This window comes from Xenorhabdus budapestensis (assembly GCF_002632465.1).
Classification (GTDB): domain Bacteria; phylum Pseudomonadota; class Gammaproteobacteria; order Enterobacterales; family Enterobacteriaceae; genus Xenorhabdus; species Xenorhabdus budapestensis.
Window position 1 is genome coordinate 115,343 of record NZ_NIBS01000006.1, and the last position, 57,671, is coordinate 173,013.

49 protein-coding genes and 2 tRNA genes are annotated in these 57,671 nt (G+C 41.5%); 14 read left to right on the forward strand and 37 right to left on the reverse strand.

Features of this window, described 5'->3' with window-relative positions; all coding sequences use genetic code 11:
* Nucleotides 1–319 precede the first annotated feature (319 nt).
* On the forward strand, nt 320–1,513 hold the full coding sequence (gene nhaA, locus Xbud_RS08125; RefSeq protein WP_099135593.1) for a Na+/H+ antiporter NhaA: 1,194 nt from the start codon (nt 320–322) through the stop codon (nt 1,511–1,513).
* A 200-nt stretch (nt 1,514–1,713) separates the two neighbouring features.
* Nucleotides 1,714–2,634 (forward strand): transcriptional activator NhaR, encoded by a 921-nt coding sequence (nhaR, locus tag Xbud_RS08130; protein ID WP_099135594.1) that lies wholly within the window; start codon nt 1,714–1,716, stop codon nt 2,632–2,634.
* A 115-nt stretch (nt 2,635–2,749) separates the two neighbouring features.
* Here the strand turns inward: nhaR and rpsT are convergent, their stop codons facing one another.
* Nucleotides 2,750–3,010, reverse strand: a complete 261-nt coding sequence (rpsT, locus tag Xbud_RS08135; RefSeq protein ID WP_038269713.1) for a 30S ribosomal protein S20 — start codon at nt 3,008–3,010, stop codon at nt 2,750–2,752.
* Between the two features lie 348 nt (nt 3,011–3,358).
* Here rpsT and ribF point away from each other — a divergent pair, with 348 nt between their 5' ends.
* The 5 genes from ribF (at nt 3,359) to ispH (ending at nt 9,242) form a co-directional block, all read left to right on the forward strand.
* Nucleotides 3,359–4,303, forward strand: coding sequence for a bifunctional riboflavin kinase/FAD synthetase (gene ribF / locus Xbud_RS08140; protein ID WP_099135595.1), 945 nt, complete (start codon nt 3,359–3,361; stop codon nt 4,301–4,303).
* Nucleotides 4,304–4,349: 46 nt separating this feature from the next.
* Nucleotides 4,350–7,172, forward strand: a complete 2,823-nt coding sequence (ileS, locus tag Xbud_RS08145) for an isoleucine--tRNA ligase (protein ID WP_099135596.1) — start codon at nt 4,350–4,352, stop codon at nt 7,170–7,172.
* Nucleotides 7,172–7,711 (forward strand): signal peptidase II, encoded by a 540-nt coding sequence (gene lspA / locus Xbud_RS08150; RefSeq protein WP_099135597.1) that lies wholly within the window; start codon nt 7,172–7,174, stop codon nt 7,709–7,711. Before ileS ends, lspA begins: the two co-directional genes overlap by 1 nt.
* 126 nt (nt 7,712–7,837) lie before the next feature.
* A complete protein-coding gene (gene fkpB, locus Xbud_RS08155; protein ID WP_099135598.1) occupies nt 7,838–8,308 on the forward strand; it encodes an FKBP-type peptidyl-prolyl cis-trans isomerase in 471 nt (156 codons plus the stop codon).
* Nucleotides 8,289–9,242, forward strand: coding sequence for a 4-hydroxy-3-methylbut-2-enyl diphosphate reductase (gene ispH, locus Xbud_RS08160; protein ID WP_099135599.1), 954 nt, complete (start codon nt 8,289–8,291; stop codon nt 9,240–9,242). The genes fkpB and ispH overlap by 20 nt, the downstream gene beginning before the upstream one ends.
* Nucleotides 9,243–9,364: 122 nt before the next feature.
* On the opposite strand, the gene Xbud_RS08165 is transcribed toward ispH, so the two are convergent.
* The 4 genes from Xbud_RS08165 to Xbud_RS08180 all read right to left on the reverse strand — a co-directional run bounded on the left by Xbud_RS08165 (nt 9,365) and on the right by Xbud_RS08180 (nt 12,257).
* Nucleotides 9,365–10,033 carry a GNAT family N-acetyltransferase gene (locus tag Xbud_RS08165; protein ID WP_099135600.1) on the reverse strand — a complete coding sequence of 223 codons (669 nt, stop codon included), beginning with the start codon at nt 10,031–10,033 and terminating at the stop codon, nt 9,365–9,367.
* Nucleotides 10,034–10,140: 107 nt separating this feature from the next.
* Complete coding sequence (locus Xbud_RS08170) at nt 10,141–10,746, reverse strand: GNAT family N-acetyltransferase (RefSeq protein ID WP_099135601.1); 606 nt, start codon at nt 10,744–10,746, stop codon at nt 10,141–10,143.
* A 149-nt stretch (nt 10,747–10,895) separates the two neighbouring features.
* Entirely contained in the window at nt 10,896–11,534 is a 639-nt protein-coding gene (locus Xbud_RS08175; RefSeq protein WP_099135602.1) for a LysE family translocator, read from the reverse strand.
* A gap of 66 nt (nt 11,535–11,600) precedes the next feature.
* Entirely contained in the window at nt 11,601–12,257 is a 657-nt protein-coding gene (locus tag Xbud_RS08180) for an alanyl-tRNA editing protein (RefSeq protein ID WP_099135603.1), read from the reverse strand.
* A 92-nt stretch (nt 12,258–12,349) separates the two neighbouring features.
* Between Xbud_RS08180 and Xbud_RS08185 the strand changes: the two genes are divergently transcribed.
* Nucleotides 12,350–13,336 carry a LysR family transcriptional regulator gene (locus tag Xbud_RS08185; RefSeq protein ID WP_099135604.1) on the forward strand — a complete coding sequence of 329 codons (987 nt, stop codon included), beginning with the start codon at nt 12,350–12,352 and terminating at the stop codon, nt 13,334–13,336.
* 180 nt (nt 13,337–13,516) lie between these two features.
* Here the strand turns inward: Xbud_RS08185 and Xbud_RS08190 are convergent, their stop codons facing one another.
* The 4 genes from Xbud_RS08190 to Xbud_RS08205 all read right to left on the reverse strand — a co-directional run bounded on the left by Xbud_RS08190 (nt 13,517) and on the right by Xbud_RS08205 (nt 16,869).
* Nucleotides 13,517–14,674 (reverse strand): hypothetical protein, encoded by a 1,158-nt coding sequence (locus Xbud_RS08190; RefSeq protein ID WP_209027963.1) that lies wholly within the window; start codon nt 14,672–14,674, stop codon nt 13,517–13,519.
* Between the two features lie 177 nt (nt 14,675–14,851).
* Nucleotides 14,852–15,163 (reverse strand): AzlD domain-containing protein, encoded by a 312-nt coding sequence (locus Xbud_RS08195; RefSeq protein WP_038264588.1) that lies wholly within the window; start codon nt 15,161–15,163, stop codon nt 14,852–14,854.
* Nucleotides 15,160–15,870, reverse strand: coding sequence for an AzlC family ABC transporter permease (locus Xbud_RS08200; RefSeq protein ID WP_211283504.1), 711 nt, complete (start codon nt 15,868–15,870; stop codon nt 15,160–15,162). Before Xbud_RS08200 ends, Xbud_RS08195 begins: the two co-directional genes overlap by 4 nt.
* A 156-nt stretch (nt 15,871–16,026) precedes the next feature.
* On the reverse strand, nt 16,027–16,869 hold the full coding sequence (locus Xbud_RS08205) for an AraC family transcriptional regulator (RefSeq protein WP_099135606.1): 843 nt from the start codon (nt 16,867–16,869) through the stop codon (nt 16,027–16,029).
* Between the two features lie 615 nt (nt 16,870–17,484).
* Between Xbud_RS08205 and dapB the strand changes: the two genes are divergently transcribed.
* From dapB to carB, 3 genes are all read left to right on the forward strand, one after another.
* Nucleotides 17,485–18,306, forward strand: a complete 822-nt coding sequence (gene dapB, locus Xbud_RS08210) for a 4-hydroxy-tetrahydrodipicolinate reductase (RefSeq protein ID WP_099135607.1) — start codon at nt 17,485–17,487, stop codon at nt 18,304–18,306.
* A 438-nt stretch (nt 18,307–18,744) separates the two neighbouring features.
* Nucleotides 18,745–19,905, forward strand: a complete 1,161-nt coding sequence (carA, locus tag Xbud_RS08215) for a glutamine-hydrolyzing carbamoyl-phosphate synthase small subunit (RefSeq protein ID WP_099135608.1) — start codon at nt 18,745–18,747, stop codon at nt 19,903–19,905.
* Between the two features lie 17 nt (nt 19,906–19,922).
* Entirely contained in the window at nt 19,923–23,147 is a 3,225-nt protein-coding gene (gene carB / locus Xbud_RS08220) for a carbamoyl-phosphate synthase large subunit (protein WP_099135609.1), read from the forward strand.
* Between the two features lie 151 nt (nt 23,148–23,298).
* Here carB and Xbud_RS08225 read toward each other — a convergent pair whose 3' ends face one another.
* From Xbud_RS08225 to Xbud_RS08335, 23 genes are all read right to left on the reverse strand, one after another.
* The gene (locus tag Xbud_RS08225) at nt 23,299–23,934 is read right to left on the reverse strand and encodes a GNAT family N-acetyltransferase (RefSeq protein WP_099135610.1); all 636 of its coding nucleotides are present in this window, start codon (nt 23,932–23,934) and stop codon (nt 23,299–23,301) included.
* Nucleotides 23,931–25,766: a MutS-related protein gene (locus tag Xbud_RS08230; RefSeq protein ID WP_169923034.1), complete on the reverse strand. Its 1,836-nt coding sequence runs from the start codon at nt 25,764–25,766 to the stop codon at nt 23,931–23,933. The genes Xbud_RS08225 and Xbud_RS08230 overlap by 4 nt, the downstream gene beginning before the upstream one ends.
* Nucleotides 25,750–26,913 carry a hypothetical protein gene (locus Xbud_RS08235; RefSeq protein ID WP_099135612.1) on the reverse strand — a complete coding sequence of 388 codons (1,164 nt, stop codon included), beginning with the start codon at nt 26,911–26,913 and terminating at the stop codon, nt 25,750–25,752. Before Xbud_RS08235 ends, Xbud_RS08230 begins: the two co-directional genes overlap by 17 nt.
* A complete protein-coding gene (locus tag Xbud_RS08240; protein WP_099135613.1) occupies nt 26,903–28,093 on the reverse strand; it encodes a GNAT family N-acetyltransferase in 1,191 nt (396 codons plus the stop codon). Before Xbud_RS08240 ends, Xbud_RS08235 begins: the two co-directional genes overlap by 11 nt.
* A 21-nt stretch (nt 28,094–28,114) precedes the next feature.
* The gene (locus tag Xbud_RS08245; protein ID WP_169923035.1) at nt 28,115–29,386 is read right to left on the reverse strand and encodes an aminotransferase class I/II-fold pyridoxal phosphate-dependent enzyme; all 1,272 of its coding nucleotides are present in this window, start codon (nt 29,384–29,386) and stop codon (nt 28,115–28,117) included.
* Nucleotides 29,379–30,581, reverse strand: a complete 1,203-nt coding sequence (locus Xbud_RS08250) for a sterol desaturase family protein (RefSeq protein ID WP_099135615.1) — start codon at nt 30,579–30,581, stop codon at nt 29,379–29,381. Before Xbud_RS08250 ends, Xbud_RS08245 begins: the two co-directional genes overlap by 8 nt.
* A gap of 457 nt (nt 30,582–31,038) precedes the next feature.
* On the reverse strand, nt 31,039–31,317 hold the full coding sequence (locus tag Xbud_RS08255) for a helix-turn-helix domain-containing protein (RefSeq protein ID WP_099135616.1): 279 nt from the start codon (nt 31,315–31,317) through the stop codon (nt 31,039–31,041).
* Nucleotides 31,318–31,335: 18 nt separating this feature from the next.
* On the reverse strand, nt 31,336–32,172 hold the full coding sequence (locus tag Xbud_RS08260) for an MrpH family fimbial adhesin (RefSeq protein WP_099135617.1): 837 nt from the start codon (nt 32,170–32,172) through the stop codon (nt 31,336–31,338).
* Between the two features lie 67 nt (nt 32,173–32,239).
* Complete coding sequence (locus Xbud_RS08265; RefSeq protein ID WP_099135618.1) at nt 32,240–32,818, reverse strand: fimbrial protein; 579 nt, start codon at nt 32,816–32,818, stop codon at nt 32,240–32,242.
* Between the two features lie 93 nt (nt 32,819–32,911).
* Entirely contained in the window at nt 32,912–33,670 is a 759-nt protein-coding gene (locus tag Xbud_RS08270; protein WP_099135619.1) for a fimbria/pilus periplasmic chaperone, read from the reverse strand.
* A gap of 132 nt (nt 33,671–33,802) precedes the next feature.
* Nucleotides 33,803–36,514 carry an outer membrane usher protein gene (locus tag Xbud_RS08275; protein ID WP_099135620.1) on the reverse strand — a complete coding sequence of 904 codons (2,712 nt, stop codon included), beginning with the start codon at nt 36,512–36,514 and terminating at the stop codon, nt 33,803–33,805.
* A gap of 546 nt (nt 36,515–37,060) precedes the next feature.
* Nucleotides 37,061–37,597 carry a fimbrial protein gene (locus Xbud_RS08280; RefSeq protein WP_099135621.1) on the reverse strand — a complete coding sequence of 179 codons (537 nt, stop codon included), beginning with the start codon at nt 37,595–37,597 and terminating at the stop codon, nt 37,061–37,063.
* Nucleotides 37,598–38,329: 732 nt separating this feature from the next.
* Nucleotides 38,330–39,046: a purine-nucleoside phosphorylase gene (gene deoD / locus Xbud_RS08285; RefSeq protein WP_099135622.1), complete on the reverse strand. Its 717-nt coding sequence runs from the start codon at nt 39,044–39,046 to the stop codon at nt 38,330–38,332.
* 76 nt (nt 39,047–39,122) lie between these two features.
* A complete protein-coding gene (deoB, locus tag Xbud_RS08290; protein WP_099135623.1) occupies nt 39,123–40,346 on the reverse strand; it encodes a phosphopentomutase in 1,224 nt (407 codons plus the stop codon).
* Nucleotides 40,347–40,425: 79 nt separating this feature from the next.
* A complete protein-coding gene (deoA, locus tag Xbud_RS08295) occupies nt 40,426–41,808 on the reverse strand; it encodes a thymidine phosphorylase (protein WP_099135624.1) in 1,383 nt (460 codons plus the stop codon).
* A gap of 133 nt (nt 41,809–41,941) precedes the next feature.
* Nucleotides 41,942–42,721 (reverse strand): deoxyribose-phosphate aldolase, encoded by a 780-nt coding sequence (gene deoC / locus Xbud_RS08300; RefSeq protein WP_099135625.1) that lies wholly within the window; start codon nt 42,719–42,721, stop codon nt 41,942–41,944.
* A 392-nt stretch (nt 42,722–43,113) separates the two neighbouring features.
* Nucleotides 43,114–44,379, reverse strand: coding sequence for a NupC/NupG family nucleoside CNT transporter (locus Xbud_RS08305; protein ID WP_209028684.1), 1,266 nt, complete (start codon nt 44,377–44,379; stop codon nt 43,114–43,116).
* 340 nt (nt 44,380–44,719) lie between these two features.
* Nucleotides 44,720–45,490 (reverse strand): TatD family hydrolase, encoded by a 771-nt coding sequence (locus Xbud_RS08310; protein ID WP_099135627.1) that lies wholly within the window; start codon nt 45,488–45,490, stop codon nt 44,720–44,722.
* The gene (locus tag Xbud_RS08315) at nt 45,491–46,606 is read right to left on the reverse strand and encodes a patatin-like phospholipase family protein (RefSeq protein ID WP_099135628.1); all 1,116 of its coding nucleotides are present in this window, start codon (nt 46,604–46,606) and stop codon (nt 45,491–45,493) included.
* 370 nt (nt 46,607–46,976) lie between these two features.
* A complete protein-coding gene (locus Xbud_RS08320; protein ID WP_099135629.1) occupies nt 46,977–47,435 on the reverse strand; it encodes a BON domain-containing protein in 459 nt (152 codons plus the stop codon).
* Between the two features lie 197 nt (nt 47,436–47,632).
* Complete coding sequence (gene prfC / locus Xbud_RS08325; RefSeq protein ID WP_099135630.1) at nt 47,633–49,222, reverse strand: peptide chain release factor 3; 1,590 nt, start codon at nt 49,220–49,222, stop codon at nt 47,633–47,635.
* A 160-nt stretch (nt 49,223–49,382) separates the two neighbouring features.
* Entirely contained in the window at nt 49,383–49,832 is a 450-nt protein-coding gene (rimI, locus tag Xbud_RS08330; protein ID WP_099135631.1) for a ribosomal protein S18-alanine N-acetyltransferase, read from the reverse strand.
* Complete coding sequence (locus Xbud_RS08335; RefSeq protein ID WP_099135632.1) at nt 49,801–50,211, reverse strand: DNA polymerase III subunit psi; 411 nt, start codon at nt 50,209–50,211, stop codon at nt 49,801–49,803. The genes rimI and Xbud_RS08335 overlap by 32 nt, the downstream gene beginning before the upstream one ends.
* A gap of 199 nt (nt 50,212–50,410) precedes the next feature.
* Here Xbud_RS08335 and rsmC point away from each other — a divergent pair, with 199 nt between their 5' ends.
* From rsmC to Xbud_RS08350, 3 genes are all read left to right on the forward strand, one after another.
* A complete protein-coding gene (rsmC, locus tag Xbud_RS08340; RefSeq protein ID WP_099135633.1) occupies nt 50,411–51,424 on the forward strand; it encodes a 16S rRNA (guanine(1207)-N(2))-methyltransferase RsmC in 1,014 nt (337 codons plus the stop codon).
* Nucleotides 51,425–51,599: 175 nt separating this feature from the next.
* Nucleotides 51,600–51,686, forward strand: a tRNA-Leu gene (locus tag Xbud_RS08345).
* A 72-nt stretch (nt 51,687–51,758) separates the two neighbouring features.
* Nucleotides 51,759–51,845 (forward strand) — tRNA-Leu (locus Xbud_RS08350).
* Between the two features lie 109 nt (nt 51,846–51,954).
* On the opposite strand, the gene Xbud_RS08355 is transcribed toward Xbud_RS08350, so the two are convergent.
* The 5 genes from Xbud_RS08355 to Xbud_RS08375 form a co-directional block, all read right to left on the reverse strand.
* Nucleotides 51,955–52,227 (reverse strand): DUF1435 family protein, encoded by a 273-nt coding sequence (locus Xbud_RS08355; protein ID WP_099135634.1) that lies wholly within the window; start codon nt 52,225–52,227, stop codon nt 51,955–51,957.
* 96 nt (nt 52,228–52,323) lie between these two features.
* Entirely contained in the window at nt 52,324–53,775 is a 1,452-nt protein-coding gene (gene phoA, locus Xbud_RS08360) for an alkaline phosphatase (protein WP_099135635.1), read from the reverse strand.
* A 263-nt stretch (nt 53,776–54,038) separates the two neighbouring features.
* Complete coding sequence (locus tag Xbud_RS08365; RefSeq protein WP_099135636.1) at nt 54,039–55,532, reverse strand: aldehyde dehydrogenase family protein; 1,494 nt, start codon at nt 55,530–55,532, stop codon at nt 54,039–54,041.
* A 15-nt stretch (nt 55,533–55,547) separates the two neighbouring features.
* Nucleotides 55,548–55,928: a cupin domain-containing protein gene (locus tag Xbud_RS08370; protein ID WP_099135637.1), complete on the reverse strand. Its 381-nt coding sequence runs from the start codon at nt 55,926–55,928 to the stop codon at nt 55,548–55,550.
* Nucleotides 55,929–56,001: 73 nt separating this feature from the next.
* Complete coding sequence (locus tag Xbud_RS08375; protein WP_099135638.1) at nt 56,002–57,303, reverse strand: NAD(P)/FAD-dependent oxidoreductase; 1,302 nt, start codon at nt 57,301–57,303, stop codon at nt 56,002–56,004.
* Nucleotides 57,304–57,671 lie beyond the last annotated feature (368 nt).

A 57,671-nucleotide genomic window follows, 5' to 3' on the forward strand; every position in this document is an offset into this window, starting at 1 on the left:
TGCAGTCTGCCGAAATGAAACCATTAAAGACACTTCCATAAACTCTTCAAGTCAATCAACACTGATTTCAATCCATTCATCCTTGAAAAATTTTTAATTTCACATTGAAAGTATTCGCATATATCGATACATATAACATAAATAATCGATTTTTTCCGAAGTCATGAATAGCATAGTATTCATAACTGCATTTACTCATTACTGCATTATTTATGACCATATTATTTATAACAACAACATTTACTACTGTAGATTTTATAAACATCGTGTTTACAAACATAGTATCTACAACCTAATTCATCTTATAGGTTACTAATCTATGACTACAATTATTCGCCAATTTTTGAAATTAGAGGCAGCAGGAGGGATCCTTCTCATTGTTGCTGCCATTATTGCGCTGGTAATGGCAAATACGCCATTTCAGAGTATTTATCACCAATTTCTTAACCTGCCAGTTGCGGTTCAATTTGCTGCTCTGGAAATCAATAAACCATTCCTGCTATGGATAAATGATGGATTAATGGCCATCTTTTTCCTGATTGTTGGCCTGGAAGTTAAGCGGGAATTGATGGAAGGCTCTTTAGCTAGCCGTGATAAGGCCATTTTCCCAGCCATTGCCGCCGTTGGTGGTATGCTCGCCCCTGCTTTGGTTTATTTACTCTTTAATGGCAATGATGAAATCACCCGTCAGGGCTGGGCTATTCCTGCTGCCACCGATATTGCATTTGCGCTTGGAGTTATGGCTCTGCTAGGAAAACGTGTTCCTACAGCATTAAAAGTGTTTTTGCTCGCTTTGGCGATTATTGATGACTTGGGCGTTATCATCATTATTGCCTTATTCTATACTAAAAGTATTTCTATGGTTGCACTGGGATTAGCCGCTGCCATGACAGGGCTTCTAGCTTGGATGAACTGGCGGGGAATCGCTAAAACATCGGCTTATCTGGCTGTAGGCGTAATTTTATGGGTATGTATCCTCAAATCCGGCGTTCATGCCACACTGGCAGGAGTTATTGTCGGATCCTTGATCCCTCTGCGTTATAAAAAAGGCCATTCTCCTTCCGAAGCACTTGAGCATGGCTTACATCCATGGGTAGCTTATTTAATTCTGCCACTCTTTGCTTTTGCCAATGCCGGAGTTTCATTGCAGGGAGTTACGCTGAGCGGCCTGACAGGGCTGTTACCCATGGGGGTTGTACTTGGCCTGTTTATTGGCAAGCCACTGGGTATTTTCTTATTTAGCTGGCTCTCAGTAAAACTGGGGATTGCCAAATTACCGACAGGAATTGGTTTGCCGCAAATTTTTGCCGTATCTGTACTTTGTGGAATTGGTTTTACTATGTCTATCTTTATTTCCGGTCTGGCATTTGAAGGTCTGAGTGACACATTCAGTACCTACTCGCGTCTGGGGATATTGATTGGTTCAACTATGGCAGCCATCATTGGTTATGGGCTACTGAATGCGCTCTTACCAAAGAAAATTGGTCAAAGAAAAAAACATAGCCAAATGTAGTCGAATGGACTAATTTAGGCGCATAATCAGAAACAATTCCAAATTAATTCATCCTTTTAATATTCGCGGCATAACATCTTATCTGCTGTGCCGTGAATATTCATATTAGAGAAAGACAGGAGAGCACCATAATCTGGCGGCCTGAAATATAAGGTCATGGCTGTTATGCAGATGTAAGGTGATACATAAAGGATAAATATATGCGGGTTTCACATTTAAACTTTAACCACCTTTATTATTTTTGGCACGTGTGTAAAGAGGGTTCTGTTGTTGGGGCTGCTGAAGCGCTATACCTGACACCCCAGACTATTACCGGCCAGATTAAAGCTCTGGAAGAACGCCTTGGTGGAAAGCTGTTTAAGCGTCAGGGAAGAGGATTAGTTCCATCAGAACTGGGGCAACTTATTTTTCGCTATGCTGATAAAATGTTTATGCTCAGTCAGGAAATGCTGGATATTGTCACCTATAGCAGAGAGTCAAATCTATTGTTTGATGTAGGTGTTGCTGATGCCTTGTCTAAACGTTTAGTCAGCAAAGTCTTGGAAACCACAATTGTGGAACAGGAGAAAATCCACCTGCGTTGTTTTGAATCAACTCATGAAATGCTGCTTGAGCAACTCAGCCAGCATAAACTGGATATGATCCTGTCAGATTGCCCGGTTGACTCCACCCAGCAGGAAGGTTTGTTTTCCGTCAAATTAGGGGAATGTAGCATTAGTTTTTACTGCCGTGCCCCAATCCCGGAAAAACCATTCCCTGAATGTCTGGAAGAACGCCGTTTGTTAATCCCTGGCCGCCGTTCAATGCTGGGCAGGAAACTACTGACATGGATACGTAATAAAAATCTGCAAGTTGAGGTATTAGGCGAATTCGACGATGCAGCACTGATGAAAGCATTTGGCATGTATCATAATGCTATCTTTATTGCGCCTTCGTTTTATGCTAATGATACTTTTGCTGACAGTGATATTACTGAGATAGGCAGACTGGATTCAGTGCAGGAAGAGTATTACGTCATCTTTGCTGAAAGAATGATCCAACATCCGGCAGTTCAGCGCGTGTGTAATAAAGATTTTTCAGACTTATTCAACGTTCCGTTAAAAAACAGATCGGAAAAATAACGCTGAATCCGTATCAACAGATATACCCTATGGATTTTATGCTGCAACTTTAAAGACAACGGGTATACAAAAAAACCGGCAAAAGCCGGTTTTTCAACATAATTAAAACAAAGAATTACATTGCTTTAATTTGCGCTGCCAGAGCAGATTTATGACGTGCTGCTTTATTTTTGTGGATCAAACCCTTGCAGGCGTGACGATCAACAATTGGTTGCATATCATTGAATGCTTTCTGTGCAGCTTCTTTATCACCAGTAGCGATAGCCGCGTATACTTTCTTAATAAAAGTACGCACCATAGAACGACGGCTTGCATTGTGCTGACGGCGTTTCTCAGACTGTACGGCGCGTTTCTTAGCTGATTTGATATTAGCCAAGGTCCAACTCCCAAATATATTCTATCGAGGACAATTCAAAGGCCGAGGAATATGCCTGTTCAGCCTTCTTTTGTCAATGGATTTGTGCAAATAAGCGTCGTTGTATGGCGACGCTGGTTACGTTGTGATGGGGTAGGATTTTATCAGCTTACTGAGAGGTAATACAGTCTTTCACAATAAAAAACTCAATGAATCACTGATAAATGCGATAAATTAAATATTTTTCGGGCATCTAACCTATTTTTATTGTATGAATCAGGTTATTAATTAAAACCCTTTGTGATCGTGGGTTAACCTTGTGCGTTGTACAAGGTATAATCCGGCAATTTTCACGGTATTGAGCCAGCTATGGAGCTAATTCGCGGTATACACAATATCCGGGCGCGTCACCATGGTTGCGTGCTGACGATTGGTAATTTTGATGGTGTCCACCGAGGGCATCAGGCTTTATTGAAACATTTGAAGCAAGAAGGGCGGTGGCTCGGATTACCGACAATGGTTATGATTTTCGAACCACAACCACTGGAAGTTTTTGTCGCAGATAAAGCGCCAGCCCGCCTGACACGGCTACGAGATAAAATAAAATATTTATCTCAGTATGACGTTGATTATTTGTTGTGTGTGAAATTTGACAAACACTTTGCAGCCAATTCCCCAGAAGCCTTTGTTTCTCGGTTGCTCGTTGAAAAACTGGGTGTTAAGTTTCTGGCTGTAGGTGATGATTTCCGTTTCGGTAAAAACCGCTTCGGTGATTTTCACTATTTACAACAGGCAGGTAAACAATACGGTTTTGATGTTGCCAGTACAGACAGCTTTTGTGACAGTGGATTGCGGATCAGCAGTACCGCTATTCGTCAATCGTTGCAAAATGATGATCTAACATTGGCCGAAATATTATTGGGGCATCCTTACAGCATAAGTGGCAGAGTTGTTCATGGTAACCGCCTGGGGCGCACGATTGGCTTTCCTACAGCGAACTTACCTTTAAAACGTCTGGTTGCCCCTGTAAAAGGCGTTTATGCTGTTGAAGTTTATGGATTAGACGATAACCCTTTACCGGGTGTAGCTAACATCGGAAATCGCCCCACCGTTGCTGGTCAGGGCCTGCAGCTTGAAGTGCATTTGATTGATACCCAAATGGATCTGTATGGGCGTCATATCAATGTGGTATTACGCAAAAAATTGCGTGATGAGCAGCGGTTTGCTTCGCTTGATGCGCTTAAACAGCAAATCGCAAATGATGTGGTTGCTGCGAGGGAATACTTTTTGCAGCGATCCGAGTCATATATCTGATACCCATATAAAGGGTATAGCGGAAAATTGGAACTGAGAATCGAGAATGAGTGACTATAAAGACACCCTGAATTTACCGGAAACAGGGTTCCCTATGCGCGGGGATTTAGCCAAGCGCGAACCAGATATGTTGAAACGTTGGTATAAAGAAGGTTTGTATCAGGCTATCAGAAAAGCAAAATCAGGTAAAAAAACCTTCATTTTGCATGATGGCCCTCCGTATGCAAACGGCGATATTCATATTGGTCACTCAGTCAACAAAATTCTCAAAGACATTGTTGTTAAATCCAAAGGGTTATCAGGCTACGATTCGCCTTATATTCCAGGTTGGGACTGCCACGGTTTGCCAATTGAGCTCAAGGTTGAGCAGCTTATTGGTAAGCCGGGTGAAAAATTTTCCGCCGCTGAGTTCCGTGCTGAGTGCCGCAAATATGCAATGAGCCAGGTCGAAACACAAAAAGCGGGTTTCAAACGTCTGGGTGTTCTGGGTGACTGGGATAAACCTTACCTGACGATGGACTTCAAAACGGAAGCAGACATCATTCGCGCACTGGGTCGTATCATCAGCAACGGCCATTTGTTGAAAGGTGTTAAACCTGTTCACTGGTGTACTGATTGTGGGTCTTCTCTTGCCGAGGCGGAAGTTGAGTATTACGACAAAACCTCCCCTTCCATTGACGTCTGTTTCACAGCGGTTGATACAGATGCAGTGTATGCCAAGTTTGCCAAATCTGGTATGGAGCCACAGGGTCTGCCGGTTTCTCTGGTGATCTGGACAACCACACCGTGGACATTACCAGCAAACCGAGCGATCTCATTGGGTGCAGAAATCACTTACCAATTGGTCAAAGTTAATAATAAATGTCTGATTCTGGCAGCTGAATTGGTTGAATCTGTTATGCAGCGTGCAGGCATCACTGCATGGGAAGTCATCGGTGACTGCAAAGGTGCAGATCTGGAACTGATGCGTTTCAACCATCCATTCATGGGCTTTGATACTCCTGCCATTCTGGGCGATCACGTTACACTTGATGCGGGTACTGGTGCAGTACATACTGCGGGTGGTCATGGCCCGGACGACTACTCTATCAGCCTAAAATATGGCCTTGAAATCGCGAACCCAGTTGGGCCGAATGGCTGTTACATCTCCGGCACCTATCCTTCTCTGGATGGCCTGTTTGTTTTCAAAGCGAACGATGTCATCGTTGAGTTACTGAAAGAGAAAGGCGCGTTACTGAGTCTGTCAAAAATTCAGCACAGCTATCCTTGCTGCTGGCGTCACAAAAATCCAATCATCTTCCGTGCAACACCACAATGGTTTATCAGCATGGATCAGAACGGCCTGCGTGAACAATCACTGAAAGAGATCAAAGGCGTTGAGTGGATCCCGGGTTGGGGACAAGCGCGCATCGAATCCATGGTAGAAAACCGTCCGGACTGGTGTATTTCCCGCCAGCGCACATGGGGCGTACCAATGTCTCTGTTTCTGCACAAAGAGACACAAGAACTGCATCCTCGCACACCAGAACTCATTGAAGAGATCGCCAAGCGTGTTGAAATAGATGGCATTCAGGCATGGTGGGATCTTGACGCATCAGAACTGCTGGGTGATGAAGCAGCAGATTACATCAAGACACAGGATACACTGGATGTCTGGTTTGATTCAGGAAGCACCCACGCCTCTGTTGTCGATGTTCGCCCAGAATTCAATGGTCATTCCGCAAACATTTATCTGGAAGGCTCTGACCAGCACCGGGGCTGGTTTATGTCCTCACTGATGCTGTCAACAGCGATCAAAGGTAAAGCACCTTACCGTCAGGTTCTGACTCACGGTTTCACCGTTGATGAACAAGGACGTAAAATGTCCAAATCCATCGGTAACACCATTAGCCCGCAAGATGTGATGAACAAACTGGGGGCAGATATCCTACGTCTTTGGGTGGCATCAACAGATTACTCCGGCGAAATTGCAGTTTCTGATGAAATCCTGAAACGCTCGGCTGATGCTTACCGCCGTATCCGTAATACTGCTCGTTTCCTGCTGGCAAACCTGAACGGTTTCGATCCTGAACAGCACATGGTAAAAGCGGAAGACATGGTAACGCTGGATCGCTGGGCGGTAGGTCGTGCACAGGCAGCACAGGCTGATATCCTCAAGCACTACGACGAATACGACTTCCACTCCGTTGTTCAGCGCTTGATGCAGTTCTGCTCCGTAGAAATGGGTTCATTCTATCTGGACATCATTAAAGATCGTCAGTACACCGCAAAACGCGACAGTATTGCCCGCCGTAGCTGCCAGAGCGCCTTATTCCATATTGCAGAAGCACTGGTTCGCTGGATGGCGCCAATCCTTTCCTTCACTGCTGATGAAGTGTGGAAGGAATTACCCGGCAAGCGTGCACAGTTCGTCTTGACCGAAGAGTGGTACGATGGTCTGTTCGGTCTGGCAGATAGTGAAAATATGAACGATACTTTCTGGGCTGAATTGCTGCAAGTTCGCAGTGAAGTGAACAAAGTACTGGAACAAGCTCGTGCCGATAAACATATCCGTAGTTCGCTGGAAGCGGCTGTCACACTTTATGCTGATGAAGTACTGACAGAAAAACTCAACAAACTGTCTGATGAGTTACGTTTTGTATTACTAACTTCACAAACCGAAGTTGCTGCTTTCTCATCTGCGTGTGATGATGCACAACAGAGCGAACTTAAGGGGCTGAAAATTGCCTTCCGTAAAGCAGATGGTGAAAAATGCCCACGTTGCTGGCACTATGCTAAAGACTTGGGATTGGTAGCGGAACATGCAGAACTCTGTGGCCGCTGTGTGACTAACGTTGCCGGTAACGGTGAAGAGCGTAAATTTGCCTGATGAAGAAACCCATTTGTTCCACTGGCCTTCGCTGGCTTTGGTTAGTTGCTGTGGTATTGATTTTGGATCTGGGCAGTAAACAGTTAGTATTGCAAAACTTCAGACTGTACGAATCCATACCATTAATACCATACTTCAATCTGACTTATGCCCAGAATCTTGGGGCTGCGTTTAGTTTTCTGGCTGACAAAGGTGGCTGGCAGCGTTGGTTTTTTGCCTTGATTGCGATTGTCATCTCTATCACACTACTGGTAATGATGTATCGCTCCAGTGCCAAACAGAAACTAAGCAACATTGCTTATGCTTTAGTGATTGGTGGAGCATTGGGAAATCTGTTTGATCGGCTGGTACATGGCTTTGTTGTCGATTTTATCGATTTTTATGTCGGAGCATGGCACTGGCCTACCTTTAATATTGCAGACACTGCCATTTGCATCGGGGCAGCACTCATTATCATCGAGAGCTTTATCAGTCCAGATGATAAAAAAACTGCACCAAAACAAACAGAATCTAAACAGCAATCATCGAAAAAACAATAAGAAACCAGCCCCGGTCAATATAACCGGGGCTGATAGTTTCCCCCACTTGCAATTGTTTATTACTAACGCGTTTTTTATTAAATCGTTTTTTACTAAATCGTTTTTTTACTAAAAGGTTTGAGCAACATGTCAATGCAGGTGCAAGCGCACAGTGCAGTTTTGTTACACTTCACATTAAAATTGGATGATGGTTCAACAGCAGACTCGACTTATAGTCAGGGCAAGCCCGCATTATTCCGCTTAAGTGATGGCAGCCTCTCTGAGCCACTGGAACAACAACTGATTGGTTTGAAAGCTGGCGATAAACACCAATTCACGCTGGCGGGAGAAACTGTTTTCGGCAAATATAATCCTGATCTAGTGCAATACTTCACACCACGTGATTTTTCCAATTCGGATATTCCCGAAGTAGGCACTATCATGCTATTTACTGCTATGAATGGTAGCGAAATGCCGGGATTTATCAAAGAAGTTGCAAAAGGTTCCATCACTGTTGATTTTAACCATCCACTGGCTGACCAAAACGTCATTTTTGAGATTGAAGTGTTGGAAATAGACCCTCAGTTGGAGGAAAACCATGCAAATATTGCTGGCTAACCCTCGTGGTTTTTGTGCTGGTGTTGATCGCGCTATTAGCATTGTAGAGCGCGCATTAGAATTATATGGTGCACCGATTTACGTTCGTCATGAAGTAGTACACAACCGCTATGTGGTTGATGATCTCAGAAATCGGGGTGCGATCTTCATTGAAGAAATTTCAGAAGTCCCTGATGGTGCAATTCTGATTTTCTCCGCACATGGCGTTTCTCAGGCCATCCGTAACGAAGCTCGTTCCCGTAATTTAACCATGCTGTTTGATGCTACCTGCCCACTGGTAACAAAAGTCCATATGGAAGTCGCCCGTGCAAGTCGTAAAGGCAATGAAGCGATTTTGATCGGGCATGCTGGTCATCCGGAAGTTGAAGGCACGATGGGGCAGTACAATAACCCTGAAGGCGGTATGTATCTGGTGGAATCACCGGAAGATGTGTGGAAATTGCAGGTTAAAGACGAAAATAACCTCCGCTTTATGACACAAACCACGCTTTCTGTGGATGATACCTCAGAAGTGATTGATGCACTTAATGCCCGGTTCCCGAATATTATCGGCCCACGTAAAGATGATATCTGTTATGCCACCACCAATCGTCAGGAAGCAGTTCGTGATTTGGCAGCGGATGCCGATATTGTCTTAGTCGTTGGCTCCAAAAACTCATCAAACTCAAACCGTCTGGCTGAACTGGCACAACGTATGGGCAAATCTGCTTATTTGATTGATTCTGCCGATGATATCAAAGAGGAATGGGTTGATGGTGTGAGTTCTATTGGCCTGACAGCGGGTGCATCCGCACCGGATATTTTAGTGCAACAAGTTATTGGACGTTTGAAAACGCTTGGCGCAGAAACGGTTAATGAACTACATGGTCGCGAAGAAAACATTGTGTTCGAAGTACCAAAAGAGCTACGAGTTGAAGTGAAAGAAGTTCACTGACTTAGGAGTAACTATTTCAGGGTTGCTTCAACTTAAATTCGGCTTTTCTGTTGGAAGATGTAATTAATTTATTCGGCATCTTTCTAACAAAAAGCCGAATATGAGTGTATTGCCCCAAAAATTTAACAACATTCATAACGGCTTGTTATCTTATTCCATTTCCATTTATCATTTCTTGCCGCGGGATGTAATTCCATGCCCCCATTTATGTTCATAAACCCCATATTTATATATGCTTGCCTCGCCTCATCATATGGAGAAAGTTTTAACTTTCCTTCCATCCCTAATTGTTGTGATTTATTTACTGCATATTCAATGAGTAAAACACCACAACCTCGAATACCGCAATGAGTGGCCAAAAAAGAAACTTCAGATAACTCATTTTCATGATTATCTTGCACTAATAATTGTAAGGCACCGACAGGAATACCTCTGAAATAAGCAACAGCAAAAAACTTTTTTGAACCGTCAGTTTTATCTCTCATAGATTGAAGCTTTGCATTAGTCGAGAGACAATTAAGTATACTAAACGCCTGATTATACCTCATTTTCCACCTTTCTTGTTCCTTATCAAGCTTAAGAAAATCAAAATAAAACCAATCCTCAGCCATAGTTTCTGTTAGCATCTTTTCCGTTGCGTAGAATGCTTCTTCTGGGCTAACTTCCTTTATTGTGATAAATGTTTTCATATTAACCAATGTTGTGTACATATCCGAACAGGATTTAGACCGGGTTAAAGGACCAAATCCTACAGAACGGTTGTTAATATTAAAAGATTTTGATCTGAACATTACATTAATTCCCCTCATTATATTTTGGAAGATGTAAATAATTCACCTGACTTTTCTCTAACAAAAATCCAAATATATTACAATATATTAGGTGTCCAGACTGATATTTAGTAGAATCTATAACGACCCGTTGCCTCATTCCATTTCCATTTATCATTTCTATCAGCAGGATATAATTCCAGGTGTTCCCCAGCCCCGGTAAATCCCATTGCCATATATGCCGCTCTCGCTCCCTCATATGGAGAAAGTTGTAACTTTCCTCCCATTCCTAATTGTTGTGATTTATTCACTGCATATTCAATGAGTAAAGCACCACAACCTCGGATGCCACAATGAGTTGCCAAAAAAACGACTTTAGGTAACCCATCAGTAATTAATAATTGTAAAACTCCGACAGGAACACCTCTGAAATAAGCAACAAAAAACAACACTCTTTTATCAGTTTCTTCTAATTTAAGGCGAATACCAATATCAATATAGAAAAATTTAAATATTCCCAATGCTTGGTTATATCTAGAATTCCATTTTATTTCCTCCTCATCAAGCTGACCAGAAGAATTAGGGCACAACCACTCATTATTCATAGTTTCTTTCTTTATTTTTTCCGTTGCGTGAAATACTTCTGATAGACTAGCCTCCTTGATAACTATAGAACATCTGATATCAACTGATCTTGGCCATATTCCTGAAAAAGATTTTGATCTGAATATCATATTACCCTCCTTATGATATAAAAGAATTGGGATAATTAAATAATTTTATAGTTTTCAATGCTGACTGATATAAAAACTCATCTATATCAAAAATAAAAAACCTTTGAATTAAGTAATAATACACCGTTACTGTACTGAGTCAATTTCTGTTACACAGAAATAAATAAAAGACGAACAGCAAAACCAATCAAAACCACGCCTACTGCACGTTCGAACCAATGCCCTAATCGGACAAACTGTAAGCGAACGGTAGGGCTGGAAAAAAGACAACTAACCAGAATAAACCACGCTGCATTTACTATACACATCCACACACCATAAAAAATCTGGACAGATAACGGCGTAGTTGCACTCACAATCGTTGTGAAGACAGCCAGAAAAAATAGAGTTGCTTTGGGATTGGTAGCATTTGTCATAAAACCAGTAGAAAAAGCCCGTCGCAGGTTTCGTTGTTGTGGTAATGCCTCATTCGGGAGGATAAAATCCGTTTTTTCCGGCTTACTCCTAATAAATTGAACCCCCAGGTAACAAATATATATACCACCAATCATTTTTGCTATTGTCATCAGCCAAGGTGTTGAATGTATTAAAGCTCCGATACCAATCAATGTATAAATAACATGGACTGATATTCCCGCACCAATACCAATAGCGGTACAAATTCCCATCCAACGACCAAAGCGTATGCTCTGTCGTAATGTTACTGCAAAATCTGGCCCCGGTGCGACAACAGCCAGAAAATGAATAAGTGCAAGTCCCCAAAACTCATGCAAGTAGTCAGAAAGCATATTTACTCCGAAAAGCGTTTATATTTATAGTAGTATCACGGGTTGAATCTATTATGACGCAATACATTACGTTAACATGACTATGTCATATTGCACTGATAACTTGCCTTTCTTTTCCTTAATGGCTTGTATCTGAATTTTGTGAATATGCTTTAATGATGTCACATGTGTTCCACCACAAGGGTAAGGGGGAAGTTCACCAAAACTGACTTGCCGAAATCCATCATCACGCAGAGTAATCTGGCAAAACAGATTTTCAGCGATAAGTTGATCGCAACTTTCTTGAAGTGCTTCAACAAAAACAGCTTGGGCATGCATTCCGGGTTTAAAAATAACCCGACTTTCTCCGGGCCAATGGTGTGCACTGACAGGATACCAACCCAAGCCTTCAACAATATGACCAATAAGATGACCTGCTGAATGTAACTGTGAGTGTAATTGACGATAATTTTCGTCAACGCGCGCAAAAGCTACTCCCGCATTGATAGGATGTTTTGTGTAATGAATGATGTCATCATTCTCAAATGCGACGTGAACAACTTCCACATCATTCAACCAGCCAACATCACTGGGTTGCCCTCCTCCCTGAGGATGAAATGGTGTTACGTTTAATCGGATTGCATAACGTTCATCATTAAAGGAAGAGCTGCCACAAAAAGAGCAATCTAAAACTTCAACTTCCCCACTCAGGATAGAATTGGATAAATAAAGACGTTCAGTCATACTCGATATTCTTCATATAAACAAATTTCCCTGATTGTATTAAATAAATACAATTGCGATAATCCATCCTAAACTCAAATAACTTTTGACCTATAAGCATAAATAGCATGATAAATTTAATGCGGGAAATGGCTATTTTCGCCAAAGTGGTTGAAACCGGTAGTTTCTCTGAAACTGCACGTCAGCTTGCTGCAACACCTTCTGCTATTAGTCGTTCTGTAGCCAGACTGGAAAAAGCGCTCGGAACCCGCCTATTGCAAAGAACAACACGCAAACTTCGTTTAAGTGAAAGCGGACAAACCGTTTATGAACATTGTCTGGACATGATGAATTCTGCTCAGGCAATCATGTCTGTATCAGGAAACTTTAACCGTGAACCGCAGGGAATAGTCCGGGTCAGTGTCCCTAAAGCGGTCGGCCGTTTTGTTGTTCATCCCCATATACCTGCTTTTCTTGCCCGCTATCCTAAAGTCAATGTGAATTTACGACTTGATGATCGTTATGTAGATTTGATAGATGAAGAGGTTGATCTTGCAATACGGATCACAGATCAACCTCCTCCGGGCCTGATGGGAAGACGGTTATTGAATATTTGGCATATGTTATGTGCAACACCTGAATACCTTGCAGAACATGGCACACCACAACATCCGCATGATCTAAAAAATCACAGTTGCATCTATCTTGGGGAAGAACCCGGAGACTCGCGTTGGAAATTCAACCAGGGAAGTAAAATTATTACCGTCAATATTCATGGTCGTTACGCTGCCAATCATACGGGAGTTCGGCTTGATGCAGTGTTGAGACATATCGGAATTGGCAGCTTACCTTATTTTACCGCTAAACATGCTTTACAACAGGGACGACTGGTTCAGGTTCTGCCTGATTGGAACTTTAAAGCCAACTATACTGGCGAATTATGGATACTTTATCCACCGACACGGCATTTACCGCCAAAACTTAGTGTATTTATAGAATTTCTGGCCGAACGACTCCGTCAGGAAAATATCTCAGATAATAAAAGAACAGAGAAGATTTATGATACTACTCATTACGAATTGCCTGAGATAGGAGAATAAGTTTGTTAATGTAAAAGAGGTGAATTAATTATTTTAATTCACCTCATTCCTGTAACATTCAAGGGGTTTATAATAATGAATAAGTTAATTGCCATTGATAACAAATCAATAGTTCCATGTTAAACTATGAATTGTAATTCCCTATAAAAATATCGTTTCATATTATTTTCAGTAATATTTTTAATTAAGTCTATATTTTAGATTATTAACATTGATAGATTCGGCATTACTGAGTATAGTTAACACATGATCCAAGCAATTATAAAATCCCCAAAATTCGGTATAATCATAATTACCCTCTTTAGCTAATTTTTCTGCATTAATTTCTCTCAATCTTGTATAATCATACCATTCTTTAACATTACTTACCCGATGATGCCAATCGTGACAAATCAGTGATCCCTGCACTACCAACATTCGAACAGGTAAATGGTAGAACAAGTGTTTAAAAGCCCATATAATCCATTGTAGAGAATATTTCAGAGAAAAACTTTCAGGACAAGGTGAGCCACAAAAGCGTCCTAAAGAGTTTTTGATATGGCTATGAAGAATAGTCTCATTTTCACGACGTAATAACCACACATGCTCAGTCATTAATTGTAATAACGATGCTATCTGGTACACAATTACATAAGGGATAATGATGGAAAATACAAAATTCATCATTCCCATCCACCAAGCAAAGTAGCCAAAAAATAAAAAATAAACAATGGTCATGATAAATCGATAAACAGGAACACCTATTAAATTTGATTTAATTCGACCATAGAGGTATGAAAGATGAAAATAAGGGCTAAATAGGGTTAAAAACAAGTTAATATAGAGCTGTTTCTTTGTTTTTCCGGGTGTAAACCCTAATTTGTATACTGCTGATAAGTCTTTATCTTCTGTTGTTGAAAAATCCTTTCCATGATGCTCATAGATATGAAACTGACGGTATGAATCGTAAGGTTGAGTAATGAATATTGTGGATAAAATTTCACATATAACTCTATTACGTGATTTTGTTGAGAGTAAATTTCCATGTACCCCTTGATGAATAATAGTAGCAACAATATACCTGGCTCCGGAAGTGGAAAATAGTACGCCGACTAAATAGGTAATAAACTTGATAATTGATGACATATTACTATTTAGTGACAAATAGATAAGTAGCGTACCAACCACAACCCAACTAATCGACCAACATATCATTTCAATTGAGTTGGATTTCCATAATGCTTTCCTGCCGGGAATATCCTTTCCTGTTAGCCAACTCCATACACCTTGAAAAGGTAATATCCTATATGTATTTCGAATAGCGGTAGATTCCTTATAAAGATCAATTCCTGTTTTCATAATTCCTCCTATTGATTAACAGAGTAATTTTAATATAATTATTTTTATTACAGAGAGTGAAATATCAAAACATAAATTTTAACTATTACAATCTATAAATAAATTCGCAATAAATGTGCAAAGTTATCTATATCTGTCTATTAGTTAACATTATATAAAAAGAATCCCGCTTTGTATCTATAAAATAGCAGATAACACATAAAAAGCAGCCAGACTGATAACAACACATACTACAATATTTCTGATAAAAAAAGCAAAAACGGTAGTTAATAATGCCCCCCATAAATAAGGATTATTAGAAACTTCTCTTAACTCTCCATGCTCCATTAAAATAATTGGCCCACATATTGCAATCAATAAACAAGGTGCAGAATATTTCAATGATTCATTTATTATTTTAGGAAGCTTTACCGGGACTTTAGGTTCCAGAAAAACATATCTATTAAATAATACAATGCCAGCCAAAATAAAAAGCAAGGCCCAACTCATATTGACTCCTTATTTAACCTGGCTATAAAGACAGAAAAGAACATACCACTAACACCAGCAATGATAATAGCACCTTCAACGCGAAGGTAAGATAGTATCATTGATAAAAACAATGAAAAAATCACGCCAAAGAACACACTGAGTTTTTTAATCATTGGTACAACAATAGTAATGAAGGTAGCAACAATTGAGAAATCCAGATGATACTTATCTAAATCTGGAATAGAAGAAGCCATTAATATTCCCAGGAGACTGAAAAGATTCCAGCATACATAAAAACATAATCCAGCACCAATCAAATAGCCCGGAGTTAAAATCTGTTTATCTCTCTGAGCACAACTTAAAGCAAACAATTCATCTGTTAGTAAGAAACCGATTGGTAGTCGATAACGAACTTTTAATAAAGAAACATATTCACGTAAAGTTAAGCCATAGAGAAAATGCTGAGCTGTGATAAAAAACACTGAAATAATAATAGTAAAGATACTGGCACCCGATGCTAATAAACCAAGTGTCACTAATTGTGCAGCGCCAGCGAATAAGATTGCAGACATCCCTATACTTTGCCCCAGAGTTAACCCTGATTGAACGGCGACGGAGCCAGCAAGTATTCCCCAGGGGATAACCGAAAGGCAGAGCGGTAACATGTTATATATTCCAGACCAAAACCCTTGCCAGGAGGATGTTTTTGGTTGCAATTCAGTCATTGTTTTTTCCATAAACAGATCTACGTCAATACAAGAAAAGAGCCATTGATGGGTAGCTTACGTGCGGGTAATACAAGTGTATTGAATAAAATTGTGGTGAAATAATTTCTTGCTAATCTGTATTAGAAGCCTTCCCAATAAGGCAATAGAGCATTTTTAAGCTGTTTGTAGAGAACGAACAAACATTCCGGGAGTGATCCCTAATGCATTTTTAAAATGGCGGTTAAAATGGCTTTGGTCGGCAAAACCACAGCGAATAGCAACATTTAGTATAGAATGTCCATCCAATAACAATTTTCGTGCCATACGTAAGCGGGCAAAAATTAAATATACATGAGGAGTTACTCCGAAAATTTCCTTAAATTGCCGCAAAAAATGCCATGGACTTAGCTGTACCATTTCTGCTAACCGATTGAGAGAAACATCAGTTTCTGCATGTGCATCAATATATTCTTTAGCCAATAAGATCTGCTTTTCAGCAGAAGGAAGTTTCTGTGCAGTAATGCGTGTTTTGCCGTAATTCATCATTAACCAAGAGAGCGAAGAAAGCAGCATAGTTTCTTTGAATAAAGTATTACTTTTTTGTGACAATAAATTAAACATCAGACGTAATTGTTCAGATAACCCAGGATCATGAACCACAGCAGAAGGAAACCACGGTATACTGCCATCTGCATATTTTAAGTCGCGTGAAAGTGAACGTAATAAATCAGGTGAAGGATAAATAGCTTGGTATGACCAACCTGTTGCAACAGCAGCAGATCCGGTATGAATTTCATCTGAATTGACTAAAATAATATCACCTTTAGGCGCAATATGTTCCGCACCAGTACGATAGAAGCGCTGAGCCCCCTCCTCTATTACTCCTATACAAAAGGTCTCGTGCACATGACGAGAAAATACTTGCTTACGGTAACTGGCTTTGAGCATCTCCAGGCCATTAAATTCTTCCAGACGAAAGAACTGAATTTTCTCTTTTACATTTTCTTGTTGCCACATAAAATAGTTACCCAAGTTTCTGATGAAAATTGATCTTTTTATGGTATTGAACTCTTTTATCTTTAAGTTATATATCCCATAGATTTCAGACTACAACTTGAAAGACAACGGGTATATCACTATTTTCCTATTTGCTTGTTTAATTATCTATGTTCTGTTTCCAATCTGAAGAAAATTAAGATCTCACCTATAGGGTATAAAGAATATGGACATTTTCAAGTATCACTGACCACTCATTGTTCCTATGCCAATAAATCTTTTTTGTAAAAAACAAATCAGGTCGGATTTAGCGAGCCTTTTTCTTTTTTGTATAAAATTGCTATAGCAATGTTACTAAGGTAACCAGAATATTTATTTTTTATCAAAAATAATTTGAATAAATATATTTAATAACAGTTATAATTAATGTTGTATTAATTTACTTTCTATATGTTATTCCCATATACCCTATCATGTTATATCTATGATTTAGATTTTGTTATAACTGTTCTCCTGATCGCTGTTTTCCTAATGATCTCCCTTTGAGTCTGGTGCAACCAACCATTGACAGTTAAGCTGTAGACAATTTGCTTTATCACCTCAATTAAAACCAATACCAACTATAGTGAGGGCCTTATGGCTGACACAGATATTCGCATTGCTATCGTAGGGGCCAGTGGCCGCATGGGACGCAATCTTATTCAGGCCATTCAGCAGTTGGATGGCGTTACACTTGGTGCAGCATTAGAACACCCAGACTCTTCATTAGTGGGAGCAGATGCCGGTGAATTGGCCAGTATTGGTCATAACGGTATTACGATCCGTGATGATCTCCAGGCTGTCATTGAAGACTTTGATGTTCTGATCGATTTCACCCGACCAAAAGGAACGCTGACATATCTGCCAATTTGCCGCCAATACCGTAAAGCCATGGTGATTGGTACAACTGGATTTGATGATGCAGGTAAGCAAGCAATCAAAGATGCTGCAAATGAAATTCCTATTGTTTTTGCAGCAAATTTCAGTGTCGGTGTTAATCTTGTCCTTAAGCTGTTGGAAAAAGCAGCAACAGTGATGGGAGAGTACACGGATATTGAAATCATTGAAGCCCACCATCGCCATAAAGTGGACGCGCCATCAGGAACAGCACTGGCAATGGGAGAATCTATTGCACATACGCTGGGTCGTGACCTGAAAACTTGTGCTGTATATGCCCGGGAAGGCCACACAGGTGAGCGGAACCCCAAAAGTATTGGTTTTGCTACGGTAAGAGCTGGCGATATTGTTGGAGAGCATACCGCTATTTTTGCCGATATTGGTGAACGAGTAGAAATCAGCCATAAGGCTTCAAGCCGTATGACTTTTGCAAATGGCGCTGTTAAGGCATCTGTCTGGATAACCAATAAAAACAGTGGACTTTATGACATGAAAGATGTCCTTAATCTAGATAAATTATGATATTTATAATCAAATAACTAATTGTAATTACGCAATTATTATTTATTAATTGCGTAATTTTGATCAAATAAACAAAAAAATATAAATATTACTGTTTTTACCCTTACTTTCTACATTAAACTCACTTTTTTACTACCTTTTATCCCATAGATACGAAAAATCACACTGTTTTTTCTGTTTTAAAATTTAATTTCACATTAATCGTGAATATGCTCGCACTTTTCTTATGTTTTTCAGGTAAATTTCGAAGATATAGCAGTGAGTGTCGCAAAAAAAACAATAAAAAGGGCATTTTTTGTAGACAAGCCCCCCCCTCATCATTAGAATGCGCGCAATTTGCCAAAATTTTGACAAACATCATAATTGGCATTGATTTAAAGCATTAATTCTGAATTAATATGCATTGAGTGCGATTTGTTATTCATTCTGGAGGGCGTTTTGATTAAGTCAGCTATATTGGTTCTGGAAGATGGAACCCAATTTCACGGTCGCGCCATAGGTGCTGAGGGTGTGGCTGTTGGAGAAGTGGTCTTCAATACCTCAATGACCGGATATCAAGAAATACTTACCGACCCTTCCTATTCCCGTCAAATTGTTACTCTCACCTATCCCCATATTGGTAATGTCGGCATCAATGCCGCTGATGAAGAATCTCCCGCTATTCAAGCCCAAGGCTTAATAATCCGTGACTTACCTCTGATAACCAGCAACTATCGCAGTGAAGACAATCTGTCTAACTACTTAAAACGTCATGACATTGTTGCCATTGCTGATATTGATACTCGTAAACTGACTCGCTTGTTACGGGAAAAAGGCGCACAGAACGGTTGTATCATTGCAGGTGATGAGGTAAATGCTCAAATTGCCCTTGAAAAAGCGAAAGCATTTCCTGGCTTGAAAGGTATGGATTTGGCGCAAGAAGTGACTACCACACAATCTTATCAGTGGTTACAGGGAAGCTGGACACTGGCAGATGGATTACCAAAAGCTCGTAAAGAGCAAGAACTGCCATACCATATTGTTGCTTATGATTTTGGCGTTAAGCGTAATATTCTGCGTATGCTGGTAGATCGTGGCTGCCGCGTTACTGTCGTGCCAGCAAAAACCTCAGCAGACGAAGTACTGAAAATGGCACCGGATGGCATTTTCCTGTCCAACGGTCCCGGCGATCCAGAGCCTTGTGATTATGCTATCGAAGCAATCAAAACTTTCCTGAACACCGAGATCCCTGTATTTGGTATTTGCCTGGGCCATCAGTTATTGGCATTGGCGAGTGGTGCAAAAACCGTAAAAATGAAGTTTGGTCACCACGGCGGCAACCACCCTGTTAAGGATTTGGATCGTAATGTCGTCATGATCACCGCACAAAACCACGGATTCGCCGTTGATGAAAACTCATTACCTGCAAATCTGCGTGTGACTCATAAATCACTCTTTGATGGTACTCTGCAAGGTATCCACCGTACTGACAAACCTGCATTTAGTTTTCAAGGGCACCCTGAAGCCAGTCCTGGTCCACATGAAGCCGCTTCTCTGTTCGACCACTTTATTGAATTGATTGAACTGTATCGCCAGCAAAACACTCAGAACACCAAATAATCAGGAGAAGAGGAAAAATGGCAAAACGTACTGATATTAAAAGTATCCTGATCTTGGGTGCAGGTCCGATTGTTATCGGTCAGGCATGTGAATTTGACTACTCAGGAGCACAGGCTTGTAAGGCTCTGAGGGAAGAAGGCTATCGGGTCATACTGGTGAACTCCAACCCAGCCACTATCATGACCGATCCAGAAATGGCAGATGCGACTTACATTGAGCCAATTCATTGGGAAGTTGTACGCAAAATTATTGAAAAAGAGCGCCCGGACGCAATTTTGCCAACCATGGGTGGGCAAACAGCACTGAACTGTGCACTGGAGCTGGAACGTCGGGGTGTACTGCAAGAATTCGGTGTAACTATGATTGGTGCCACCGCAGATGCAATTGATAAAGCAGAAGATCGTCAGCGTTTTGATAAGGCGATGAAAAAAATCGGCTTGGATACTGCTCGTTCTGGGATTGCCCATTCGATGGAAGAAGCGCTGGCTGTAACTGAAGACGTTGGCTTCCCTTGTATCATTCGCCCTTCTTTCACCATGGGCGGAACAGGTGGTGGTATCGCTTATAACCGCGAAGAATTTGAAGAGATCTGTGAACGCGGTTTGGATCTCTCTCCGACCAATGAATTGCTGATCGATGAATCTCTGATTGGTTGGAAAGAGTATGAAATGGAAGTAGTGCGTGACAAAAACGACAACTGCATCATCGTCTGCTCCATTGAAAATTTCGATCCAATGGGGATCCATACTGGTGACTCCATTACTGTGGCTCCCGCCCAAACATTGACTGATAAAGAGTATCAAATCATGCGTAATGCCTCGATGGCAGTACTGCGTGAAATTGGTGTAGAGACCGGTGGTTCAAACGTACAGTTTGCTGTTAACCCAAAAAATGGCCGCCTGATTGTCATTGAGATGAACCCGCGTGTATCCCGTTCATCTGCTCTGGCCTCCAAAGCGACAGGCTTCCCTATCGCAAAAATTGCAGCAAAACTGGCAGTTGGTTATACCCTTGATGAACTGATGAACGATATCACGGGTGGGCGTACTCCAGCCTCTTTCGAACCATCAATCGACTATGTAGTTACTAAGATCCCTCGCTTTAACTTCGAAAAATTTGTCGGCAGCAATGATCGCCTGACAACTCAGATGAAATCTGTCGGTGAAGTAATGGCAATTGGCCGTACTTTCCAGGAATCTCTGCAAAAAGCTTTGCGTGGTCTGGAAGTCGGAGCAATCGGCTTCGATCCGAAAGTCAATCTGGATGACCCGCAATCTCTGACCAAAATCCGCAGCGAACTGAAAGATGCGGGCGCTGAGCGTATCTGGTATGTTGCAGATGCTTTCCGTGCAGGCCTATCCGTTGATGGCATCTTTAACCTGACCAACATTGACCGCTGGTTCCTGGTACAGATCGAAGAACTGGTACGTCTGGAAGAACAAGTAGCAGAACAGGGCATCAACGGTCTGACTTCCGGCTTCCTGCGTCAGCTCAAGCGTAAAGGTTTTGCGGATGCACGTCTGGCAAAACTGGTCGGCGTATCCGATAAAGAGATCCGCAAACTGCGCCATGATTACAACCTGCATCCGGTTTACAAACGGGTAGATACCTGTGCCTCTGAGTTTGCAACTGATACTGCATACATGTACTCCACTTATGAAGACGAGTGCGAAGCTAATCCGAATAGCGACAAACCGAAAATCATGGTATTGGGTGGTGGTCCGAATCGTATCGGCCAGGGTATTGAATTCGATTATTGCTGTGTACATGCTGCACTGGCACTACGTGAAGATGGTTATGAAACCATCATGGTTAACTGTAACCCAGAAACGGTTTCAACAGATTACGACACTTCCGACCGCCTTTACTTTGAACCGGTAACACTGGAAGACGTACTGGAAATCGTACGCGTTGAACAACCAAAAGGTGTGATCGTCCAGTATGGTGGTCAGACTCCGCTGAAACTGGCCCGTGAACTGGAAGCGGCAGGTGTACCAATTATCGGCACCAGCCCGGATGCTATTGACCGTGCAGAAGACCGTCAGCGTTTCCAGCAGGCTGTAAATCGTCTTGGTCTGAAACAACCTGCCAATGCCACTGTCACCACTATTGAACAGGCAATAAAGAAAGGGAACAACATTGGTTACCCGCTGGTGGTTCGTCCTTCCTATGTATTAGGTGGTCGTGCCATGGAAATCGTGTACGATGAATCAGACCTGCGCCGTTACTTCCAAACCGCTGTGAGTGTTTCCAACGATGCTCCGGTTCTGTTGGATCGATTCCTTGATGATGCTGTTGAAGTCGATGTTGATGCTATCTGTGACGGGGAACGTGTCCTGATCGGTGGCATCATGGAACATATCGAACAAGCGGGTGTTCACTCTGGTGACTCAGCCTGCTCCTTACCCGCATATACATTAAGCAAGGAGATTCAAGATGTTATGCGTCAACAAGTTGAAAAACTGGCTTTTGAATTGCGTGTCCGTGGTTTGATGAATGTCCAGTTCGCGGTGAAAAATAACGAAGTGTACCTGATCGAAGTGAACCCACGTGCGGCACGTACTGTTCCATTCGTTTCCAAAGCGACAGGTCTGCCACTGGCGAAAGTTGCAGCACGTGTGATGGCCGGGCAATCCTTGCAGTCACAGGGGGTGACTAAAGAAATCATTCCTCCTTACTACTCCGTGAAAGAAGTAGTATTGCCATTCAACAAATTCCCGGGAGTTGACCCGATTCTGGGGCCAGAAATGCGCTCTACAGGTGAAGTGATGGGTGTTGGTCGCACTTTTGCGGAAGCCTTCTCCAAAGCGATGCTAGGCAGTAACTCCACTATGCGTAAAAAAGGCCGGGCATTACTGTCAGTACGTGAAGAGGATAAAGAGCGTATTGTTGATTTAGCAGCCAAATTGCTCAAGCATGGCTTTGAACTGGACGCGACTCACGGTACAGCCATTGTACTGGGTGAAGCCGGAATCAACCCACGTCTGGTGAACAAAGTTCATGAAGGCCGTCCACATATTCAAGACAGAATCAAAAACGGTGAGTATGACTATATCGTCAATACCGCCGCTGGTCGTCAGGCAATTGAAGATTCAAAACTGCTTCGTCGCAGCGCACTACAATATAAAGTGCACTATGACACCACCCTGAATGGCGGTTTTGCAACCACTATGGCTCTCAGTGCTGATCCGACTGAGCAGGTAATTTCTGTACAGGAAATGCACGCAAAAATTACTGGGTAATTTAATCGTGTAAAAACAGCTCCCCCAAAGTTGGTTCTCCAATAAGTAAGGGAGCTATTTTTTATCTGGTGAAAATGTTGAATCCAGGAATTGTACTTATCTTAAAGCCGAATATTCACTACCTACATTACATCAGTTAAAACACAACAGATTATTGTAGTTCGAGAGACATCCGTAAGTGGCTATCAAAGCGAAAGCCGTTAAGAATACGAGGGTTATTAATCTGTTGTTTTACTAGAAAACCGTGGTGTCGATATAAGCTGATAGCGCGCTGGTTGGTAGTAGCAACGTCCAGCTCAATCATTTTGTATTTTCGGTTTCGAGCCCGGAGAATTTCCTGTTCCAATAGTTGGGAACCAATCCCTTGACGGGAAAATTCCGGATCAACAGAAAGGTTGTAGAGAAAGCAGGAATCACCTTTCGGTTTAGGCGTGGCAGATGTGGAAACAAGTAATTTATATAGACATTTGATGGCTTGAGGTAAAGGGTAAAATGCAAAAACAGCATTCAATGTTCCCCAATTTAGCCGATTAATTTCACTACGATCATAGGCTGCAATCACCCCGATGCATCGATCATCAGTTAACATCAAACGATGTTGGGAGTAACTAAAATAACCTTTTTCACCACGAAACTCCTTTATTAAATATCTGGAACGTAACTCCTCAGCCCCATAAATAAAATTCAGGGTATCAGTAGATATATTGCCCAACAGATTAACTACCTGAGAAGCATAATCTGGGGTAGCTGGGCAGTATTGAAGATTTTCGCTGTGCAATTTATTCATGTTAGCTCCACACCAAGCATACGAAATAGTTTAATGGCGTTTGTCTGATGCGATATTCCCTCCCTGAGGCGATAACTAAAGAATATTTTTTCTGGTGATTGATCATCGATAGTTTCTTCAAAGTAAATGTTACGAGAGATAGGCTGTAAATCAGAATCAGTCGCTAATACAGTACTGTGGGTGGTGATCATTCCCATGGCTTGCTGAGCACAAAGTTTTTTTAAAATAGCAATGATCGCTATATTACGCTCCCGTTCATTCGTTCCCTTTAGAAGCTCATCTAATAGATATATGGGTTGTAATCCACTTTGCTCGACCCTTGTTAGTAATTCTTTAATCTGCAAAACCTCACTCATAAAATATGACAGTCCTTGATGTAGAGAATCAGCGGCTGAGAATACTGTAAATAATTCACAAGGATGAAATATCAGTTCAGAACAGGCTACAGGCCCGCCTGCCATGGCAAGTTTCAGGTTGAGACCAAGTGTACGCATGTAGGTGGTTTTCCCCGACATATTAGAGCCCGTGATAATAGTCACCTGACCGGGAATAAGTAAGATATCGTTAGCAATTGCCTGCTGTGCAGGTAATAGAGGATGGATGGCTTGCTTTGCATGGAGTTTGCAATCGTCACTCATTGTCGGAAAGTGCCAGCATTGATTTTCATGGCTCAGATTTGCCATGGCACTTAGCGCCTCAAATAATGAAATAGCTTCCAGCCAACGGGGGACGTGCTGCGCATACTGCTTATGCCAGCCCTGAAGATTCAGAGTGATATGAAAGTCCCAGAGCAATGTGCATTGTAGGACGAGATACGGCAAGGCATTAAAGCGTAAGTGTGAATAATGGATGATGGTTGAAAGTTTACGTAATGCCAGATCTGATCGTTCAGAAGGGTTTTGTAGCAATTTACTAATATTGCGCAGAATCTGTGCGTCATACTCACCAGAATTAATATTACTGACTATCTTCGAAAGACTATTCAGAGCATTAGATTGAAGATCAACACGGTTAAGCGCCTGCTTAAACTGATTCCCTCGTAATATAAGAAATACGATATTCAAGGCCATAGGAGGTATAACAATCCAGCCAGGAGCAAGGCGAGTTACAGCAAAAGTGATACAAACTAAAGAAAGCAGGGTTAGCATTTGCCCCACTCGTTTTAGCCTGGCACTGATATAAGGGAAAGTTGTGCTTGTAGCCCACTCATGAAATTTCTCCAGATAATAACCTCCCCTTGTGCGGTCTGGATTTCGCGCGCAAGCGTACAGTTTCTGGCGTAAGTCTAATTGTGGAGCTAACTCTTGAATGGCTTGTTGATGCTGTGAAAGTTGCGATATAGGGCATCCGCGCGTTAGCCATACAGCAAGTTTGGAATCACCGCAACTTGTCGACAGGTTGAATAGTAGTTGCCCTAAAGAGGCTGTTCCATATAAGTTGAGAGCACGATCCTGTTCACTGAAATGATCCGCAACATGTATCGGGCAGGGTGCCAGTGCTGAGAAATTTCGGTTAATGCGCTCTAAGCTTTCTTTATTAAGAGTGATCAGTGTGAGATGGTTTTGTAATTGCTCCTGCATGTGATGATGCAAGAAGACTAAGGCTGCAAATAACAATATACCACCAGTTACCAGTAGCCATGAATAAAATGACCACTCTGATTGTTGCCATAAGTAATAAACGAATACGAGCAGACTAATAAATACGATGAACCGACTTAATTCCATGTATTTCAGACGTTGCTGTAACACAAGCACTTTTTGAGATAAATAATCAACTCGTGTTTGCCATGGACATTTTTCGGGGGTGTTAGAATTAATGTTTATCATCATTTTTGAAAACACGCCGTTCCTTTGGTTGAGTAACATCAAATTTCTTGGCAAGAATACGACCAAATAATGAATTGAACAGAGGATTCCTAAACTTCATATAAATATCATTGTGTAATAGGCATGCACCGAGATTTTGTTTAACGAAGTAATTAGTAATACCAAGATCGATAATTTTAGTCTGAAAATGACTGAAACGCTGAATCAGATCCATATGCAAAATATAGTAGGAATTTACTTCACTTTCTTCTTGATAATTACGGCCAAAAACAAAAGGGTTAATAATATTTTCACTTATACCACTAAAAATAAATGAACGTACCTGATCCTGTTTATCATAAAGTACGGATACTACAACTTGGCATTGTTTTTGTACCTGCTCAAAAAAGCTTAAGGGTAACGCCTTACGCTTGTATTCGCTTGCTCGGCGGTGAGTATTGAGGTATTGCTCATAAAAACCCTCGAGTTCTACAGGCTGTTCATAATAGTGAACAATACGCCATTCCGATTGGTGAAACTGAGACTTTATGCGGTTAAGAACCTTGCGGCAATTGGCTTTCAAATTTCGGCTATATTGCTCCCATGACCTGCCTTGTAAGGGAATAAATGCCAAGGGGTAATTCATTGCCGGATTGAAACCCTGTGCTAACAACTGTGAATGCAATGCAGCATAATCCGTCTCTTTATGTTCCACATCGCGAATGATCCTGACAAAAGCACGGGGAAAGCTTAAAGCTAAAGCATGATTAATTATAGTGATACGTTGCTGGGGAGTAATTTCATGAGAAAACCACCAATGGCGACCGCTGGTTTCATAGCTACCAATCATGGCTGCTGTGATGCAACCGAACTTCGGACAAAATTTCTGTATCTGTGATTGTAATGCGGAGTGAGGATCAGAAATTAAATCAATGGATTCTTGTGTGGCAAAGAACAATCCCAGAGAAGAAGACCTCAAATTGGAAGCGAAGACTTGGAAATATCGATATTCACGATGGGGAAGAGTTTGTTCACAGGCAGCCATAAAACTATGAGTTTTAAATGGATGCGCTTGAGACAAAGTTTCATTCCATGTATAGGCGTCAATATCTTCGATACTGTTATAAACTTCAATATGAAACTTATTGATACTAAACATATCAATCAACATGTTTTAGTGCTCCTGAAGATTTTAAGGCATCAATGTAATCTTCACTCAATTTGAACACTTTTCGTTGTTCCGGGATTTTCGGGGCAGGAAATAGCAGTTTTCTGAACCGATATAAAATGTGGTTATAAAAGGCGTTAGAGTGTTTTATATAAAAGTACAGCTTGGATGATATGGCACCTACACTAAATTTCGCGTCGTAGCTTGTCTGCCCAAGTTCAATGTAGGGATATTGTTGATTTTGAGCTTCTTCAATAACTCTATATAAACAATTGAAATAGAGAGCACTGGCATCGCGATAACTGTAGTCGATACCTAAGTATAACGGATGTAGGTTTTTGCCCTTGAGGAATAATTCGAAAGCGACAATACAATCATCATCCAAACACAACAATACTTGTGCTTGCTCGCCGAGTTCCTCGTTAACAGCACGGAAGAATGCAGGTGTTAAACATTCAAACTTTGTATGGCTACGTTGCAGAACATTACGATATAAACTATTGAGTTTGTTAGAGTAAGAACCAAAGTCATCAACCATAACCCAACGTAGGCCGGTAGCATCAAACTTTCGTTTGCGTCTTCTCAAGACATTCCTATAACGTTTTAGCATGTTATTGATGTACTCTAAGCCTCCAACTTGATCAGTATAAACATAAGTCGTGTCAGGGCTACGGCAGACGACAAATTTGCTCTGTAAGACTTGCTGCAAGCGTTGATGAAAATATTCGTCAAACTCTTTGATACACTGCAATTTAATTTGTAGTTCGGCTATCTTCCTATCAATCTCTCGTTCCATGACTTGTAACAATCGAGGGTAATCAGGATGATCCGGTGGTAGGGCAATGCCTAGCATGTGGCTGCAAGTTGCAATTGGGCTACCGACGACAAAAATCCTTGGTTTTAGCAAGTTGGAGAATATCTTGCGCAAGGTCATAATCCAACCTTGCCATTTCGGAGGGGCAAGATCAGTAAGGGAATAATACATACTGAAGCAACTGATGATAGCAGTCAGTTTGTCGTTGCGATAAAGGCTAAGGTAGTAAAAACTTTCGACTAATTCAGAACGTTCTAACGCGAGTTGCAATGAATATGAAGTAATCACATTTTCGGGGTCGTAACAGTGTTCCCAGTCCTCCCTGGAAAAGAGACTGACACTTTCTGTCCACTTACAGCTTATTTCCATAACTGCGAATCCCTTATAAGGTCATATCAAAGCCAGCTGCTGACCAATTTGGATTAAAGTACGAATGCTATAATCCAATTCTTCGTTGTTCAGGTTTGCGCTCAGATTAATCCGTATTCGTGCACGTGTTTTACTTACAGCAGGATATGTCACAGGATTAACGTAGATACCTTTCTCATGAAGCATACGAGTCATCACGTAACAACAATGCTCATCACCCGTAATCAATGGCACAATGGCTGTTTCGCTGTTGAGTATGTTGAATCCTGCATCACGTAATTTTTGGCGGAAATACTTAGCCTTGGTTTGCAACTCCAGAGTCAACTGGGGAGAGCTCTCAAGAATGTCGATGGCACTGATGATTGAAGCGAGTATAGCTGGAGGCAGCGAAGCGGAGTAAATATAAGGATTTGCAGCAACACGGATAATGTTTCCTGTTTTCTTATTTGTACCAATGAACCCGCCAATCCCAGGCAGGCCTTTGCTCAAGCTGCCAGTGATAACATCAACCTGATCCGTTATACCAAAATGAGCACAACTTCCCCGGCCGTTCGGGCCAATATGTCCGGTGCCATGAGCATCATCAACAATGACGAACGCATTATATTTTCGTGCTAATTCGACAATCCCGGGCAATGGTGCCAAATCACCATCCATACTGAAGACACCGTCGGTGATAATAAATTTGCGTGCCTGAAATGAAGTTTGGCGAAGCTTGTTTTCGAGACTTTGCAGAGAAGCATGCTTGTAAACCCGGGTCGTTGCACCACTCAGTTTCAGACCATCGACGATAGATTGATGGTTGAGAATATCACTGAAAACTATGTCACCTTCACGACATAGCGTGGAAAGAGCAGCGAGATTCGCAGAGAATCCCGAGCTGAAAGTAATGACCTCTTCCACATCAAGGAATTTAGCCAACCGTTGTTCCATTTCAAGGTGTAAGTCGCTAGTACCATTGAGAAGGCGTACGCCGCTGGATGTGGTTCCGTATTGATGAGTTGCATTGATACTGGATTCGATGATTCTTTGATGACCATTGAGTCCAGAATAGTTATAGGAACCTAAATGCAAAACTTCACGTGCATGCGTACTACCAGCACTGGCAGGGTTGTAGCTAACAGAAACATGCTTACAAGGTATTCTATGAAATACTCTGCCAATCACATCCATTTTGCCGTCTGAGACAAAATTATCGTAACGCTCGGCTATGTTTTGTAAGTAGTCGTTAGATCGCGTGATGTCACGGTGACGGTTGTCTATTTGGGGATCAGTAAGGCTCAATTTATTCATAGTGATTTTTCCTTGCATAAAGATAAAAAGTAACAATGACGATAAATGCTCCAATATTGATAGCCAGACTCAACCAAAGTAACGGCTGAAAATTGGAGTAATGTGTTAGCAAATAAACGATGAATATTCCTTCTAAAGCCTTTATAAACAGAGTGACTAACGATAAATAATTCTGTTCAGTACGACTGGAGTACAGGCAACTGGTAAACAAGAAGATCAACGGTACTACCCATGCATCCATAGTGTTAAGTTGGTCTGCATTGAAAATGATATAGAAGCTAATTAGTGTTGGAGATATCAGCATTAACAAGGTAGTAAATATTGCCGGGCTTGAATTCGGTGAAGCGGTAACTTCATTTTTAAAATTCAGGTATTTAGGTGATCCAAATAAAACTCTAAAAGCAGATTTCAGGTTAGGCTGGCTCATTGCCTGCCGCAGACATGCCAAATACATAAAGCTATTCAGATACCCTAGCGAATGAGGCTGGGCTATTGGTGTGGTAATACCATAACGTAGCGGCTCTTCCGATAATTCTCGTTGATAGGTTCCAAATATTCGGTCCCAAATAACTAAAAAGCAGCCGAAATTTTTGTCTATATAGAGCGAGTTACTGGCATGATGCACCCGATGTTGAGAAGGTGTGACAAAAATCTTTTCTAAAAATCCCAATTCACGGATAAACGTTGTGTGTATAAAGAATTGGTAGACCAACTGTGCAGCGATAGCCAGAAGATAGTGTTCCAATTTAATGCCTAGAAATGCCATGGGGAGAAAAAACACCCATACCGTAAAATTACCGAAAAAACCTAAGCGCACAGCAGTGCTAAGATTAAAGTGTTGTCCGCTATGGTGCACAAGATGATTAGCCCATAGTAGGTTACAGCGATGGTGGACCCAGTGATTAAGATAATAGAAAAAGTCGTAGAGTATGAAAGTAGCCAGTATCTGTAAGAAGGTATTTGGCAATCGGGCTATCAACGCCCAATGTTGTTGCACATAGTAATAGACCGATAAATGCAAGCCCGTGAAAAGCACTCCGGCTACCAGATTAGTAGCACCTAATGAAAGATTAACCAAGCTCTCTATGATATTCAATTGAGAACGTCGTCGGAATAGGTTCAGCACCAGAGCTTCTATCACTATACTAATTAAAAATAAGGGCAATAAGATAGTTAGTATATTTTGTCCTGTCATTTTTTAGCCTATTTGTAGCAATCTACCTATATCCATCCTCAATTTGTATCTAAGATACTTCAATCAGTTAATCCAGAACTGGCGCTAATTGTATAAACCAGATTCTCGTATCTTTAGATACGTTGATTAGGATTAAGAGAGAATGTCCTCACAGTTACTGCTTCCAGCAGTAATACTACGAAATATGGCTATACACTATCCTCTATAATTTTATGTACAGTTTGAAATCCGCATATTTAATTACAATTGAACAACAAAACAACGACAAATAAAATTAATTTTATTTTCAAAATACAACAATCAATTAATTTTTTGTAAGGGGTTAATGTGGTTGATATCCACATTAGTCTCAGAATTCATCCCATCTGTGAGTGTTCTGATAAAGAAAAAGCCATCCCTGTTTTGAGATGGCTTTTATACCAAATTAATAACTGCCTTTTTAATTAATACTTTTTGTTCAATATAAATCTAATATTGTTTCAGCCACACAGGTATGTTGGTTTTTCATTTGAGGTGCGGGCTTAATAAAGCAATCTTCCAGAAACCAACTTGCCGGTGTTTTTAAGGTAATAGAGACGACGACCAAATGTTCCAGACTGATTTTGTTAGTTCCCCGTTCATAACGTGATAACTGCTGATGGCTGACGCCAATTCTGTCCGCCAGCTCTGCTGCTGTTATCCCAAGCTCTTTTCGCTTCATTTGGATCCTTTTACCTACCAGCATACTGACTCGCATAATTTCTTTACTCTCAATTTATAAATAGGTTAATAAAACAACTGCTGTACCTGCATACTTACCGGCTTTTGGTTGTATTAATGTGTGCAATATTGATGTCAGGGTAAAATTCGAGGGAATATTTTTCCCCCGGGCGATAACATGCACACCATCTGCCGCATTCTTTCCATCAATCTGCAATGTCGAGTAAATTTGCTTATTAGCATCGAGATAAATCTTTGACTCATTATTAATGGATTTGACTTGCAACATTATTTTGTTGCTACGAAGTGCACATTTTAATTGCCCATTAATTGAGCGAGTGGCGTTATTAACTTCTGAAGCTTTTAATTCCCCGTAAGCAATTTCAGAAGGTATATTGATTTCACAACTTTGATTTACAGGTGGTAATTTGTTGCAAGTAGAGTTAGGAAATTTCGCTGCGATACCATAACCCGATGATATCCGCTTGGTGTAAAATAAACCTATACACCTAGCATCTGCGGTAATAATAGGAAACGTCACCCGTATAGGGATTCCGAGCTGTCTTTTATAGGCTCGCATTACTTCCGCAGTTGTCCGGTACTTATGCGCGTCATTCAGGCATGCCTTTGCATCAATACAGGAACCATACATGCCCGGCTGGTTGTCATTATATTGAACATCAGGGCCAACATAACATGGATCATTACCATAACAAGGATTGCCGAACCCCTCTTCTTCTGTCCATTCAATAATCTCCATGGTAGTGATAATTCGTTTACCCGATATAATAGTATTCACTGGCATAACATAAGCTCCACCATAGGCATATGAAGCACTAAAGAAAATCAACAATGCTGCAAACTTCATCAACGATTTTTTAATATGGTGCATAATTTATTTCCCTAAATAACATCAAACTCAGGTTGAATATCATGGGGTAAAAAAGAAGCCGAAATCACTATTCATAACTGAGCTCAAAAGTTGCCATTGCATTGAACTCTCCTACACCAATCTTGTTTTGCAGCAGTGCACTGGGATCAGCTTTTACATATGCCTGAAATGGGATTACATTGTTACTGCTCGTATCAGAGAGTCTAAATTGGGCCGTTTTATTAAAAGAGAGTGGTGTACCATCCAGTTTTTCCATACCAATGGCTGCACCTGAAGCACTGCTGCCATAACTGAATGCTAATAATCCGGGCTGCTCTCTGCTTTCCTGCCCGACAAACCTGATTTTTACTTTCTGGGCCACACTGGGATCACATTCTTCCAAATGCAGCCGGAACTGTTGGCCTGGCGTACGGTGATACAAATAAAGATCCCGGTTGATAATGTTGCCAAAATTGACTTCCATGATTTTATCTTCCGGTTTAATCACACAAGGGGGAGCGAGTACGGTCATCGTGATTCTGACATTTTGGCGTAAGCTATCTTTTGCATAAGCACTTTGCTGACTGCCAATCCCCAACAGAAATAATACCGGTAGCACCAATGTTTTCAGTGCGTAGTTAAAGAGCTTCATACTTAACAAATTCATTATCATTTATCCCAAAATCCGTTACGATCTGGTGAAGTCTGCTTTATGATCCCATCAAGCTGTTTATGACGGGATATGACTACCAAGGACCGATCAGTTCCCTTCATCTACAACCTTTGTCACTACACAAGTATTATCACTACAGTTGAATGTTAACTGTGGACGTCCACCATAATCATTGACATAAGTCAGTACCGGTTGATTACCGAATGAACTAACCGTTCCTCCCAGTTTGTCACTGCTTTTTGGCGCCAGCATGAAAGGTTTAAAACCGTCTACACTTTTACCATTTATCTTATTCGAAGCTTCTGAAATCGTGATGTAATAAGGTGTTGGATTGTTCACCACATATTGGTTTCCCTGACGGCTTAAGGTCAGTTTTTCCTGCCACGGGTTATCATGATCAATACGACGTGCGATAACTGCCTCCGGGCGGTAGAACAATTTGATTTTCGTCTGTAAAGCTATTTGCAAAACATTTGGTTTCCCACTGCGCGGTGGTATTTCACGAACATTGAAATAAAACAAACTTTCTCTATCTTGTGGCAATTGGGCCACTGCTGGCAGTGTCTGGATCTTGATTTGGCTCTTCGCTCCAGCTTCAACACGCTGCACAGGGGGAATAACGACGAGTGGGCTGTTGATCTTATTTCCCTTATCATCTTCAAACCATGCCTGTGCTAAATGCGGCAAATCAAGATGTTGATTTTCAATATTCAGGCTGACCGATTTTTCATTTCCATTAAAAATAACACGGGTACGATCCAATGCTATCGCCGCCATTGCCTGATGCACTGACATTGAACTTGTTACCGTTATAGCCGCTATCATTAGAATTTTTTTCAGTTTCATAGTGTCATCTGCTTATGCTCAAAAAAGATCATATTTATATTGCTGGTGCCGACTAATATCGGTATACCTATGCCAAATAAAGCAATGCAATACTCTATTAAAGATCAATTAAATGGATTTTTTTATTACATTTTATTTATCTTCATCTTTTAAAAACTGACAAGGTAACAAAAATGCAGTTAAATAATCTGCCGAAATTTCATCTGGCACGGTAATCTCACATTGAGCACGTCCATCCCAGTACACCTTCAGTTTTTCACCTTTGTTCATTCCGGTCAGATAGGCATATCCGTCATCATTTACAATCCCAATTTCCCGTTGGCTTTCATTAACAACAGATGCCCCAAAAGGTGGAAATGAACCATCAGGCAAACGAACAGTTGTCATAGCTTTGAGCCCTGATATAACCTGGAATTTACGATAGCCAATCGCGCCTTCCGTCAATGTTGCCAATTGAACAGAGCGCAACGCCTCTACATCGTCCGGCAATTTGTCTAAGTCAATATTTGCGGTATTACGGTAGTAATTGTTTACATCTGCCAGCACGGCTTTACCAAAATGGTTGGTATATACTGCCGAACCGAATGCGCGGACAGGAACATTGCGAACACCTTCTGTATCCACCATCAGCCGGGTTGCGCCAGGCATATTAGTGCGATGCAAAACTGCACCATTGGCAGTGACAGTGACTCCCCCTTGCAAGCCAAGTGCTGCGGTAGTATTGCCACCATTCTGATAACTGGCGCTGGCAGTCAGCAATGCCCGATCACCATAGTGGGTGTAATAACCATTTGCTGATGCCTTACCATGAATGTTAGTACCTGCTGATATGCGATAGTTACTGCGATCATCAATACGCTCAAAATAACCCACCGAATGGGAATTTCCTTGACGATTGGCCATTCCGTTATAGCTGAGTGTGCTACTTTCTCCCCACGGAATAGAAAGATTCAGATACATACCGTCATCTTTTTTATTGTCAAAATTGTTACGGTAGGCTGACAGGTTCACATTGATATTTTTATAACGTCCAATATCAATATATTTAGACAGGGAGACGTTATAGTGATCGTTTGCTGACCGATTCCAATAAGTCTGATGGCTATAGCTGAGGTAAGCACTGAGACCAATATCTGTAAACTGTTTATTGAACATCACGGTATACATCTCTTTTCCACTATCGGAAGAAACGTTGCGATAGCGGCGATCGATATATTGCCCCATGTTCATAAAGTTACGTTCAGAGAAACGATACCCAGCAAAAGTCACCTGGCTGTTGTATTGATCAAAACGTTTCGAGTAACTGAAACGATAAGATCCCCCCGTAAGGGTTTTGTTCTCTCTAGGCAATTTTGCCCTTGATTCCGTCACATCAAACGACAATGCACCCAACACCATCAAGTCACGACCAATCCCCAGTGATAAAGCGTTGTAGTCACCTGATCCCAAAAAACCACCATACAATGACCAGCCGTTATTGATCCCCCAGGAAAATTCTCCGAGACCAAAGGCCGGCCCTTCACGACGATGCTTATCATTGGTAGATTGCCCACCAACCAGCTTGTATTGCACACGTCCGGGACGTGTCAGGTAAGGGATCGTTGCGGTGTTAACCTGAAACTGCTGTACACTTCCATCCTGCTCTTCAACTCTGACATCCAAAGCGCCTGACACTGCATCACTGAGATCCTGGATGCGGAATGGCCCTGACGCAACCTGAGTTTCATACAATACTCTCCCCATTTGGCTAACCGTCACCTTGGCATTGGTTCTCGCGACACCTGTAACTTCAGGGGCATAGCCACGTAAGTTCGGTGGTAACATATTCTCATCAGTTACCAAACTGATACCGGTATAACGGAAGCTATCAAAGAGATTAGAATTGAGGTAATCCTCTCCCAACGTTAACTTTGCTTCTAAACCAGGAAGTGCACGATACAGGTAGTAACGACTCCAATCCCAATCGCGGCGCTCTTTGCCACCTGATCGATGTGAGTTATCTGCGTCATCATGTTTGGTCTTGAAACGATGATATCTGGCCTGCCAGTCAGCCCGAAAACGCCATGCACCAACATTCATGCCCGCCGTTCCGTTAGCACTGATCTGTTGGTTATTACGACCACCGGTCGGTTTCGATGTTTGCGCATTAACGTTATAGTCAAACAATAATCCGGTTATCCCCTCATCCCAACGGGAAGGAGGATCCCAATCCGGCAAGTTATATTCCAGATAGATTTTAGGAACAATCAGATACAGCGTATAAGTGGCCAACTCCCCCCTTGCTGACATGCCCGGCAGTGTATTGAGATCAAGACATTTTCCTTCATTCTGCCAACCTAATTTTTCTGCCCACTTTGGTTTAAGAGCAATTTGTTTGACTAATTCGGGGGATATACAAGCTTCACTACCTTTAGAATCATCAGCCGAAGCAATAAAATCGATAGAATAGATATCCGGAAATTCCTCCTTATTCATCCGAACAGCCATCATATAATTCCCCGGCATGATATAACCTGCCCGAGAGAACTGTTCTAAATTAATATTGCCGCGTTCACTGATATCCAGAGCATCAATATTGAATTCAATTGGCTTAGAATAGGCGATCTGAATACCAGATACCGCAAACAATATCAAAGCAGAAAGAGGTTTAATTCCAGATATTAAATGTTCTATTTGTATTTTATTTGTTATCTTATTTTTATTAATCACGTATTTTTTATTAAAGGTGTTTTTCCTATTACTGTTCTTTTTTTTATTAATATAAGAAAAATAATGATTCATAGAATCTGAAAACAAAGCCATAACATCCTCTGAGCAATGAATCGTTAATAACCCAATTTGAATTTAGCTGTTACCTGATACTGCCAAGTCTGTATGCGTATAGGACTATCGCCTAATAGATCGCATCATTAAAGTTCATCGCTCTCACTTGAGGATCCTACAGATACCGGGGATTGCAGAGGTAACCACATGCACTGCTTATCCGTAATATATTACGTTCTCTGTTTGTGATTCACTGAATTACCGTATAGCGGGAAGTAGAGGAAACATGTCACCATCGGTAGCCATTAAAAATTAGTTAAAATGGCAAAATATCTTTATTTTCCGAATACCACCAATAGAGAACACCATAGATTAAATCAATAAAAAAGGGTATTTCAAATTACTTCTATGGGAATAGTTATATTAATGCCATACTCTGTTGACTCAATTGACAATAATATTGATTTATATCAATAAGAAAAAGCACATTACAGAATATTCTAATCACGTCCTGCTAGCATATTAGTTCCCAGAAATACCCTAAATACGCTATCAAGAAACCCAGTAAATCAATAGCAATGAATTTCCTGATGTTCAATTACCAAAATTATCTAGTCAGTAAAAATATTACTGATAGTTTAATGTAAAGTTAGCAATAGCAGTGAAGTTACCAGGGACAACTGAGTTCTCACCTTTCTCATCACTCAAGTTAGTACCTTGCAGGTGTGCTGCGAACTGCAGATCATTGTTACCTTCGTGCAGAGAAAGTAGTTTACTTGCTGTTCCCAGAGGCAGTCTGTTATTACCAGCATCAGTAATAGCAATTGCCGCGCCTTTTGCTGTTCCTTCAATACCTAAATAACCAGACTCACCACTAGCCATAGAGCCAGTGAAAGTAGTTTCTACACCTTTCAGCGTCTGTGTAGTGCAGTTTTCTAATTCAATTTTGAAAAACTTAGATTCTGAACGCCCTTGCTTTTTCAAGATGTGGCTGGAAACAGCCCCCATATCAACTTCAACATTGGTATTTTTAATTGAACAAGGTGCATCAATGATAGAACCAGTAAATGTAACCGTACCATTACCTTGGTTAGCCGCATTTGCAGCACCTGTAGTTAAAGCCACACCAAAACCTAAAATCATTGCCAATTTATTCATTTTCATAATCGAATTTATACCTTTTAATTAAAAAATGACAGACTGATATACAAAGAGAAACCGAAGTACAGAAATTAATTTCTGATACTCAGAATAATTACTATTTAGTTTTTTGACAGATAGCTTGACTGATTCAAATAAACCAAACCGGCTGTATCATTCTACACAAAAATCCTTAAGTCAAATTTCAGCTGATAAAACTGGCAATGCTCCTTAACTGCGTATGAAATATGAGTTTTTATCAAAAAGCATCGATAAGAAGTAGTATATTTTACTGTCAATTTTGTGAATTTGGGTTATTTTCCTAAATTATATCGAACAAAGATGAATAGTTCAGGATCTTAGTTTGTGTGTTTTTATTGAGCAACTTTATCTTTCCGAAAAAATAGTTATATAATTATATCAAGATAATTATTAAATATAGTTTTTACTATTGTCTTTATGGCTTATATCAAAATAAAAACAAACCATTTATCCAATCCATACAATTAACAAGCTAATTATAATATAATTAAATCATTATTTTTTATTTAACAGATTTATTTTTTGTTAAATTAATTTTTCCATTCTTTTTACAGGTAAATTAATGTGAAATGAAATGGCAACTGAATAAATAGATGAGAATCATTTTTAACCGATCTGTTCAAATAATGTATTAATTTGAGCAACAAAAAAGCTCTCCCCATTATTGAGAAGAGCTTTTATTTTTAATCAGGAGATAAAATTACTTAGGCTTTTTTAATTATCACCCAACAAAATAGACTCAAGTGCAATTTCAATCATGTCATTAAACGTTGTCTGACGCTCTTCAGCGGTAGTTTTCTCACCTGTGCGAATATGGTCAGAAACAGTACAGATCGCCAGTGCTTTTGCACCAAATTCGGCTGCAACACCGTAAATACCTGCTGCTTCCATTTCAATACCCAAAATACCATATTTTTCCATTATATCAAACATTTGTAGGTCAGGGGTATAAAACAGATCTATAGAGAAAAGATTGCCAACACGTGCGTTGATATTTTTCGCTTTAGCTGCATCAACCGCATTACGAACCAAATCAAAATCGGCGATTGCCGCGAAGTCATGATCTTTAAAACGCACACGGTTGACTTTGGAATCAGTGCAAGCCCCCATACCAATCACAACATCACGAATTTTAATGTCTTCACTCACTGCGCCACAGGAGCCAATGCGAATAATCTTTTTGACACCAAATTCGGTGATCAATTCTTTCACATAAATGGAACAGGATGGAATGCCCATTCCGTGTCCCATCACTGAAATGCGACGGCCTTTGTAAGTACCAGTGAAACCCAGCATACCACGGACATCGTTAACCTGACGGGCATCTTCTAAAAAGGTTTCCGCAATATATTTTGCACGTAGTGGATCACCTGGCATCAGAACAACATCAGCAAAATCGCCCATCTCAGCATTAATATGTGGAGTAGCCATAAATCTATTCCTTGTTTTTATTACGTAGTTAAAAATAGGTAAATATCGAGGCAGCCAATAGCTGCCCCCAGAAAAATCAGAACATCGCTTTACCATAGTCCATTGGTGTCAGGTCGAAATATTTCGCCACTGTCTGACCAATGTCAGCAAATGTTTCACGATGCCCCAATGAGCCAGGTTTCACTTTTGGCCCATAAACCAGCACTGGAATATGCTCACGAGTATGATCTGTGCCTGGCCAGGTCGGGTCACAACCATGGTCAGCCGTCAGGATCAGAATGTCATCTTCTTTAACCTGCTTCAGCATTTCCGGCAAGCGGCGGTCGAATAGTTCAAGCGCTGCCGCATAACCTGCCACATCACGGCGATGACCATAAGATGAGTCAAAATCAACAAAATTGGTAAACACAATTGTGTTATCCCCGGCCTGTTCCATTTCAACCAATGAAGCATCAAACAAAGCATCAATCCCTGTTGCCTTGACTTTTTTGGTAATACCAACATTAGCGTAAATATCCGCTATCTTGCCAATGGAAACCACTTCGCCCTGTTTCTCATCAACCAGTTTCTTCAGAATGGTTGGGGCAGGAGGCTCAACCGCCAAATCATGGCGATTACCGGTACGTTGGAAATCACCCGCTTTATCACCCACAAACGGACGAGCAATAACACGACCGATGTTATAACCGCCAATATTCAGCTCTTCACGGGCGATCTCACATAATTCATACAGTTTATCCAAACCGAATGTTTCTTCATGGCAGGCAATCTGGAAAACGGAATCCGCAGAGGTATAGAAAATCGGCTTGCCGGTTTCCATGTGCTCTTCTCCCAGTTTGTCCAGAATAACTGTACCGGAAGAGTGGCAATTGCCCAAATACCCTGGGAGATTAGCGCGCTCAACCAATTTATCCAGCAATTCCTGCGGAAAGCTGTTTTCTAAGTCCTGAAAATAACCCCAGTCGAACAAAACCGGAACACCAGCAATTTCCCAATGACCTGATGGCGTGTCTTTACCAGAAGAAAGTTCACTTGCATAGCCATAGGCACCAATAATGTCGGCATCTTTGTCTAAACCAATCGGGAAAGTTCCGCTGGACTCTTCTGCCGCTTTACCCAGCCCCAAGCGGCTCAAATTGGGCAACTTCAATAATCCCTGACGACCGATATCAGCTTCACCACAGGCACATTGCTCCGCAATATGTCCTAAAGTGTTAGATCCTTTGTCACCAAATCTGTCTGCATCTGCACTCGCACCAATGCCAAAGGAATCCAATACCATGATGAATGTACGTTTCATAATTTTCTCCTGCGTCAATTCACGCTATCAATGCGGAAACTGCCAGCTATTAAAATCTATTTTCAGTGCTTATGTTGGTTTATCCACTGATATGACGATAAACCATCTGTGTGGTGACTTTCGTTTCTACATTTGATTCCGCTGCCAAAACATTCGTCTGTTGTAAAGCTTTCTGTTGTAGAACAAGCGACTTACGCACAGTCTCCGCCGCTGTATGCCACTCATCTTCACTATTGGCATGGATCGTCATCAGAGGGGTATCTGTGTTGACTTCTGAACCAAGTGCAATAATACCACTCAGTCCCACACTGTAATTAATCGTATCCGTAGCCTTACGACGGCCACCTCCTAACGCCACCACGGCCATACCTAATGCCCGGGTATCCATCTCTGTCACAATGCATTGTTTTTCAATAACACGCTTTTCAGCAAATACAGGTCTGCTGAAAGAGGCCGTCGGCAAATAATGAGTATAGTTTTCAACAAAATCGACCGGCCCTTTTTGGGCAGCAACCATACGTCCAAAAACTTCTGCTGCTTTACCACTGTCGAGAACTGTCTGTAACTTACGATATGCAGTATCACGGTCTTCTGCCAATTTACCTGATACCAGCATTTCAGCAGCCAATGCCATAGTGACTTCAAATAACCGGGGATTACGGTATTCTCCCGTCAGAAACTGAACCGCTTCACGTACTTCCAGTGCATTACCCGCACTGGATGCCAGCACCTGATTCATATCGGTTAACAATGCGGTTGTTTTGCAACCCGCACCATTAGCTACCGCAACGATGGATTCCGCCAGTTGTTCCGATTGCTCATAAGTCGGCATAAATGCCCCGGAACCTACTTTCACATCCATGACCAAGGCATCCAATCCCTCAGCCAATTTTTTGCCCAGAATAGAGGCGGTAATCAGCGGAATAGCGTCAACAGTAGCAGTAATATCACGTGTTGCATAAAAACGCTTATCCGCAGGTGCCAATGAATGAGTCTGACCGATAATCGCAATGCCAACATCCCGGATAATGTCACGGAAACGATGTTCATCAGGGAAGATGTCAAAACCGGGGATGGATTCTAATTTATCCAACGTTCCTCCGGTATGCCCCAGTCCGCGCCCTGAGATCATCGGGACATAACCTCCACATGCTGCTACCATCGGCCCTAACATCAGGGATGTTACATCACCAACCCCGCCCGTCGAATGTTTATCAACAACCGGGCCATGCAAATTCAATTTATTCCAATCCAGAACTGTACCGGAATCACGTACTGCCAATGTTAAAGCAATACGTTCCTCCATCGTCATATCACGGAAATAGATGGTCATTGCTAATGCGGCGATTTGCCCTTCGGATACCGTGTTATCACACACTCCGTTAATAAAGAAACGGATTTCTTCTTCGCTCAGTGGATAACCATCTCGTTTTTTGCGAATAATTTCCTGTGCCAAAAACAAAGCTACCTCCCAATCATCATTATTATCTGAAAAGAATGGCAGTAATGCACCTTATCTTAGCAAACCTTCAATATGTCGTTATTGATCTCAATAACGACTGTTTTCAATAAATGATGGTTCTAAATAACGGTTTTCAGTAACTACTGCTTTGCTTTTGCCCCTGGTGCCCTAACGTTGTCAATAAGCTTCCCAATAAACTGGAAGCACCAAAACGGAAATGGCGGGAATCTACCCATTTATCACCCATGATCCGATCTGCCAGAGCCAGATATTGTGCTGCTTCTTCTGCAGTACGCACACCGCCCGCAGGTTTAAATCCAATAGTATCACCTACCCTCATATCACGGATGACACTGAGCATGATCTCTGCACTTTCCAGTGTCGCATTCACGGGTACTTTTCCGGTTGAAGTTTTAATAAAATCTGCTCCCGCTTTAATTGATATTTCAGATGCTTTGCGGATCAGATCAGCTTCTTTCAGTTCGCCGGTTTCAATAATAACTTTCAGCCAAACACCTACTTCAGCGCAGGCATCCTTGCAGGCCTTAACCAAGTCAAAACCAATTTGTTCGTTACCCGCCATCAATGCACGATAAGGGAAAACAACGTCCACTTCATCTGCACCATAAGCAATGGCTGCACGGGTTTCCGCTAGTGCGATATCAATATCATCATTACCATGTGGGAAATTGGTAACAGTGGCAATACGAATGTCAGGTGTTCCTTGTTCACGTAATATTTTACGTGCAACCGGAATAAAACGTGGGTAGATACAGATGGCTGCGGTATGCCCTGCCGGACTATTCGCCTGATAACAAAGTGCCATCACTTTCTCATCAGTATCATCATCATTGAGTGTTGTTAAATCCATCAAACTCAGCGCACGCTGAGCAGCTGCGGTTAAATCGGTCATAGAACTCTCCAACGGTATTATTGTGGCTCAATCAGTTCACACATTCTTTAAACGCTTATGTTGGCGAGCGGACTTGGTTCCTTGAAGATGTTGCGATGATTATATTCCCCCGCAACAACAGAGTTCCTTCTCTCCGCACATATTTCTTTAGTTTGTACTGCCCCCGACAGGCATCAGCTTAATCCATGAAATCTTAGAACATCATTATTTGAACATGTCAACACACAATAATGAGTGTTTAAAATCACATTAATTGGATAAGAATTGCAACGATAATCATTTCATTGTGAAATTAATCACAATTATTAGCCTTAAGAAAAATAAAATGCAGGTGAGATCAACTCACCTGCATCCAATTTAGTATACGTTTCCTAATCAGATTTCTCTAATTATTATAGAGAAAAGAAGAATCCGGCGATTGTGGCACTCATCAGGTTAGAGAGTGAGCCAGCCAATACGGCTTTCAGACCAAAACGCGCAATGTCACCACGGCGGTTTGGCGCCATACCACCCAGACCACCGAGTAGAACGGCAACAGAAGACAAATTAGCAAAGCCACACAGTGCGAAAGAAATAATCGCTTTGGTGTGATCAGAAAGTACCTGCAAACCCGCTGCTTTAACTACGTCATCTGGTTTCAGATATTCACCAAAGTTCATGAATGCGACGAATTCATTAACAACCAATTTCTGTCCAATGAAAGAACCCGCAACTGTTGCTTCATGCCACGGTATACCAATCAGATAAGCAATTGGCGCAAACACCCAGCCCAGAACCAGTTCCATCGACAATTGAGGATAACTGAACCAACCACCGATGCCACCTAGCATACCATTCAACAAAGCAATCAATGCAGTAAATGCCAACAACATTGCACCTACATTCAGAGCTAACTGCATACCGGATGCCGCACCAGATGCCGCCGCATCGATAATATTAGCCGGACGCTCTTCAGCAGTAACCAGAGACATTGCATCAACAGTATCGTGTGTTTTTTCAGTTTCTGGCACCATCAGTTTTGCAAACAAGAGGCCACCCGGTGCTGCCATGAATGAAGCTGCGATCAGGTATTCCAATGGAACGCCCATGGATGCGTAGCCTGCCAATACAGAGCCTGCTACAGAAGCCAGACCACCACACATAACAGCAAATAGTTCAGATTGAGTCATGGTCGCGATATAAGGACGAACAACCAGAGGGGCTTCAGTCTGACCTACGAAAATATTCGCTGTTGCGGACAGAGACTCTGTACGTGATGTTCCCAACAATTTTTGCAAACCACCACCAAGAACTTTGATGATAAACTGCATAACGCCGATGTAATACAGAACTGCAATCAGAGAAGAGAAGAAAACAATGACCGGCAGAACACGCAGAGCAAAAATAAAGCCGCCGCCGCCGAACAGTTCAAACATTTTGTCAGAAACCAATCCACCAAAGATAAAATCAGTTCCCTTCTGACCATATCCGATTACATTGGAAACACCTTTTGACATTCCGCCCAGAATGTCTTTACCTGCCGGCACATAAAGTACAAATGCCCCAATAGCTACCTGAATAAGAAAGGCGCCGAGGACAGTACGGATTTTAATAGCTCGGTAATTACTGGAGAAAAGTACTGCGATAAAAATCAGCACTACCATCCCTATCAGGCTCATAATGAGTTGCATTGGAAGAGTCCCTGTTCACTAATTGAATTAAAAATATGTCAGTTATTTTGTGAGTTCCTACTGACACTGTGTGTGGGGGCGATTATACCTAGTAGTAAAAAAGAACAAGCAACTAACATCACAAATTAATACAGCAAAAAGTAATATAAAAACAGAAAATGAGATCTACATCACATATGACCATGCTATTTACAAGGATTTAGATAATTTTGTGGAAAAAAAGGGAGAAATAAGAAGATAATGCCAGTTAAATATTATTAATGTTTATTTAAGACGGAAGACCGCTTTTTACCTGACAAAAAATTACCTGATTTTTACTCAAAAGAAACTAGCTTAATGCAAACAATGTCATGCTATTTTGATAAATTTGGTGGGAAATTTCATCCGTAGACTCAGGACGCAATTCACACAATGCAGAAAAAACCTGAGCAACTCTTTCTGGTCGGTTTGGTTGCCCCTGAAACCCTGATAATGGCATATCAGGTGCATCCGTTTCTAACACAAGAGATGACAGCGGTAATCGTGCAATCGTATCACGCGTCTTTTTTGCTCTCTCATAAGTAATAGTTCCACCAACACCAATGTAAAAACCCAAACGAATAAAAGCCTGTGCCTGAGACAAGCTTCCGGCAAAGCCATGGATCACCCCGGTACGTGGCACACTGTGTTTTCGTAACATTGCTGCCAATTGATCGTGACTTTTGCGGGAGTGAAGTATCACAGGCAATTCATACTTCCTGGCCAGCATGAGCTGCGCTGCCAATAGGCTTTTTTGCTTCTCAAACTGAGGTTCCGGCATATAAAGATCAAGCCCGATTTCACCTACCGCTACACAGTTAGACTGCTTTTCCTTGAGTTTCTGCTCCAGTTCATCCAGATGCATGTCATGATGTTCATTGATATACAAAGGATGTAACCCAAACGCAGCATGAATTGAATCATGGGTAGCGGCCAGATCGGCAACACGTTGAAAATTCACCTGACTGACTGACGGGACAATGATTTTTTCTACCCCTGTTTGTCTGGCACGTTCTAAACTTGCTGTTTCATCGTCAACAAAAGGGAAAAAATCAAAATGGCAATGTGTATCGATAAACATTTACTTATCCATCATGGTAATACCCGTCAGTGGAGTCGGGGTAATATCATTCACCTCAGTTCCCTCAATCTCCGGGCTATTCATATTGTCCAAAAAGCCATTGTGCCTGAAACCATTACGGTTCATTTCATCATGATTTAAGCCATTGCGACAAACACCATAACTTTTACGTTCTGCTAACCCGAATTTACCTCCGACAAAAGTATGTCCAATAGTTGCCAGAAAATACCGCCCACAGCGCCGCCCCAAGTAATAATCCTTATCCAATGCACTAATCCTGCTTCCCAGTGCCATTGTAGCCAATGGTGCTGGTGGATAAATTTCGAATACCTGCACATCATCCGGCGGATTTTCAATAAATTGCTGTGTCCGATAGTAGCTTTTAGCATGCAGCTTCAACATCTGAATCATCTTTTGTGAGCTACTGCTTTCCAGCCAGCGCTCTATTCGTTTAATCCACTGTGGCGTGTAATAAAGCTGTGAAGGCACTGTTCTGACCACCACAATGGTATCTGCACCACGGCGATAAGCCTCTTCTACTGGGATAGCATCACAAATGCCACCATCCTGATAAACAATACCATCAAGTGTCACGCCATTGCGATAAAAACCAGGTATAGCGCTGGAAGCCTTTATAATCTCCATCCAATTATTTTCATCAGGATGAAAATAATTGGCTTCAAAATCATCCACTCGACAGGCACACATATAGAATTCACGCCCTGCATCAAAATGTCGCATCGCAATAGGAATATTCAAGGGTGATTTTTCAGAAACGATATCAATATACCAATCCAGATCGATTAGATGCCCACCCCGGACAAAGCGCAACAGATTAAAAAAGGTAGTATTAGTTGTGTAATTTTTAATTACCTTACGGGCATATCCTCTCTGACCACAGATATAAGCAGAAAGGTTCTGCGCTCCAGCGGAAGTGCCAAGAAACAATTCGAACGGGTTAAAATCAAGCCGGAGAAATTCATCCAACACACCTGCGGTAAAAATTCCTCGTTGCCCACCACCTTCACAGACAAGTGCAATTTTTCCCGGCTTGATCCGTGATGTATAAGTTAACGGCTCTATATTACCCAGCGTAATCGGAATATGTTTCCCCATAATCCCCCCTATAAAGTCAATGCCAGTTTCAAAATACAATTTGAGTTATACTCTCCGTTTTTCAAGTTGCCTCTTTGTTGTTGGCTGCGATGCCCCTTGACATCCATTGGGTATATGACTGTCTATCAGTATATAGTTATGCAAACAAAGTGCTCGTAAAAAACAGTGTGCTTGTAAAAAACGATGTATTTATGAGAATTGCATTAAATAATGAAGATTAATTCACTAACAGGCAAGCATTTGCTTACTCTCTGAATAGACTGCACATATCATGCTCTTGAAAAGATAATCGCTTAATCAGGTTGGGTTTTATTTGGAGAATAGAAACAAAAAGAGTGGCCTATTATCTGCCACTCCATCAAAATACTTTTTATTTTCTGATAGTTAACGTACTATTTACGAATTTTACACCATCGACTTGATGGGCAATTCTAATCACCCGTTTAACCTGCTCTTCATTTTTGACAAAACCGGAAAGATAAACTACGCCTTTTTCCGTTTTCACTGAAATATCGTTACTATTAATCCCTTTATATTCCAGTAACTTTTCTTTTATTTTGGCAGTAATAACACTATCATCAAAAGAACCACCTAATTTTTTCAGTGAGTTATCAATTTTTTCCTCTGCATTCTTGATTGAAGAATCAATTTTTTGGCCCGTATTCTCTAACGCTTTATCTTCTAATATTTTATTTTCTAAAGAATTACCTTCTATAGTATTGCCTGAAGATGTTTCTGCGGCTGATACGCTGCCATTTATTAATACCGAGCCTAAAACCGAACCTAAAACAACGGCCAAGAGTGAGTGTGTGAACTTTAATTTTTTCATCCTACTACCTTCCCTTAACTAAGCCAAATTGTTAAAAGATGATATATCATCAAATTATGGGGATGAAATGGACTTTACAATAAATAACGTATATTTTCTAAGCCAGAAAATTATGCTTTAAATAAAGCATAACCAATATATTTAGAATGGAGTAACAAATTAAAAAGAGCCAACTACTTGTTGGCCCCGAAAAAATATTAGTGTTCCCGCGTCTTACGGAAAACAATATCAGGATAACGTTCACTGGTCAGATTTAAATTAACCATGGTTGGTGCAATGTAAGTCAGGTTATCGCCACCATCAAGTGCCAGATTTTGCTCACTCTTGCGTTTGAACTCTTCTAGTTTCTTGACATCATTACATTCTACCCAACGTGCAGTAGAAACGTTGACAGGTTCATACAGCGCTTCAACGTTATATTCACTCTTCAAACGAGCAACAACGACATCAAACTGAAGTACCCCCACTGCCCCAACGATCAGATCATTATTGGTTAATGGGCGAAATACCTGTACGGCTCCCTCTTCTGATAACTGAACGAGACCTTTCAACAATTGTTTTTGTTTCAGCGGATCACGCAACCGGATACGACGGAACAATTCAGGGGCAAAATTTGGAATGCCTGTGAATTTCAGCTCTTCACCTTGAGTGAAGGTATCACCAATCTGAATCGTGCCATGATTGTGCAGGCCAATAATGTCTCCCGGATACGCATCTTCAACATGGGAACGATCTCCGGCCATAAAGGTCAGTGCATCCGAGATAACCACATCTTTTTTGGTGCGCACCTGACGCAGTTTCATACCTTTTTCGTATTTACCAGAAACAATACGCAAAAACGCCACACGGTCACGGTGTTTCGGATCCATATTGGCCTGAATTTTGAAAACAAAACCCGTGAATTTTTCTTCTTTTGCAGTGACTTCACGTGCATCAGTCTGACGAAGCATTGGCATCGGTGCCCATTTAACAAGGCCATCCAACATGTGATCAACACCAAAATTACCGAGTGCAGTGCCGAAAAATACCGGGGTTAATTCACCTTGTAAGAAGGCATCCAGATCGAACTCGTGTGATGCACCTTTGACCAGTTCTAGCTCTTCACGTAACTGATTAGCCAGATCCTCACCAACTGCCGCATCCAACTCAGGGTTATCCAACCCTTTAATAGCCCGGACTTCCTGAATCGTATGCCCCTGACCGGATTGATACAGATAAATTTCATCCTGATAAAGATGATAAACCCCTTTAAATGATTTACCACAGCCGATCGGCCATGTGATCGGGCTACAGGCGATATTCAACTCGTTTTCAACTTCATCCATCAATTCCATCGGATCGCGGATATCACGGTCGAGTTTATTCATGAATGTCAGGATCGGCGTATCACGCAGGCGGGTAACTTCCATCAGTTTACGGGTACGATCCTCAACACCTTTCGCAGCGTCAATTACCATCAAACAACAGTCAACCGCAGTCAGAGTACGGTAAGTATCTTCGGAGAAATCCTCATGCCCGGGAGTATCCAGTAAGTTAACCAGATAATCACTATAAGGGAACTGCATTACCGAAGTGGTAATGGAGATACCACGTTGCTTTTCCATCTCCATCCAGTCTGATTTAGCGTGCTGATTGGAACCCCGGCCTTTTACCGTCCCCGCTTTTTGAATCGCCTGTCCAAACAGCAATACCTTTTCAGTAATAGTCGTTTTACCCGCATCGGGGTGAGAAATTATTGCAAAGGTTCTTCGCTTGGCGACTTCTTGCAAGAATGAGGAATTTGACATTAATTGAAATCTTCCAGTCTACGCGCGGATAGCTACCGTTTGTGAAGCACAGAATAACGCTTCACCTTCGGATCCGGCATGTTAATCGTGATTGGCGCTTATTTTCTCTGAACTTGGCATTATAGACAACCAATGATGTTCAAGATGGTATAAAACTTCGTTACTCTCCAAATAATGGCAACGCCATAATGATTGCGTCTTCTTTTCCTGTCGCGGTTGGGTAATAGTTTTTGCGAATAGAAACCTCGTTAAATCCCAAATCTTCATACAAACGAATTGCCGACCTGTTTGAACGTCGTACTTCAAGCCACAGTGTATTAATCTGTTTTTGAGGCAATACATCGATCAAGTATTTCAGCAATGTTTTCCCATGCCCCTGAGATTGATACTCAGGATGAATAGCAATATTAAAGAGTGTCGCTTCATCCAAAACACACTGCACTATTACAAAACCAATCATCTGGTCATTAAGCGCGATTTTGTAATTGAGATAACGTTCTCCCTGATTAGAGTAAAAAGTTTTTTCACTCCAGGGAAAAGCATGGCTGGCCTGTTCTATTTGAAATGCAACGGGAAGATCAACGGGAGTTAATAGAGAAATATTCTTCATAATGGTAAATTTGTTGCCAAAGAGCGCGTTTTGCATCCCCATCAAGGGATAAATCATTTAATGCAGGGCTTCTCAAAGAAATCCCTTGTATTGATAAGGTAATATCAACCCCCAACAGCCAGCATGGGCAATGTATTGATTCCGAAAGTAACTCAACGTCTTTTGTCGTGATGCAATAAACTGATGAGACATTAATCCCCATGGCTGTGAAAATATCAGCAAATAATGAATGATTTAAGTCAGTGTGATCATGGCTAATGATCAACAGACGGGTTGAGTCAGGGATGAGGACAGATAATTCACCTCGCAGGGTCGCAGGGCTACGCAAAACCCATTGGATGATGCCTAATCGAGTCAGTGATCTGTCACGCTTTGTCATCGTGTTTTATTCCATCAGCCATAAAAAATAACAGGTAATATATACCTAATAGATTTCAAGTTGCAGCCAACAAAACTGCAACTTGAAAGATGAAAGGTATATTATCAGAGGGCTTATCTCTGTGCCAATCAATGCGGCATCTCAGTTTTGCCCACAGATAATTATTACTGGATAAAGATTTATAAGGAGCTAATCATAGATGTCAGTATTAACATCGGCCAGTGAAGTTATCCTGCGCCATCAAGAGCAATTCCACTCCCATCATCTGCTTTTTGCTGGTGACCTTCAGGATACTCTGGCAACGGAAATTGAAGCTGCAAGTGTGCGAGTACATACTAATCAATATCATCACTGGCAGTCGCTGATCCGCACACTGGGTGATAATGCCTCGTTTGGTCTTACCGCGGACAGCACATTTGTCAAAGGATGTGATACGCTGATTTATTACTGGCCAAAAAGCAAGCATGAAGCACGTTTCCAACTGCGTAGTCTGTTTTCCATTTTGCCTGTCGGAACCGATATTTTTATTGTCGGCGAAAATCGCAGTGGTGTTCGTAGCGTTGATAAACTGATGGAAGGCATTGCCACTTTCCGCAAAGTAGACAGCGCCCGCCGTTGCAGCCTGTTTTACGGTCAACTGGAGTATCAGGTTCAATTTGATCAGAACAATTGGTGGAACAGCTATCAAGTCGGTGATGTCACCGTCAATACATTGCCCGGCGTATTCAGCCAGGATGATCTGGATGTTGGCAGCCGTCTTCTGCTCTCTACATTTGATACACCGATTTCTGGCAGCCTGCTGGATATCGCTTGTGGCTCTGGTGTTTTAGCAACGGTGTTGGGTAAAAATAACCCCGGCTTGTCACTGACACTCAGCGATGTCAATGCATCAGCTATCACATCCAGTAAAGCGACATTGAAAGCGAATAAACTGGAAGGGAGTGTCATTACCAGTAATGTTTACTCCGCTATTGAAGAAAAATTCGACTGGATCATTTCCAATCCACCATTCCATGACGGCCTGAAGACAAGTCTGTCAGCGGCTGACGATATGATCCGTATGGCACCCAACTATCTGAAATATGGTGGTAAGTTCCGGATCGTAGCAAACGCTTTTTTACCTTATCCAGAGCTGCTGGATAGCGCTTTTGGTAGACACGAAGTGATTGCTCAGACAGGTAAATTCAAAATTTATCAAGCCACCAAGAAGTAACGAATCAAACAGTTATTGCCCTTCCCAAATGGGTGGGCAATTTCAATATGTCGATTTTTGCATCAATCATGCTTTCTCCCGATAAATAATGATTGACGTCAGCCGTAAAATCTCTAGAATGCGCCTCCGTGCTATCTGTTTAATTAGTTGTCTTTAAATGATAGTGTCTGAATTTGCGAGGGTGGCGGAATTGGTAGACGCGCTAGCTTCAGGTGTTAGTGTTCTTACGGACGTGGGGGTTCAAGTCCCCCCCTTCGCACCAAGTCAGACAGCTATTAGTTAAATGAATCAACCGGATAAATCAATTAAACAAACCAGATAAATAGCAGTATCTGCGAGGGTGGCGGAATTGGTAGACGCGCTAGCTTCAGGTGTTAGTGTCCTTACGGACGTGGGGGTTCAAGTCCCCCCCTTCGCACCACTGTTAATATTTATCTGCTCATCTCTTATATTCCATACTCTCTTGCTTTTTCTTTCTCACATTTTCTCTCTCTTTTCTGGTTTTATCCTTGTAATACATCTTATTGTTCTCAAAAATGAAAGTGCCCTAAACAACGCAAGCCAGCAAACAGGCTACACGTCACAACAATCCCGGCGGGGAGAAGCAAAAAATGGCGGGCATTACGATGTAACAATAGCAAAAGCGTTAAAATCATTGCCCCCTGGATGCTAATTTTAAATTGTTCTAACCCTGCTCCTGTTATTACTAATGCGAATGCAACCAAACTGGATAACAGAATACCCCACAATCCCGTAATGCTGTGCCAGACAGTCAGCTTTAGATTCCGCTTTGCACTGTTCATAATCAACCGCCAAAACAAATGATAATGATTCCCACTATCATATATTGTGGCATCTTAATCACAAATTAAAAATCTATAACAACATTCATTACCTTATTATTTCAATTCCATCGCATTACGTATGGTAAAAAACAAATCGGTTTGATCAGTTAAGCCAACAACATTGGCTGCATAAGGGCCATAAGCGGCAACACGTAATTGTGTTCCGGTATGATTTTGTTCGTCTTTTTCTGAATTGCCATAGTTTACAGTGATGACTGCACCATCTTTAGTAATCAATGAGCGAGTCAGCCCGGGGGATTTAACATCGGGTTCAATAATCTGGCTGGAATGGGCATGATCAGCCGTAACTATAACTAAGGTGTCTCCATGTTGCTTTGCAAATTTCAAACCCGCTTGTACAGCTTCATCGAATGCCACTGTTTCCCCAATTTGGGCACAAGGGTTAGCTGCATGATCTTGTTTGTCAATCGAAGCACTTTCTACCTGCAATAAGAAACCATTTTTATTGTTTTTCAATAAATCAATCGCTTTTTCTGTTAGTTGTGCCAATGTGGGTTCAGCGGAATTACGATCAGTGTTAATTTTACACTTCACTGGCGCTTCATTAATGTTGCCGTGATAAACCGCTTTTGGCCCTTCCCAGATTACATCCATATTTCCATTATTGAACAACCCCAACAGCGGTTTTTTCTGATTGGCCTCTTGAATACCATGTAATGATTTTATATCCGTTACCCATTGATACCCTTGTTCCAGGGCTTGTCGTTTCAGAGTTTTTCCTTTATTAGCGCCGGATAACGATTGTTGCTCAAAACTTTTAGCACCACCTCCCAAAGTAATATCGGGACGCACAACTAAAAGCTGTTCTGTGATAGACCCTTTACCACCGTTTTCCAAAGCATCGGTAGGGCATTTTGCCAAAGTTTCCCGTGGGCCATAGCATTTACGGTTTGTGACATGGGCATACAACGCGGCTGGTGTAGCATCCTGAATTTCAGCAGTCGTAACATTCCCTGTCGCTTTTCCGTTTTTCTTTGCTAACTCCAGTAATGACTGATGAGCTTTACCAAAAACATCAATGCCCAACGCACCATTATAGGTTTTCGTCCCTGTTGACCACGCAGTGGCAGAAGCCGCAGAATCCGTGACATAGTTTGGTTTCTTCGTCTCTTTATTCAGAGAGTAATGAGTGTATTGTCCAGTAAAAGGCAGTGCATCAATTCCCTTAAAAAAACCACCAGCGCCTTGTGAATAATTGCGAGCTAACGTGATTTCAGAATCCCCCATACCATCACCGATAAACAGAATAACATTCTTCGCTTTCTTGTTTCTCAATGCTGCCTTAAGGGCATCCGTTTGATCTTCGGTAAGACGACGGGCACCACCAAACTGGGTTATATCTCCACGAGCTAAACGAGGTTCTGCCATGATGTTCCCTGTATTACTGGCTCGTGCAGATAAACAAGTTCCTGACATTAATATGGCGATAGTAAGAGTTAGCAAGTTTTTTGTGTAATTACGGGAGGGGATGTAGCTATAAGGCATAGAGTATTCCTGACTTTCGGGAAAATTAAACAAAACACTATAAATATGAATTTCTCCCCCAAATAGTGAACACCTAATATGACATTACTGTGAAAGGTTAATAACACATTGATGACAATTTCTTGCAATATGTATTGGAACCATGTGAATACCCAACAGATTTCAAAATACAACCCAACGGCTAGGCCCGATATCTTTCAGGTTGCCCCGTTTACACTCTATGAGACAACCTAAAATCTGTTAGTATAAATGGCCTGTTGCTATCAATACCGCATCATGACCGATTTCAGTTCTGTGTAGTGCTCAATGAATGCCTTGCCAAACTCACGACCAATTCCTGAAGATTTCATACCACCAAACGGAACTGCGGGATCAAGGAACGTGTGCATGTTAATCCATAAAATACCCGCCCGAATACGTGGGATCATGCGCATTGCCTTACTTAAGTCGTTTGTCCATAAACTGGCAGATAAACCGAATGGCGTTGCATTCATCATGGAAATCAGCTCTTCCTCACTATCGTAACTGAGGAAAGTCCCTATCGGGCCGAACGTTTCTTCTTTCATTAATGTATCTTCGGCGCTTTTCGCACGGATCACGGTTGGCATAACAAAGAAACCTTTCCCTTCCAGGGCACGGCCACCATATATGATTTCATTCCCCTCCTGACGCGCTTTTTCAAACAGAGACAGAATTTTTTCGTAATGTTCTTTGTTTGCCAAAGGCCCCATCTCTGTTGTTTCATCAAGAGGAGAGCCAATCTTCATCGCAGACAAACGTTCAGAAAGTAATTTCAAAACCGCATCCATGTGAACAGAGGGAATATAGAAACGTTCCGCTGCTGCACAAATTTGCCCCTGATTCACATAACCAGCTTCCAATATTCCTTCAACAATTTTCTCGATAGACATATCCGCCAAGAAAGCCGCCGCATTTTTGCCTCCCAACTCCAACGTTGCACGGAGCAGGCCGTTTTCCATCACGGATTTACCAATCAGTAAGCCAGTAGGGACTGATCCCGTAAAAGTGACTTTGGCACATAGTGGATGAGTGAGTAGTTCCGCACCCACACCAGTACCAGAACCATTGACAATGTTGATCACACCATCAGGAATTCCGGCTTCCTTCGCCAATTCTGCTACACGCAGCATAGTTAAGGGAGTATACTCACTGGGTTTCAGAACAATCGTACAACCACAGGCCAATGCCGCTCCCAGTTTCCAGATAGCAATCATAATCGAGAAATTCCATGGAATAATCCCGACTACCACACCAACCGGTTCACGGCGGGTAAAGGCGGTATATTGTTCCCCTTTGAACGATGGCAATGAAACATTCAGCGTTTCACCGCTTATTTTGCTCGACCAACCGGCAAAGTAGCGCAAATATTCAGCAGAAGCACCAACTTCCAGCATCCGGGATAACTGAATGGTTTTTCCTGAACACAGACTTTCAAGCTGGGCAAGTTCTTCTCTATGTTTTTGCAGTAAATCCGCCAATCGAATCAGGCAATTACCACGTTCCATAGGAGAAGTCTGTGCCCATGAACCATGAAAAGCCGTTGATGCAGCTTCCATAGCAGCATTAGCTTCTGCCTGGCTTCCCCGGTTGACGGTAGCGATCACCTCATTAGATGCTGGGTTGACGACCGAAAAGATTTTTCCTTCCTGGCCACGAACAACTTGTCCATTGATATAATGGCCATGAGAACGTTGCAAAAAAGCTGTAACGGACTCTAGCAAAGTGATTTCACTCATTATATTTCCCTCTTGTCAGTCTGAAACCTGAGCATTGACACATGCCATATAGTGTTTAACGAAACGTTCACTGGTGATTTCCCACAGGACTTCAGTGCCTTTTGCCGCAAACCATGAGTCACCTTCGTGGTATTCGACCATAACCCCCGTTTTAACATCCGTGAGTTTCACGGAGCCTTCATGAACAGTTGCCATTTCATCAAAGGGATAAACCATCTTAAATTTTCCTTTGGTACAGGCAAAAATACCGCAAGTCAGGTTATCCGTTGGCTCTCCGTGGATCATTGCACCACTTGCCTGTGGATCACCTTCTACAACGATAGAACCAAGATTGGTGACACTACCAATTGGCATTAATTCAGGAAGTACTTTATCTAACAATAACGGCTTTATCATGACTTTTACCTTTCAGAATTTATTGTGCAAAAAAGTTCATGTACAAAAAGTGAAAATTCCAAAATCAATAAAACTAACGACGCCCTTTCCAATAGCCTGACGCTTGATGCCAAATCTTTCCGGCAGAAAGAAGCAAATGCCTCAATTTATCTTTGCCGATAATATTCAGATGTGGGATAGAACTTAGCAGTGAATAGCGCTCGGAGCCTTCACTCATACCTTCTGCCAGTACTTTGCAGATAATATGGCTTGGCGTCACACCAAAACCCGAATAACCTTGGACATAGAACACGTTGTTATGTTTTGGCAAGGAACCTATTTGCGGGAAGAGACTGGCGCTACAATTCATAGGCCCACCCCATGCCAATTCAATTTTCACATCTTTCAGGTAGGGATAAACATCCAGCATCTGCTTACGGTTCCATTCTTTTAAATCCGAAGGAATATATTCGAGATATTTTGTCGCACTACCAAATAGCAATCGGTTCTCTTTAGTGACCCGGTAATAGTTGATAACAGGATTGATATCACTATATGCCCCACGGATCGGACTGATTTTTTCTATCAGTTCATCCGATAATTCTTCTGTCATTAACTGGAATGCGTAAGTATTAATTGTTTTTTTGTAAATGGTCGGTTCAAGACCATTCAGAAAAGCATTGCACGCCCATAGCATTTTGTTTGCCCGCACAGAACCCATTGCTGTACGAACGGTAACCCGTGAGCCATATTCCACGTTCAAAACCTGGCTGTTTTCAAAAATTTTGACGCCATATTCTGTGACCGCTTTGGCTTCACCCAACAATAGGTTCAATGAATGAACATGTCCTCCGCCCATATGTTTCAATGCAGAAGTGTAAAGATCTGAACCAATGACTTTTTTAACATCTGAACCAGTATAAAGTTCGATCTCTTCATCAGGACTGGCTTCCCGAAATTCTTTCAGCCAGCTTCGCAGTGTCCTCTCTTGTCGGGAGTTATAACCCAGATAACCATAACCCCGGCAGAAATCCGCCTTGATATCATATTTGGCAATCCGGTCACGAATAATTCCAGCCCCCATATTGCTGATTCTAAATATTGTCTCCAGACCTTTCTCACCGACATGGTGTTTAATCCGATCCAAATCATGACCAATACCAGTCATAACCTGCCCGCCATTGCGTCCCGTTCCACCATATCCCAGAGTCCTTCCTTCCAAAATCGCGATATTGGTAATGCCTTTTTCTGCCAGTTCCAGGGCAGTATTGACACCAGAAAATCCACCACCAATGATAACGACATCAACATCCAGATCTTCTGTCAGTGTTGGGAAGCGGAGGTCATATTTTTTGGTGGCTGCATAGTATGTTAATGAATCGATCTGATTGTTCATATTACACCCCGTGAGCATCAGTCTATTCCCTGATATGCACTGCCAACAGCTTTCTATTCAGGGAGGTGTATCGCATTTATTTAAAATCGTTTATTCAGGTAATATTTGTTATTCAAGTGGAATAACAAAAGGGTACGAAAATAAATAATAAGTTAACAAAAACAAGATAAGTTCATCTGCAAATTTTTACTCCATATATGAATCACATGTATTAGAAATGCTCAAATCATTTGTTATTCGTATGTTAATTAAATCACAATAATTAAAGTCATTGTTAATAAGTTATGATTTTTATCAAGTCATTTTGTGATAGTCAGCAGAAGAATTTTTACTGACGGTGAATTATTCTTGATATGTATATTTGAGCA

Coding starts and splice junctions, on each gene's coding strand:
- deoD (WP_099135622.1), bottom strand. CDS start 39,046: ATGGCTACTCCACATATTAATGCTGAGATGGGCGATTTTGCTGATGTT.
- Xbud_RS08315 (WP_099135628.1), bottom strand. CDS start 46,606: ATGGGGAAACATATTCCGATTACGCTGGGTAATATAGAGCCGTTAACT.
- Xbud_RS08265 (WP_099135618.1), bottom strand. CDS start 32,818: ATGAATTTGTTAAGTATGAAGCTCTTTAACTACGCACTGAAAACATTG.
- Xbud_RS08365 (WP_099135636.1), bottom strand. CDS start 55,532: ATGAGTGAAATCACTTTGCTAGAGTCCGTTACAGCTTTTTTGCAACGT.
- Xbud_RS08195 (WP_038264588.1), bottom strand. CDS start 15,163: ATGAGTTGGGCCTTGCTTTTTATTTTGGCTGGCATTGTATTATTTAAT.
- Xbud_RS08260 (WP_099135617.1), bottom strand. CDS start 32,172: ATGCACCATATTAAAAAATCGTTGATGAAGTTTGCAGCATTGTTGATT.
- deoC (WP_099135625.1), bottom strand. CDS start 42,721: ATGACCGATTTAACCGCAGCTGCTCAGCGTGCGCTGAGTTTGATGGAT.
- Xbud_RS08175 (WP_099135602.1), bottom strand. CDS start 11,534: ATGCTTTCTGACTACTTGCATGAGTTTTGGGGACTTGCACTTATTCAT.
- dapB (WP_099135607.1), top strand. CDS start 17,485: ATGGCTGACACAGATATTCGCATTGCTATCGTAGGGGCCAGTGGCCGC.
- Xbud_RS08375 (WP_099135638.1), bottom strand. CDS start 57,303: ATGAACAATCAGATCGATTCATTAACATACTATGCAGCCACCAAAAAA.
- Xbud_RS08270 (WP_099135619.1), bottom strand. CDS start 33,670: ATGAAACTGAAAAAAATTCTAATGATAGCGGCTATAACGGTAACAAGT.
- Xbud_RS08205 (WP_099135606.1), bottom strand. CDS start 16,869: ATGTGGCAACAAGAAAATGTAAAAGAGAAAATTCAGTTCTTTCGTCTG.
- lspA (WP_099135597.1), top strand. CDS start 7,172: ATGAAGAAACCCATTTGTTCCACTGGCCTTCGCTGGCTTTGGTTAGTT.
- deoB (WP_099135623.1), bottom strand. CDS start 40,346: ATGAAACGTACATTCATCATGGTATTGGATTCCTTTGGCATTGGTGCG.
- nhaR (WP_099135594.1), top strand. CDS start 1,714: ATGCGGGTTTCACATTTAAACTTTAACCACCTTTATTATTTTTGGCAC.
- Xbud_RS08355 (WP_099135634.1), bottom strand. CDS start 52,227: ATGAACAGTGCAAAGCGGAATCTAAAGCTGACTGTCTGGCACAGCATT.
- prfC (WP_099135630.1), bottom strand. CDS start 49,222: ATGTCAAATTCCTCATTCTTGCAAGAAGTCGCCAAGCGAAGAACCTTT.
- Xbud_RS08165 (WP_099135600.1), bottom strand. CDS start 10,033: ATGTTCAGATCAAAATCTTTTAATATTAACAACCGTTCTGTAGGATTT.
- Xbud_RS08200 (WP_211283504.1), bottom strand. CDS start 15,870: ATGACTGAATTGCAACCAAAAACATCCTCCTGGCAAGGGTTTTGGTCT.
- Xbud_RS08235 (WP_099135612.1), bottom strand. CDS start 26,913: ATGTTGATTGATATGTTTAGTATCAATAAGTTTCATATTGAAGTTTAT.
- Xbud_RS08280 (WP_099135621.1), bottom strand. CDS start 37,597: ATGAAAATGAATAAATTGGCAATGATTTTAGGTTTTGGTGTGGCTTTA.
- ileS (WP_099135596.1), top strand. CDS start 4,350: ATGAGTGACTATAAAGACACCCTGAATTTACCGGAAACAGGGTTCCCT.
- Xbud_RS08190 (WP_209027963.1), bottom strand. CDS start 14,674: ATGAAAACAGGAATTGATCTTTATAAGGAATCTACCGCTATTCGAAAT.
- Xbud_RS08370 (WP_099135637.1), bottom strand. CDS start 55,928: ATGATAAAGCCGTTATTGTTAGATAAAGTACTTCCTGAATTAATGCCA.
- Xbud_RS08245 (WP_169923035.1), bottom strand. CDS start 29,386: ATGAATAAATTGAGCCTTACTGATCCCCAAATAGACAACCGTCACCGT.
- nhaA (WP_099135593.1), top strand. CDS start 320: ATGACTACAATTATTCGCCAATTTTTGAAATTAGAGGCAGCAGGAGGG.
- Xbud_RS08225 (WP_099135610.1), bottom strand. CDS start 23,934: ATGAATAAATTGCACAGCGAAAATCTTCAATACTGCCCAGCTACCCCA.
- Xbud_RS08180 (WP_099135603.1), bottom strand. CDS start 12,257: ATGACTGAACGTCTTTATTTATCCAATTCTATCCTGAGTGGGGAAGTT.
- carB (WP_099135609.1), top strand. CDS start 19,923: ATGGCAAAACGTACTGATATTAAAAGTATCCTGATCTTGGGTGCAGGT.
- Xbud_RS08170 (WP_099135601.1), bottom strand. CDS start 10,746: ATGATATTCAGATCAAAATCTTTTTCAGGAATATGGCCAAGATCAGTT.
- Xbud_RS08230 (WP_169923034.1), bottom strand. CDS start 25,766: ATGATGATAAACATTAATTCTAACACCCCCGAAAAATGTCCATGGCAA.
- Xbud_RS08255 (WP_099135616.1), bottom strand. CDS start 31,317: ATGCGAGTCAGTATGCTGGTAGGTAAAAGGATCCAAATGAAGCGAAAA.
- fkpB (WP_099135598.1), top strand. CDS start 7,838: ATGTCAATGCAGGTGCAAGCGCACAGTGCAGTTTTGTTACACTTCACA.
- rimI (WP_099135631.1), bottom strand. CDS start 49,832: ATGAAGAATATTTCTCTATTAACTCCCGTTGATCTTCCCGTTGCATTT.
- Xbud_RS08250 (WP_099135615.1), bottom strand. CDS start 30,581: ATGACAGGACAAAATATACTAACTATCTTATTGCCCTTATTTTTAATT.
- phoA (WP_099135635.1), bottom strand. CDS start 53,775: ATGCCTTATAGCTACATCCCCTCCCGTAATTACACAAAAAACTTGCTA.
- ribF (WP_099135595.1), top strand. CDS start 3,359: ATGGAGCTAATTCGCGGTATACACAATATCCGGGCGCGTCACCATGGT.
- ispH (WP_099135599.1), top strand. CDS start 8,289: ATGCAAATATTGCTGGCTAACCCTCGTGGTTTTTGTGCTGGTGTTGAT.
- Xbud_RS08320 (WP_099135629.1), bottom strand. CDS start 47,435: ATGAAAAAATTAAAGTTCACACACTCACTCTTGGCCGTTGTTTTAGGT.
- Xbud_RS08335 (WP_099135632.1), bottom strand. CDS start 50,211: ATGACAAAGCGTGACAGATCACTGACTCGATTAGGCATCATCCAATGG.
- Xbud_RS08310 (WP_099135627.1), bottom strand. CDS start 45,490: ATGTTTATCGATACACATTGCCATTTTGATTTTTTCCCTTTTGTTGAC.
- Xbud_RS08240 (WP_099135613.1), bottom strand. CDS start 28,093: ATGGAAATAAGCTGTAAGTGGACAGAAAGTGTCAGTCTCTTTTCCAGG.
- Xbud_RS08305 (WP_209028684.1), bottom strand. CDS start 44,379: ATGAGCCTGATAGGGATGGTAGTGCTGATTTTTATCGCAGTACTTTTC.
- rsmC (WP_099135633.1), top strand. CDS start 50,411: ATGTCAGTATTAACATCGGCCAGTGAAGTTATCCTGCGCCATCAAGAG.